We start from the raw sequence: 57,671 nt of genomic DNA, 5'->3' as shown, positions 1-57,671 counted from the left end.
ACCTGCCCCAATTGCTGTTGCAAAAACTCCATTGCTTTCATGGCATCTGAGTTGTTTGCTCCCCATATGGTAGTGGTAAAACCTTTTTCATAGCCTGCTTCTTTCAACAGCTTTTTTGCTTTTTCTAGATCATATTGGTATGTTTTTTGCTTAGAATAAAATTGGAGGCCGGCTGGAATGATTGAATCCATTTGGCTTCCAAATCCACGGTAAACAACCTTTAAGAATGCTTCTTTATTAATCGCATAGTTAATCGCTTGACGTACCTTAACATCATTAAAAGGTTTCTTTGTCGCGTTCATGGTCATATAACGGGCTACAATGGAAGGTTTATTTTCCACTACAATACCGTCTTTACCATTGATGGCTTCCACCTGTTCGGTAGGAACCGGATAAATAAAGTCAGCTTCCCCTGTTTGTAACATCGCTACGCGTGCTCCGTTTTCTGGTACAGGCTTAAACTTGATGCTATCTACCTTCGGCAAATCTTTTTCCCAGTAATCCGGATTCTTTTCAACGGTCAAATGGTCGCTTGGATCCCACTCTGCAAATTTGAACGGGCCAGTTCCAACAGGATTCTTGGATACTTCTTTCCCGTATTTCTTCAAAGCTTCGGGACTGATAATCCTCGCCGCAGGATGGGCAAAGTTATTCAGCATGGCTCCAAACGGTTCCTTTAAAGTGACTCTAAAGGTGTACTCATCTACGGCCTCTGTTTTGTCAACTAGTGCAAACATGCTGTATCTTTTTAATTTATTATCTGGATTAGCTACGCGGTCGATATTTACCTTCACGGCTTCCGCATTAAACGGGGTACCATCGTGGAACTTGATTCCCTGCTTCAATTTGAAGGTAAATACTTTTGCATCATCGCTAGCTTCATAGCTTTCCGCCAAAACAGGAACCATTTTCATATCTTTGTCGAATCCAACCAAGCCTTCGTACATCGTTCCTTGAACGGAACCGGACAACGTATCGTTCGTGTCCTGCGGATCCATGCTTACAAGGTTATCCTTGATGGCAATCGTAAGCTTGTTTCCGTCTTTTTTCGCAAGCGGTTGTTCTTTTTGCTTTGTCACTGTTTTCGGTTTCTGGCTCTCATTCGATGAACTAGACTGACTGGAGCATCCCGCAAGTGCAAGGCTTACGGCCATTAATCCAGTAAGTACGGTGGTCAGGTATTTTCTTTTTACCATTTTATTTCCCCCTTGATCATTTTTATTGATAAAAGTGACTTAGCACTGGTGTAACGAAAAGGATGGTACCAATTCACCCACATTTTCTTGGCGGGCATTCTTCAGAACAGGACGGTAATGATGCATAACTTTGTTGAGCTGCTCTTCATTGATAAAGTCGAGTTGTCTTAAAGTCTCTAGAGCGACTGGATAGGCGGCTCGTCCATTTCCGTCCTCTATCTTGATCGCGATGCCGATTCCCGTTTCCCTATCCCCAATCAAGTAGACAGCTTCTGCCCCTGCTTTGCCAAATAAACGGCCTTCAGTCGCTTTCATAAAATCGGTACAGAAACGGCCAGTTCCGCCTACCATCTCGGGGTACTTCATCATTGCAGTTGTAATTCGATTCGCAGCCTTGGCTCTTTCTTCTCCTAAGGAATCAGGGCGGGCCAATCTAGCAAAGGCATAGGCAAACCGTTCTAATGGCAGGGCATGCACTGGTACGCCGCAGCCATCCGTTCCCATTTCAATTTTTCCAATAGGATAATCAGCCACTTCGGAAATTGTTTTCAAAATTCTTTGTTGTACTGGATGGCTGGGCAGATAGTAATCTTCAAGCGTTTCTCCCATATGCTTAGCGGTCACCAGCATACCTGTATGCTTGCCAGAGCAATTGCTGTATAAAGGAGTGAGATCCTTGCCCGCAGCGATCAATTTCTTATATGTATCCTGTGAGTGTGGAATATGGGTTCCACATTGTAAAGAATTGTCTTCAATTCCTGCTCGTCCAAGAATAGCCAGTACCCGATCAGTATGCTGATCCTCTCCACTGTGTGAAGCGCAACATAACGAAACATCCGCTTCACTCAGCTTATAGGCATCTGCAGCCCCTGTTTCCACTAACGGGATAGTTTGTAAAGGCTTCATAGAAGACCGGGCGTAGGTTACCCGATCTGGATCGCCAAGCGAATATAACAATTTACCTTCCGAATTCACGACAGCTATGTGTCCGAAATGAGAACTTTCTACTCTACCCCCACGGTATATATCTACTAGTTTTGAAGAATACAATCTTTGCACCTCTTCTCAAAATTTTTCAGAATCTTTCGTCAATCATATTATATTATTCAACCTATTTCAACCTATTTTTTAAAAAAGAGGAAAAACAGGAATTATATAGAATTATTGATTAAATAGGTTTTAATAGGGGGTAATAAGTATGAGAGTTTTTATTTCTGCGGACATTGAGGGAGTAGCTGGAGTCGTTCATCGTGAGCATACCGCACGGGACGGCAGGGAACACGATCGGGCAAGAATGCTGATGACCGAAGAGGTAAACGCTTGTATTGAAGGCGCCTTTGCAGGGGGAGCTGCAGAAATTGTTGTGAATGATTCTCATGGAACGATGCGTAATCTGATCCCAGAAGCTATGCACCCGGATGCAGAGTATATCACTGGTTCCCCGAAAACACTTGCGATGATGGAAGGGATTAGTCCGGAGTTTGATGCCGCTTTATTTGTAGGCTATCATTCAAGGATGGGTAACGATGGTATTTTGAATCATACTTTTCATGGAGGGGTAATTCGAAATATAAAAATCAATAACCAGGATATGGGTGAAATCGCACTAAATGCAGGAATTGCCGGGGTTTTCAGAGTGCCTGTTGCCCTTGTTACGGGATGTCAGTACGCAGCCCAAGAAGCGATGGACTTTATTCCGGGAATTGAAACGGCTGTAGTTAAACACACAATCAATCGGCAAACGGCGAAAAATTTAAGCCCACAGAAAGCACGATGCCTGATCAAGGAAAAAACGATTGAATCGCTTTCGTGTCTTCATAAGATTCAACCTGTCACTTTGCAAGGTCCCTTCCAGGTTGAAGTCGCTTATCTGCACCCAGGTTTGGCTGATGCCGCCGGGATTCTGCCAATCGTCGAAAGAGTGAACTCGACAACCCACAGCTTTAAGACAAATGACTTCATCACTGCTTTTCGGTATATTCGTAGTCTGATTGCAATTGCAGGAGCACTGAACTAAATTAATGCACAATAGGCGGGAGAGTTGTGCTAAGCAATCAATAAAGGCGGTGTGAGCAGAGTTAGGCCAAACTTCTTAAGAATACGTGCGGGAAAGAGTTCACTCATTTGCCAGGAGAACCGTCCCCATGGTCCGCCAAAAATAGCAAAAAGGCACAACTAGCCCTTACCCGCTAGTTGTACCTTTTTACGTGCAAAAAATCCCCTAAGAGAACCGTACCCGTGCTCTGTCAATCTTCGACAAAATCCGAGGCGTGACAGGCACCGGTATTTTCGTCATTCTGCTTCCTACTTCCAAGGAATCAAGATTCGTTCAAGCCATTGCAGTCCTCTGTTAAATAATAATCCCAATAAAGATAAGAGGAGGACACCGGCCATTAGTTTGGTGGTGATCATGAGGTTGCCGTAGTGAAGGACCATGGCCCCGATTCCGTATTGTGCCGCGATCATTTCTGCTGAAACGAGCAGCAGAAGGGCGGTGCCGGCCGCAAGTTTTAAACCGGCAAATATCGTGGGCAGCGCCCCTGGTAAAATAACCTTACGAATCACGTTCACATGATTAGAACCGAATGTAACTGCTGCTTTAATCAGAATCGGGTCGACACTTTTCACACCGGAAAAGGTATTAATCAATACAGGGAAAAATACCCCGAGTGCAATAATCGCTACTTTTGGCATTTCGCCAATCCCAAACCAGAGAATAATTAACGGCAATAGGGCAATTTTTGGAATCGGATAGATCGAATAAACAATCGGTGTAAACACCGCATCCGCCCATTTGGAAAAACCAAGCATAAGCCCGACAAGAATCCCCAATACGGCCCCAATGGCATAGCCGCCAAGAATCCGGTACAAGCTGGCACCTAAATTTTTAAACAATTCCCCGCTGCTAATCATTTCCCAGCCATCCATAATAATCGCTGATGGAGCCGGCAAAAATAGCGGCGGCACGATATTTAATTGGCAAACTAACTCCCAGAGAAGCAGCAGAACGGTAATCCCAGCAACCGAAACATAACCTGGAATTTTTTGTTCCAGGAAGGCAACACGATTTTTGATAACCTTCTTTGTTGTTTTTTCCATCTCTTACGCCTCCTTCAATGCTGCTTGAGCGTCATGACGGATCAAATTCCAAATCTGGTCTGCGTATTGCTCAAATTGCTGGCGATATTGTTCTTGGTCACGACCCATTCTTGGAAGATCAATCTGGATAATCTCTTTGATTTCACCGGGATGCCGCGACAAGACAATGACTCGGTCAGCCAAATACACGGCTTCTTGAATATTATGGGTAACATAGAGCGTACTTAATTTCGTACGATTCCAAATGGTTAGTAATTCTTCCTGCATGATCGTACGTGTCTGCGCATCCAATGCTGAAAATGGTTCATCCATCAGCAGCAAATCAGGTTCGACCGCGAGGGCCCGGGCGATGCCTGCCCTTTGCTTCATCCCTCCGGAAAGCTGTTTTGGATAAGACTTCTCAAAACCGGTCAGGCCCACCATATCAATATAATGCTGACCGATTTCCTTACATTCCTTTTTGCTCATGCCTCTTTCCTCTAAACCATAAATGACATTCTGATAAACAGTCCGCCATGGCAGGAGGGCAATTTCTTGAAACACAATTCCTAAGGATGGTTCTTTCTCCTGCCCACCTTCAAAATAGACCTCACCCTGACTTGGCGACAGCAATCCCCCGACAATATTCAGCAAGGTCGATTTGCCGCAGCCGCTCGGTCCAACCAGTACAACAAACTCTTGTTCCTCTATGGAAAAATTAATATTCTTCAGTGCGGTTACTTCATTTTTCTTCGTATCAGTGAATCGTTTTTCAACATTTTCAATGACGACTCTCATGTTGTCACTTCCTTACTGCTTTAATGCTTCCTCAAGTAATTTGGTATTCACAATTTCTTTTGCGTCGATGGCTTTATCAATCAGTTTTTCCTTCGCATACCAATCTATTTGAGTTTGAATATCCTTTTCTAACAATTTGCCATCTGGATCGATATAGGGAAGACCTTTTTTAATCAGTTCTGGATCCTGGTCCACATATTTGGCGATGATATTCACGACTTCATCATAGTTCGCACCTGGAACCACTTTACCGTCTTTTGTGGTTAATACGGCATCATAGTAGTAACGGGTAGCCTTTGCATACGCCTTTAAAAAGCGGACGGCAGTATCTTTATTTTCGGCAAACTTTGGTGAATAGAAGACGCCGGAAGTTTGGTAATCCATTTCATCTCCCACTTGGGTGATCACTTTCCCATAGCCTTCTTGAACAACCGTGGAAATATTCGGCTCATTTAAAATAACAGCATCTACTTGCTTACTGTTCAACGCTTCCATCAAACCTTTAATGCTGTTAAGCGGTACTAATTGAACGTCTTTTAATGAAAGACCATGATTTTCTAAAATTCTGCCTGCCATATAGTGAAAAGTGGAACCGGTTTGAGTAATCCCAATTTTCTTCCCTTTTAGGTCTTTTGGAGAGCTAACGTCTGAATCCTTTGGTACCAGCAAGGCTGATGATGAAAACCCCTTCGCTTCACGGCCTTTATCTGCCACGATCCAAAGTTTTTGCCCGCCCGCTACCATATTATAAAGACTAGCGGAAATGCCAGTGGCCCCAACATCCACACTTCCTCCTGCAGTTGCAACCGCAATCGGCTGAGCTGCCTCAAACCATTTTACATTCGCTTTAATTCCTTCTTCTTTAAAAAATCCCTTATCAATTGCTATAAATAGCGGAGCCGAGCTCGTTAACTTTAACATCCCAATATCAACAGAAACCTCTTCAGAAGACTTCTTTTCCGAACCTGAAGACTGGCTCCCCTTATCTTCCTGCTGCCCGCAGCCAGCAAGCACTAGCGCCAGCGTCAAACCAAACGCCAGCATACGTAACACTATTCGCTTCATCACTTTAAACCTCCAAAGTATTTTAATACCTATTATTATAACGCAACTCCCTAGAAAATCGACATAATTTTCTAAAAAATAGCAAGTTCTCACGGTCCAAACTATCAGCTATAAAAATCCCCTATGGTAACGCCCATAGAGGATTCTTTTGCTTCCAGATTTAATAATCATGATCAAAACTTAACGATTCTACTTTTCAATTTATAACGACTATCCACCGCTATCTTATTTAACCAGCGGAAAACTTTCATAGCTTCCACTTTTTCAAATAGCGTTTTTCTTAAAAATTCAATCACAACGCAAACAGTAAAAACAGATAAAACGACAATGATAAAATGAATGAGTAAGTATGGAGAATTGGCATATCGATCTACATGCAGAAGATTCCCCCACAGTACATTTCTAAATGAACTTTGTTCCGTAATGAGATAGACACCGAACGCTAGGCCTGATACCTTTGGGATGAATCCAGTAAGTTTCCCGTTAGGTAATTTCATGTTCAAAAAGCAAAGAAATAAAGTGACCGAACAAATGAGTACCGTTACCGAATTGTATCGATAAAAAATATAATCAAACCGATATCCATGTCCCAACACCAATCCGTATTTGCCAATCCCTATCTTTGATAAAAGCATTAATAAAGAGACTACTAAATAGATAACAAAATAGGTTCGACTTTTAAGATTAGCACAATCGTATAACCTGATGTATGCTGCTATTACATACAAACAGACAAACCAAATGATCCCGTATCCTCCGGTACCATCTAACGTAGCGACAAAAGGAAAAAAGGTAGGCCACAGACAAAATAGCAGGAGTAAGACTGAAATGAAAGCCTTATGCTGCTTCTGCGATAGCGATTTAAGCAACTTATTAAGAAACGGAAATAGTAGATAAAGACCTATATATGTCGTTACAAACCAATACTGACTCGTAAGGACTGGCAATATGGAATGAATGAAATCCATGGTAGTGAATGTTTTAAAGCCAAACATCAACACAAGGAAATAGATCAATATAGAGTAAAATAAAACTTCTGACCATAATCGAACCATCTTCTTTATATTAAATGTAGAATGAATTAAAAAATAACCACTGATGAGGACATAACAGTTTACAGCTACAATACATAAAGCCTCAATCCCCCAACCCATAACCCAGTTTAAGCTATACTTTTGACTACCATATAAAATACCACCATGTCCTAAATAATGTAATCCCAAAATCATCAACATCGAAATGATTCTTAATAATTCAATACTAGGATTTCTATTAGAACGTTTCGTTTTACCAATCTGCTTTTTCAGCAATTCTTCGTTGTCCATTTTTTTATCCTTTCATAAAACCTTTTTTAATATAGAATTATTTTAAAAGTTTGATAATGACTTTTGGTTCAACACACATTAAAATGGCCAAAAATAGTCCCTGCCCCCTTGTATGTAAAGGGATGCAGGCCTAGCTGCGGCCGAGATTAATTATATCAAATATAAGGCTAAAAAAAGATAGTAGTTTTCTGGAATAGCAAAAATTATCGATAGAACGAATCGAATAGCGGGGAATTTGTCCAGTGGAAGGAAACGAAATCCATCAAGGATAGGTGCCAATTCACATCTTCTCCAAGTATTTTAATGCCATCGTGTCCGAATCGGTGGCTCATTCAGACAGGTTTGAGGTATTTTAATGCAATCTTGCCATCAAAGGCTATAATTTGTTCTTTTCATGCTGATACTAATTGAGAGAACCACCCTTTTGCTTGCGGCAGCGTAGGGTGGTTTTCATGTTTTCTAGAACGGCTTTCCGAAAGAAATAAGCGCTCAATTCACGCATAACTCCCTTCAGAACTTCTCACTTTCCCGCAGACCCATGCCAATCAACGGTTACTTATTTCTATGTTCCTTAACAACTTAACAGCATCTTCCTCGAGTAACTGTTTGAAATGTTCTGATATACTTTTATCTTTCTCAACAAACTCTCGAAAATCATCAAGATGTTTAATCGATTGAGTGAAATTTCCTTTTTCAAGATGTTCCTTTGACTGCTTTAACTTATTTGTTAATATTTTATACAGATTATGATCAACATCACCAGATTCTAACATCAAATCAAGAGTGTTTTTCATTGAAGTATGGGTTACCTCGATTGGTTTTAGAATAAAATTATCAAATTTCGAGTTATTATAGTAGGATCGAAGTCCCACTTTTCCTTGAGTAAACGGAGTGCTGCTGTTGTCTGTATAATCTATTTTAGGAGTATCCATATCTCCAACAAATATCTTAATATTTGTTCCTTTCGCAACAACTTTCATATGCTGCCATGTGTGTAACGGCTCACGTATGTCTGCACCTTTTAAGTAAGTCCAATTATAATTAAACTTCCCTAAATGAACACCTTCTTTATTAATATATGCAATATATCCTTGCATAAAGTTTGGATTATTTTGACCTAGCTCGATACCATTGGCTGGATTATTCACTCTAAATATAATCCCGCCGTCACCTGTCCCAGCTCCAATATTAACATCAGCTTCTACTGTATAATCTCTCCATCTACGATCTCCGATTACAGACTTTGCAAACGTGCCTGGTGCTGTACTGTATTCCCCTTCAGTTGCTTGTGGTTCTTTTCCATCTGCTAAAGTAAAATTGATACTTCTTAAATCAAATTCACCTTTCACCATCTCGACCTTTATCGTGTGCGTTCCAGCTGGTAAGGATACTTTTTCTTTAATGACACTATCCCAGTTATCCCAGCCTCCCGTTTTGGGGACATCAATAATACCAGTTAAATCAACTGTATCATCTAGCCAAAGTCTAATTTGGCTTCCCTCAAGTTCTGTTGCGACTTTTATAGCTACCTGGTAATTATCTTCTTTTTCTATATCAACATTATATTTTAACCATTCTCCAGCTTGATTCCAACCAACATTATAACCACCCTCAGGATTGTTTCGAATATCTACAGAATCACTCCTATATTTACCACCAATATTCTCAGGCGAATTGTCATGATAGGCAACTCCTTCTCCACCTGTTATATAATCAGCCGCCATTATGTTTCCTGGCAACTTCTTATCGTGATCAAATCTATGAAGTGCGAATCTAGATATATCAAATTCACCCTGCTGCGTGATTAGCTTTAAAGTGTGGTTACCGGCTGGTAATGTAATGTTCTTTAATGAAACGTTACTCCAGTTATTCCAATCACCTGTATTTGGAATACTTATCTCTCCAGTTAAATCAATTTTTTCATCTAACAAGAGCTTTACCTTCGCTCCGTCCTTAATTGCAGAAGTAAGTAGATCAAGACCATATGTGCCTTCTTCTTCCATGTTTACATTATACGCCAGCCATTCTCCTGCTTGATTTGGAGTTACGGCGTAGTCACCTTCTCGAGCGGCTCTTATATCAACAGAATCATCACGATACCGCGATCCACTATTTCCTACTGTGTTATCATGAAAGCCTACACCTTCACCACCGAGATTGTAATCTTCAGCTTCAATGATTCCCGGCACTGGCTTATGAATAGCAAACGAAGAAAAATCAAGACTAGTAAAATCAAATTCTCCTTCTACGATTTCCACTTTAATCGTATGCTCACCCTCTGGTAAATTAATCCCTCTTTTTATGACAGGCTGCCAATTGTTCCAATCCCTTGTGTTCGGAACATCTAGGACACCGGTTAAGTCTATTTCATCATCTAACCATAACCGAACCTTAGCCGCATTAAATGTGGTTGCAGTATTAATTTGGACATTATAGAGACCTGCTTCTTTAATTGATACATTGTATTTAAACCATTCTCCTGTTTGATTCCACCCAACCGCAGTACCGCCTTTTGGGTTATTTCGAATATCAACAGAATCTCCTCTTAATGCACCTCCAATATTTTTAGAAGTTGTATCATGATAAGCAACCCCTTCTCCACCAGTTATATAGTAGGCTGCTCCTACAGAACCTGGAATTGGTTTATAAGCATCAAAAGAACTCGGTTTATTTGTTTTAACAGTCCAAAACCCTTCTAATTCGTCCCAATCATCACTTGTTCCATCATTAAAATCCGTTGAGATTTCATTTACCTGCTTATGCTCTTGAAAATTCATCGTAGACAAGTCAAATGTTCCATTTACAACGACAAGTTTAAGTGTGTGCTTGCCTTTTGGTAAATCTAATCCTTCGATCGAAAAGGTTTTCCATTCATCAGTCTTGGGGATATTTAAAACACCTGTCAAATCAGTCGAGTCGTCTAACATTAGTTTCACTTGTGCATGGTCGCTTGACTTTGATACTCTTAGATCTACATTGTAAGTACCATCTGCAGCAATATTAACATTGTAGTTCAACCATTCCCCAGCATCATTCAAACTTACCTTATAACCGCCTTCGGAATTTGTTTTTATATCAACTGATTCCTTTCGATACTTACCCTTTGCATCTTCAGTGGTTGTATCATGATAGGCTGTGCCTTCCTCACCTGAATTAAAATGAACCGCCTCAATCTTTCCTGGTAAAGGCTTATAAGCATCATATACATTACTTCCGTTCACTTTATTGCTAAAAGCTGTATAACCAAATGCGGCATGAATATCAGATGTTGCGTAACCGATCTTCCCTCCATCTAGCTCAGATACCTCACATGTTTGTTTATGCATTCCATCAACAAATATCTTAAAGGTTGTAGATGATTTTTCTACTCTGATTTGGTGAAGCTTGGAATAATCATAGTCTTCCGGAAGGTCTGATACTTCTTTCTTTACCTCAACCCCGTTGACTAAAAAGGTCGTTACAAGTTGATTTTTATTAGGATTTAAAACGGCTAATCCATAATTGTTTTCATCCTTATAAGAAAAGACAGCACCAAAATATGAATCACTACTCAAACCTTTTTCAATGGATTTCATATTAAACTCTGCCGTGTAATCAGACGTTGTAGATTCCTTTGTCAATTGTTTAAATAGGTTAGCATGATTAACCGTTGATTGTTGAAGCCAGCCCTTCATATCTGATGTAACACTCCAACTTCCGCCGCCTATATTTTGCCATTTTTCTTCAAATAAAGACTGAGCGAATCGCTCACTGAAATCTGGCAAGTTGGGATTAGGCTGTTCGGTTGTAGTTGGACCAAGAACGAGCATTTTATCTCCATTCCACGCAATTCGATCTAGATTCAAATATCTACCAGGATTAGCATGACTGTGATACACGATATAATCAGAATCCAAATCAGGTCCTCTAATAACTGAATTATGTCCTAGTCCTACATTCTCTCCTTCAGAATTTAGCAAAATTGGATTTTGATCAAAGGTATGAGTAAAACCAGAAATTGGACTTTCACTCATGGCATAATCGACTCGATACCCCTTATTCCATACATGATTTCCAGTGTAAGTCATATAATATTTACTATTTCTTTTTACAATGGTAGGTCCTTCCGTCCAACCATTCATTTTTGCTCCAGTGTCTGAAGCTTTACCAAAAGTGTATGGATCTGACATGGGACGTGCATCAATTCTTTGATCCCCTGTACTGTAAAAATACCATTTACCGTCATCATCAATAAAAACATGACCATCAATCCCCATACCTAGGTTATTTGTTTGCTTCACAAATGGGCCTAACGGGTTTGAACTTTTGTACACATAATGCCCATTTCCACCAGGTGATGTATACATGTAAAACTCACCATTCCAATAAACAACCTCCGGTGCATAGGCTGCTTTCGTTGTTGGTTCTTCTGTAACTAAGCCGTGATACTCCAAATTCACCAAATCTTCAGACTTCCAAGCTTTTACACCACTCTTATCATCTACGGTACTAACATATAGATAATAGGTACCGTTATACTTTAAAATAAAGGGGTCTCCTTCTCCATAGAACACGCCTGTATCCCATGTCCAAGAATTTGATAATGTAAATGGATTACTATAGGCAAGCGATGTTAATGGGGCTGATAAAATAAAGATATCTATAAATACCATCATCATGATCTTTTTCAGAAAAATCCCCTCCTATTAATTTTGCACTTGGTAGTTATCTAGCTTTGATATAGTTTTATTTTTAGCAATTGCTAAAATCCCTGCCGATAAAAATAAAAAAGCTCCTAAAATATCCATTAAGAAATAGGAAAGTATCCCTAATACGATAAACCATATAGGTTTTTTTATTTCTGTTTTAACATCTTTCATTGATTTCACTAAAACTAAGTTTAAAATTCCTAAAATAATAAAGAACAAACCAAAGGAAACCGAAAACATATATAAACTACCGAAAATGGACTGGGCTGCCTCCAGGTTTGCAACCGTATGATAGGAAGCATGTAATCCTTCTTTTTTTATAAAGGATGCATAAACAAATATCGTAAGAAGACCTGATATTATTTGCCATAACGATCCTGCTAAAACTAGATTTCTCTCAAGTTTTCTATTCATGATCACCACTCCTATAGAGACAGTTTATTATATATGTCCAATTACCCTTTAACTCCTGATGATAAAGAAAGGGATTCCATAAAATACTTTTGTGTAAATAAATAAAGAATAAAGGTTGGAACAATCGCGATCAGTGCCCCAGTTAAAGCGTGAGCAACATCCAGAGCGTACATTCCCTGCAGCAATTGTAAACCTGGGGTTATGGGCATTTTTTCAATATCATTAAATACAATGGATGGCCATAAGAAGTCATTCCATGAGGCTGTGAATGTGAAGAGTGCTACAACAGTCAGCACTGGTCTCATTAACGGTAAAATCAACTTCGTGAAAATTTGAAAATCGGAAGCACCATCGACTCTTGCAGATTCATCAAAATCAATCGGAATTCCTTGCATAAATTGTTTCACTAGAAAAATATTAAATACGGCTGCAGAACCTGGGACAATTGCCGCCAAATAGTTATTTACCCACCCTAAAGCATCAATAATTTTATAGAGTGGAATCAGGTTTACAACTGCCGGAAACATCATGGTTGCCATTAAGAACACAAAGATAGCATCTCTTCCCTTGAACTTCATTCTTGAATATCCATATCCAGCTAATGAAACAAGGACTAAAACCAACACCGTTTGCGATGCCGAAATAATGAGCGAGTTCATAAACCACTTGGCTACTGGGGCACTTGTGTTTTGAAAAAGAACATCTTGATAATTGCCTATAACCCAATGAATGGGCAGGATCGTGAAGGCATTAGATTGAATGTCAGCTTCACTTTTAAATGAAGAAAAGAATGTATACAAGAGAGGAATTACCCAAATCAGTGCCATTATTGATAAAAAAATGATAGAAACAAATTTTGAAACTGCTTTTTTCTCCAAGGAAATCACCTCCTAGTCACGTTGTCTTAAAAAGATAAATTGTATTGCTGATACGACCATAATACATAAACCAAGGACTACAGCCATTGCTGACCCAATCCCGGCAATAGAAATTCCCGAACCAAATGCGTTTTGTTGAATGTACATTAATAACACGGAAGTCGAGCTCGTAGGTCCGCCATTTGTAAGCATGAGGGGCTGTCCGTATACGTTAAATTGAGAAATTGTCGTAATTACAAGGGTATATAATATTTGAGCTCTTATGCTAGGGAGAGTAATTCTAAAAAACTTTTGAATGCTATTTGCACCATCTATCGATGCCGCTTCATATAAATCTTTTGAAATACCGTTAAGTGCGGCCTGATATATAATCATATTTGCACCAATTGTCCACCACACGGTTACAATAACTAACGTAATCCATGCGTATGGTTGTGTTGCTATCCAGTTGGTGTCAACATTCAGATAATGATTAATCGGTCCAAACGAAACACTAAATAGCATATAAAAAATAATCATTACGGCAGAAACTGAGAACAATGTAGGCAAGTAGAATAAAGCCTGAAAAAACTTTAATCCCTTGGGTTTCATATTAAGACTTGCTGCTAAAAGTAATGGAACGATTATACAGGCTGGAACCGTAAAAAGCACAAATTTGAATGTATTACCTAACCCAACATGGAGTTGTTCATAAAATGTAGAATCTTTGTTAAATAATATTTCGGTATAATTAGCAAGTCCTACAAATTCTGGATCACCTATTAAATCCCAGTTGGTAAAGGATATATAAATACCATAAAAAGTGGGGAATAAAAAGAATATGGTAAATAAAATGAGATGTGGACCAATGTAAAGATAGGGAGATAGATTCGATCGTTTTTTTCTATATTTCTTTCCAAGAACTGCTGACATATGCAATTCCTTCGCCTCTCCAATATTTATCATATAGTTTAACTCCTATTCTTTAGTTATCGAATAGAGAGAGAAATCCTTAAGCGCTTATAAGGATTTCTCAATAATTAATATAAATTCCTAATTTGGTTATTTCTTATTATTGGTTGCTATCTTATCCTCAACTGCTTTTTGAGCAGCTTTTAACCCTTTATCAATATCTAATTTTCCAAAAATAGCATCCCCTACTAATTTATCAACTTCTTCAGCTACAAAGCCATTATACTTATAATCAAAGATTTTGAGCGTTTTCTGTAATTCTGGATCTTCAATTAAGAAGGCTTGTGGCAATTTTTTATATTCTGTATTTTCTAATGTTGCTAATGCTGCTGGATTTTGTCCGGCTTGAGCCCATGGAAGGGAATTTTCTCGAACGTATTCAAGGAAATCCATGACACCCTTTGCTTTTTCTTCTGAGCGATTTTTATCGTTAAACATGACAAATTGATGAGACGATGTCCAGTTCACGATTTTATCAGGTGTAATTTGCGGGAAATTTGTTAAGCCCCAAGTTAACTTTTTTGATTCTTTTAAACTATTTTGCATCCAAATACCTTCTGGATAAAAAATAGCTTTACCAGATTTAAATAACTGACCAGGATCTTCGCCATCCTTGTTAGCAATTTTATCATCGATTAGACCTTTTAATAATTGTAGTGCTTCCTTAGCTTCTGGAGTATTAAGAGTTGGTGTTTCACCATCGCTAGTGATATCTCCACCAAGTTGATTGTAAATGGATAAGAAAATGGGCCGAGTCCAAGTTATACCAATTCCTGTAATCTTGTCTTTTTTGGATTTTTCTCCAGCTGCTCTTATTTCATCAAAAGTTATAACATTATCATCAAGCGCATTCGGTGCATATTTTTCTAATAAATCTTTATTGTAGTACATAACAAAACTGTGTACGTCTAACGGAACGCTATATCTGCTTCCATTAATGTCACCAATCTTCCATCCTGCCGGCACATAGTTTTCTGCTTTAATTTCAGGATAATCAGCTAATTTATCATCATAAGGTGTTAAAAGATCATTTTCAACAAATTGTTTAATCCTCTCAGCATGTACAATGGTTAGATCAGGAATCCCTTTTCCCGAGTTCACCACAGTTGGAATCTTTTTATACAAATCATCTGCTTCAATGGATACATTTTTCACCTTATATTTTGGATTTGTCTTGTTATATTCATTTACAATTTGTTTCATATTTTCACCATCAGGACCTGTAAATGGATTCCAATAGGTAATCTCGTTTTTAGCTTCACTTGTACTTGAAGAACTTGAACTACATCCTGATAATGCAACTAATAACACTAAAATGATCGAAAACATTGAAACTACTTTTTTGCTCATCTTGTTTCCCCCTGTTTTTTATTTAATCCCTTACCTACCAACCAAAAATCCTGTTTCCCCCCCTTTTTTGTATAAATTTTTCTCATTCCAAAATACGAGCTTATTTCATCCAGAGTGTTGGAATTATTTATTATTAATGGTTCTTATGTTCTTTAAATCTACTTTGGGTACTCTATCTTCTGTCAATAATCCATTAATTTCTTGTTGGACATCAGTAAGCTGCGTATAGCAAAACCCGGATATATAAGGTGTATTTTTAATTCCTTGGGTGATCGATTCATAACGGTGTAAAAAGTCTGCTTCACTCTTTACCTGGTTCCCATATCCCCAGCCTTTTTCTGAATCAAACGCGATCCCGCCATATTCGCTTAAAATGATCGGCTGACCCTTGTATTTATAACCTTGTGCCATAGCATGCTTGGCATTATTAAAAGCTATTTCATTATTAACTATTTTTTCTTTAAGGGTATATCGCTCTAAAAATTTATCACCATATTCCTCATAATCATGCAAAGTAATAATATCTGAAACCGTATGCTCCCATCCATCATTGACAATAACAGGCCGCATGCTATCCATAGCTTTTGTAAGATAATAGATTCCCTCTGTAAACACTTGTTGTTGACGATCCGTATAAATATTTTTAATTCCCCATGATTCATTAAAAGGCGTCCAAGTTATGATGCTGGGATGGTTATAATGCTGTTTTACAACTTCTATCCATTCTTCTGTAAAATTTTGAATAGCCTCATCTGAAAATTCATAGGTTGCAGCCATTTCAGACCAAACAAGTAATCCCTTTTTATCCGCCCAGTATAGAAAACGTTGGTCCTCCACTTTCATATGCTTTCTTACACCATTGAAACCCATCTCTAGCGTTCTATCTATATCCTCAATAATGGCTTCATCAGACGGGGGGGTTAAATATGATTCCTGCCAATACCCCTGATCTAAAATGAGCCTTTGGTAGATTGGGATGTTATTAAGCAACACATTACCATTTTCAATAGAAATTTTCCTCATCCCAAAATAGGACTTTACATGATCGACTTCTACTCCATTTTTATATAAGGTAAATTCAATATCATATAGATTTGGAGATTGTGGACTCCAATGGAGAACTCTCCAATGATGAAATTCACTTGCAATATTTGTACTAATGGTCTGAACTCGACGAGTTACGATTTGTTCAAATGATTTAATTAGCTCGCCTTTATAAGATATTGTTGTCTTTATAACCAAGGACTGATTAGTGTCACCTGAAACATCATACACAAACTCAACGGATTCTCTATCAATATCAGGTGTTATCTTGACGGATTCAATATGCGCTTCGTTTAAAAACTCAAGCCATACAGTTTGCCATATTCCCGTTGTCTGAACATACCAGCATTCATAGCTATTTTCTAACCACCTTTGTTTTCCTCTTGGCTGAAAACAACTCTGGCTATCCTCGTTTTTAACGACAATTGTTAATTCATTTGTCTCATCTAAATAGTCAGTAATATTAAACGAAAAAGCGATTTGGCCACCCTTTCTTTTTCCTACAAAACTTCCATTCACCCAAACCTTTGTTATATAATCTGCCGCTTGAAAATGAAGGACAATTTTCTTTTTTACATACTCATTAGGAATCTTAATGGTTTTTTGGTACCAGATGTTTGGACAAAATACGTCTTCTCCGATGCCACTAGCTTTTGTTTCATATGTAAAGGGAACAATAATTTTTTTATCAAACTTTGTGTCTTTAAACCATTTCTCCGTTTCGCCTTTATTCTCAGGATCAAATTTAAAATCCCATTCCCCGTTTAAATTCATCCAATCATTTCTTTCAAATTGTGGGCGAGGAAACTCATTTCTTGGTATACCGTTTTCCATCATTCTACAAATCTCCTTTATGGGAATTTCTAAAGATATAAAGTATTCCCCTTTTCCTGAAAGTGCTTACATTCATATATTATAACAACTAAATTATTATTAATATATTAAATTTAGTATAAAATATATCATTCTATAATTAATTAGATTACTTAACGAAAATAATCTAATTAGGATAAAAAATAAAACCCAAACCTCGACCAAAAACTAAGTCAAAGTTTGGGTTTTATCAACTTACAAAAAAGATTCTTATTGGATACAGTATTATGTTACATAGAATGTATAACTCTATCTTATGATTGTTTCTAACACATCTAAATTCTCACTTGATTTAAGTTTGACTGGCACATATATTCTTTTTGGATTATAGGTACCATCAATTTGCTCTAGTAAGAGTTCTACTGTCTTTTTACTACATTCATCAATATCCTGCTTTATAAACGAAACGCCTGATATACCAGGTGGATCAAATGTGAGTAACTCAATCTCTCTGCCCGTTTCATTTTTTATCGAGCTTAGGACTAAATGAGTAAACAAAGCTAATTCAGCATTCATTGTAAACACGGCTGTTATTTCAGGTTTACTTAAAAGGAATTCTTTAATTAACTTTGGCGTTTTATTCCGAGAAATTTCTGCAAATTCCAATGTAAGCCATAGATTTTTATTAATGGTCGTTTTCCTTTTTAGAAAAGCATTTTCAAAACCCTTTGCTCTTTCTTCCGTTACCGTATTTGTCATGATTGGAGAGATAAGTCCAATATTTTTATGTCCTTTATTTAACAAGTATGAAATAGCTTCAAGAGTCCCCACTTCATTTTCAGACGTCACACTATAAGTTAAAATATTCTCCATATATCTATCAATTAAAACAAAAGGAAATTTATCCAGTGAAAGTCTCAACACAGCTTCATTATAATTTTCTTTTTCAGTAGGAAAAATAATCATTCCCTTAACTTCCAATTTCCTAAATATCTCAATTGCATCTGCTTCTTCAAATTGTGACTCTCTTGTTATTTTTATAATCAGATTATGACCATTCTTTGACACATATTTTTCAATAAAATTTACAAACTCCTGTTCAACCTTCGTTTTCATGCTAGGTAGAATAAGCCCGATTAATCCTTTTTGTTTATACAGTGGATTGTTCGCTGATGTAAGATCGCTTTCGCAAACAAACGTTCCTTTACCTTTAATTCTTTCGACAATTCCTTCCTCCGCTAGACCAGCAAGTGCATTCTTGGTAGTAATTTGACTAACATGGTATTCCTCTGTTAACTCTTTTTCAGAAGGAACCCGGTCACCAACTCGCAGCTTTCCGGATTGTATTTGATCTTTAATTTTATTTTTTATTTGTTGATATAGAGGTTCATTTCTAATCTTAACTCACCCTTTACTCTTCATACCTTAATATTAAGTATACTAACATTTAATATAAAATACTATATATTAATATATCTGAAGAGAAAAGAAGTAAATGAGATTAAAATTTTTTTAATCTTACTAAAAAACCCCCAAAGTTCCAATTCCTGCAGCGGTTATCCCCTTAAAGTTTTTTGGAACCTAGAGTAAAGTATCGCCTCCCTGTTTCAAGCTTGGAAATTAAAGCAAAAGAACCGTCGAGCCAACCCACTGCGTATTGGATTTTTTCTTTAAGATATTTCCTGATTTCCTCTATATTCGCCCATTCAGAATTAGAAATGGAGAATGAAATATTATAATTGTAGGATCCTATTTGTTTAGAAGTTGGATCTAAATATAGAGTATCTGTATCGGATAAACTAAAAAAGGGCAAATAGACTCCCAAAAAGAGATGTAATAATTAGCATGAAAAAAGTACTCCTCAAGGGTACTTTTTATATGGAAGGCCTGCTTCCATCAGAAAGCTAGCATTATTAGTTAAGTGAAAATCCGATATCACTCGATACCGCACTACCTGTCAGGAATACATTTCCGCCAAAACGGCATAGCAGTAACTTTCTCACAGTAGAGCGATGAACTGCCCAACTTTTTCTTTTACCTGCTATAGATATTGTTAAACAATGTTTATAAAGGTCGCTAACGCATAAGCAACGCCATCTTCGTTATTAGACTTAGTAACAAAATCTGCTTCGTCCTTTACTTCTTGAGGGGAATTACCCATGGCTATTGAAAGACCAGCAACCTCAAACATGGCTATATCATTAAAACTATTCCCCATTACGAGCACTTCATGTGATGAAATGTGCAGCATATCCATAAGCTGATAGAGCGCCTTTCCTTTAGATACGTTAATATTCATTACATCTAAATAAATATCCGCTGAACGGGTAATATACAATTTTCCTTTATATTTTTGCTCTAAATAGTTGGAGGCTTCTTCAATTTTTTGAGGAGTATTTGCAAAAATGATTTTATATAAATCCTTTTCACACTCAAATTTTTCTATGACCTTAGCTTTTAATTTTTCAAGCTCCCAATGTACCTTTACCATTCCTTCGTTAAAGGTGTGCACTTCGCCTTCAAGATATAGACTAATGGGGTAATTTTTTTTTTGTCCGAATTCTACGATTTCACTGGCTAAATGGATTGGTAAGCCTGCAGAATAATGTACTTCACTTGTTAAAGGATGTTTAATTAAGGCACCATTAGCGGCAATGATGGGTAAATCAATTCCTAAATCTTTAACATAAGGGTATATTGATTCATACGGCCTTCCACTTGCCAATACAACGCTGGTCCCTTCTCTTATCAACCTATGAATGATTTCTTTATTAGCATTCGACACTTGGTGATCATCGTCTAGTAACGTTCCATCCATATCTAGTACAACCAATTTATATTGCATAATATCAATCCCTGCTCTAATGTCCCGCATCTTGAACTTGACCATAATAGGCATGTTTACCATGTTTTCTTAAAAAGTGTTTATCTAGTAGATGATCATCAATTGAATCAATCTCTGGTGACAAGCTTTGGGTATAGTAAGCTAATTTTGCAATTTCCTCCATAATAACTGCATTTTCAACAGCTTTTATGGGGTCTTTTCCCCAATTAAAGGGTCCGTGACTATTAACAATAACACCTGGAGTAAACTGAGGATTCATGTCTTTGAATGTCTCAATAATAACCTCGCCTGTGTTCTTTTCATAATCATTAGCAATCTCAAGTGAGGTTAATGGACGAGTACAAGGGATTTCACCGTAAAAATAATCCGCATGAGTTGTTCCATAAGCAGGGATCGCTCTCCCTGCTTGTGCCCATTTCGTACACCAAGGAGAATGAGTATGTACGACACCGCCAATTTCAGGAAATGCTTTATATAACTCTAAGTGGGTCGCTGTATCTGAGGATGGATTTAATTCACCTTCAACCTTATTTCCATTTAAATCAACTACAGGAAGGTCTTCTGCTTTTAACTCTGCATAGGGAACACCACTTGGTTTAATCACAACAAGTCCTTGTTCACGATCGATTCCACTCACGTTTCCCCATGTATAAATAACTAGGTTTTTCTTTGGCAGTTCTAAATTTGCTTCTAAAACCTTCTTCTTTAGCTCTTCTAACAATCTAATCACTCGCTTCATCATTTTTATAAAAAAGAAAGTAGGCTGGATTAGTATGAAATAATCTGGACCTACTTCCTTTTCATAGAATCTTAGGGAAGCGTTTTTTCATTCCCCATGGCTTATACTAGAAAACCCAAAAATGCTTACACTTCTGTGGACCATCTTTACTCTGCCTTATCTACTATCGATTTTCGATGTTCGTTACACTCTTCATAATATCTTTTGCATTTACATACAATTTCTTATATTCTTCATAGTACTGATTATATATTTTAGTATTTTTAGGATTCGGCTGAATGGGCTCTTCAAATTCTAACCAATCCTTCAATACATTTGGATCTTGAATGATACCAGTGGCAATCCCTGCCAACACTGCATCACCTAAAGGTGCTTCTACATCATTTTTAATAATTCTAACTGGATAACCTGTAACATCTGCATAAATTTGCGGCCAGTTCGCAGATTTTGAACCACCACCAACGATAATCAGCTCTTTATCTAGTTTTGCATCTGTTCCTAATACCATTTCCATATTATGACGTAGCGAATACGCAACGCCCTCCATGAACGCTTTATATAAATGGGCCTTCGTGTGAACTAAGCTTAGGCCAAGAATCATTCCCCGTGCACTACTATCCCAAATGGGACTTCGTTCACCCATGAAATAGGGAAGAACCAATAAGCCATTAGAACCTGCTGGAATATCTTTTGCTTGTAAATCTAATAAGGTATAAGCATTAATGCCTAATTTACCTTCTACATCTAATTCTTCAGTGCCAATCACATCTCTAAACCATCTTAAAATGGCCCCGGCAGTGGCTGCTCCTCCGAAAGTATAGATGATTTCACTTGAATCCACACAGTGCGGCATACTCACTAGATTTGGAGATAGGTTTGGCGTTTCTGTAATAAATCCCCAACACATGGATGTACCCAGCATAGCTACATGGTTACCTTCAGCAAGAGCACCAGCACCCATTGTTGCAACAGGGGCATCGACACCGCCGCAAATGACTGGGGTACCTGCTTTTAAGCCTGTCTTCACAGCAGCTTCTTCAGTAATTCCTCCGACAATGTCTGTACATTCAACGATTCTTTTAGGGAGAAATCTCAAAGGAATACCTAATTTTTCAGTCATTTCCTTTGACCATTTTCTTTCCTTTAAGTTAAAAACTCCTCCGATATTTCCTGCCGATGAATAATCAACAGCAACTTCTCCTGTTAATTTGTAAACGATATAAGGTGCAGGAGGTAGAAAGTACTCGATTTCTTCCCAAACTTTTGGTAAATGATTTTTCATCCACAGAATTTTCGTAAATCCAAAGTAAGAATTGACGGAGTTCCCTGTTACTTCAAATAATTCATCAAGGTCGATATTTTCTTCTACCCACTTTACTTCTTCTTCTGCTCGGCGATCCATCCAAATTAAGCAAGGTGCTAATGGTTCCATATCTTTATCAACTGGGATTCCAGATCCTCCATACAAACTGCTGATAGCAACACCTTTAATATTCTCAGGATCTACATTTGATTTTTCAACGACTGATTTAATCGTGATATTAGTTGCTTCTTCCCAAGGCTCAGGCCACTGCTGAGCCCAGGATGGCTTGGGTGTTTCTACATCATACCCCTTATAGCTATGTGCTAACACTTTCCCATTTGGATCAATTAATACCGCTTTTGTACCTTGGGTTCCTATATCAACACCAATTAAATAATTCATTTTATCACCCTTCACACTATCTAGTTGAGCCTGTTACGTGTCGAATCTCATATGCTAATAACTTTATAGTTGATTAGGGTTTTAATAATACCTTAATGGCCTCTGGATGATGAGCCATTTCCATAGCTTCTGTAAAGTCATCCACTTTATAACTATGTGTAACGATTCCTTCAGAAGTAATTAAATTACGTTCAAATAAATCAATGGCAACCGGGTAAGTGTATGGACCTAAGTGAGAACCTCTAATATCTAGTTCCTTTCTATCACCGATGACACTCCAATCAGCTGTTACCTCTTTGCCGAATACGCTGAATTCTACAAATCTGCCAAGCTTTCTTATCATTTCTAGCCCTTGTGTTGCACCAGTTGGATTTCCTGTTGCTTCAATATATACATCGCAGCCATAACCTTCTGTTAAATCCTTCACGATTTTGATCGCATCTTCTTTTAATGGGTTAATAACCATATCGGCACCAAGCTTCTTTGCTGTTGCTAACCTTTTCTCATTTGTATCTAATACGATTAATTTCTTAGGTGTTTTTAAAGCAATTAGTTGTGCCATGCATAATCCTAAAGTTCCTGCACCTGCCAGCACTACTACATCTTCAAATTCAATGGATGCTCTTTGAACGGTATGAACTGCACAGGCCATTGGTTCTACTAAGGCTGCTTCTTCAGCCGTAACACCATCACCAATTTTATAGATTCTCGCAGTACTGCTAAATTTCATATATTCAGCCCAGCCGCCTTCTGCCACACTCTTTTGGAATCCATAAATATTATGAACTTCACACATCCAGTACTTTCCTGTTTGGCAGAATCTGCATTTTCCACATGGGTTAATTTGGTCTGTTGTTACGCGATCACCAACTTGCAGACCATATTTTTCCTCAGCACCTTCTCCCAATTCAGCCACAATACCATAGAATTCGTGTCCAGGAATAACCGGTGCTTTTAACCACGGATCTTCTCCGCCCCAATACATTGCTGATCCATGATAAGCCTTTAAGTCACTTCCGCAAATTCCGCAAGCTTCTACTTTAATAACGACTTCATCCCTACCTGCTTTAGGTACAGGTCTTTCCTCTACACGGTAATCCTCTGGTCCATATGCTACAACGGCTTTCATAGTTTCTGGTAATACTGACATTACAAACATCTCCCTGTATGTTTAAATTTAAATAGATTAATAAATTGTTATATAAAATTATTATTAACGCTGAATGCCATCTACAATAGAAGGTTAATCTTTTTGACGAAAACTACTATAATAGATTGCTCCAACGATAATTACACCTTTAAGAACTCTTTGAACATATGGTGATACACCCATTAAGTTTAGTCCATTACTTAAAACACCTAATAATAAGGCACCAAGTATGGTTCCAAATATATGTCCACGGCCTCCAGCAATACTAGTTCCACCTAATACAACTGCGGCGATGGCATCCAACTCATATCCTTCCCCAGCCATTGGTTGTCCTGAAGAAAGTCTTGAGGTCATGATTAAGCCACTAATTGCAGCAGTAATTCCACTTACTAAGTAAACAAATGCTTTAATTCTCTTTACCTTAACACCTGATAATCTAACAGCTTCTTCATTACCACCAATTGCATAAATGTATCTTCCAATTGGTAAATGATTTAAGATGATATAAGCAACAATAAACACTAGAATCATGATAACGGCTGGCATTGGAATAACTCCAAACAAATATCCCTTTCCGATAAAACCATATGCACTAGATACTCCGGATAATGGGTATCCTCCTGTATATAATAGGGCTGCTCCACGTGCTACCTCCATCATCGCTAATGTAACGATGATTGCCGGTATTCTTGCATGGGCAACGAATAAACCACTTATATAACCTAACAAGGCCCCTAAAACAATTCCAATTAAAACGGCTACTATGGCTGGCATTCCCGTGTTGACCATCATACCAACCATAATCGTACCCGTGAATGCCATTACAGAACCAACTGATAAATCGATACCACCTGTTAAAATGACAAAGGTCATACCAACGGCTAAAATCCCGTTAATCGAAACTTGTCTAATAATATTCGAAATGTTTTCACCCGTTAAAAACTGGCCGCTGGCAACACTAAAAAACGCACAGAGTACAAAGAATCCAACTAGTGTTAACATCTCTGGGTACTTAAACATTTCTTTTAAGTTAAATACTTTTCTTTGGTAATTTAATTTTTGGTAATTCACTTCATTCATACATCAACACCACCCGTTGCATAATACATTACTTTTTCAGAAGTAGCTTCACTTCCATCGATTTCCGCCTTTATTTTTCCTTTGTGCATTACTAGAACCCGATCACTCATTCCTAAAATCTCTGGTAATTCTGAAGATATCATAATAATTGAGAGTCCTTTATCTGCTAAGTTTCTCATTAATTTATAAATCTCTTCCTTAGCCCCAATATCAATTCCACGGGTAGGTTCATCAAAAATCAGTATTTTGCAGTCCGTGTTTAACCATTTTGCCAGGACTACCTTTTGTTGATTACCACCACTTAAATTTTTTACCATTTGCCTGCTGCTTGGTGTTTTTATTAATAAGTCTTTAATAGATTGATTAGTAAGGGCATCTTCTTTTTTCTTATTAATAAATCCAAAATTTGTTAGTTCCTTAAAAATTGGTAAACTTATATTATTTTTTATGGTCATATTCAATACGAGCCCTTGGGTCTTTCTACTTTCAGGTATTAGGGCTATGCCATGTTCTAATGCATCCGTAGGGCTTTTTATGTCCACCTTTTGCCGATCGATATACACTTCTCGCTCTTTTGTAGGATCAGCACCTATTAGAGCCCTTACCGTTTCGGTTCTACCAGATCCAACTAGACCGGCAATCCCAATAATTTCACCCTTTTTCAATGAAAATTGAATATCTGTAATATTTTTATTGCTTAACCTTTTCACTTCTAGGAGCATTTCTTCCTTGCCATTTTGGGATGGCTTTTCTGGAAACGCATTTACGATTTCGCGGCCAACCATCATTTTTACAATATCTTGCTTAGTAACGTCCTTTACTACGCTTGTGCCAACCCATTCCCCATCTCGTAAGCAAGTCATTCGGTCACACATTTTTATGATTTCATCTAAATGATGTGATATATATATAATGGTTACACCATCAGCTTTCAATTTCTCAATTAACTCAAATAATTTATCAATTTCTTTTCCAGTTAAACTAGCTGTTGGTTCGTCAAAAATTAATACCTTCGTATCAATGGCAATTGCTTTGGCAATTTCAATAAATTGTTGGTTTGCAACACTTAAATGTGCTACAGGTTTGTTTAGGTCAATATCTGCATTTAACCTTTGCAATATTTCTTCAGCTTCTTTTCTCATCTTTCTTCTGTCTAATAATCCATTGGTCTGCCTTTTCTCACGGCCTAAGAAAATATTATCAACACCGCTCAAATATGGAATTAAACTAAACTCTTGATGAATAATACTTACTCCTAATTGTTGTGCTTGCTTAGGATCTTTAAATGTTACTTCCTTGCCATCTAAACGAATCTTACCTGTAGTAGGGGTATACACACCTGAAAGAATTTTCATTAAAGTTGATTTTCCTGCTCCATTTTCCCCAACTAAAGCATGAATCTCACCACGTCTAATATCAAAACTGACACCTTTTAGTGCTTTAACTCCAGGAAATTCTTTCGTTATATTCTCAATTTCTAATACCTTATCCACCGCAATCACCTTCCCTCTTACATTGATTTAGCAGGGCGCTTTCACAAGATGCTAAAGCGCCCACCTGTAAAGATTACCAGCTAAAGTCTTTTGCGTTTTCTTTTGTTTGTAATTTAACATCAATTGGAACTTCCTTAGGCACTACTTTTGCTCCCCAAAGTTTAGCTAATGCCATACCTAGAGCGATTCTTACTTGGTCCCTTGGAAATTGGGCAGTAGTTGCTTTAAATTCGCCGCCTTTTAAAATGGCTTTAATTGCATCTGGATGTCCATCAACGCTATAAATCCCTACATCTTTACCAGATGCTTCTATTGCACCTAGTGAACCAAGAGCACCTTCATCATTCACACTGAATAATGCATTTAAATCTGGATTAGCTTGTAACATATTTTCTGTAACCTTCATTGCTTCTGCTCTATCCTGTTTGCCGTTTTGAGTGTTAACGATTTCAATTCCAGGATTCTCAGCAATGGCGGCTTTAAATCCTTTTACACGCTCAAGGATTGGTACTACTGGAATACCATCTAAGATAGCAACTTTACCTTTTCCACCTAAATCTTCAGCCATTTTTTTACCTGCTAAATAACCAGCATCATAGTTTTTTGATCCAACAAATGAGTCGATTGGGCCTTCTGCTTGTGCGTCAACCGCTACTACAATCACACCAGCTTTTTTTGCTGCAACAACTGCTGCTTCTGCACCTTTACTATCAGTAGGGTTGATTAATAATATGTCAATTTTCTTTTGAATCATATCGTCAATATCATTAATTTGTTTTGATACATCGTGTTGAGCATCAGCAATAACCACTTCTGCTCCAATTTCTTTTGCAGCTTCTTCAAACGCTTCTTTCATTGAAATAAAGTAAGGGTTATTCATTTCTTGAAATGACATACCGATTTTAATAGTTTTTGCTTTTTTCTCTCCATTACCACTGCTTTGGCTAGAACAACCTGCCGCGATTAACATGATGGATGTTAGTAAAAGTACCAACAACTTTTTGGACAGCTTTTTCATTTTCCTATTCCCCCATATTTTTTAAATTAAAAAGAAATGATTATGTTAAAAAAGATAACCTTGTTAAGACGATTTACAGAAATCATATCACCCCTTTCAAATTAGTAAGTCAGTCATTTGTACACGCTTCCATTTCCAAAAGAAAACAAAAAGGTGCCTTATAAACGCCAGTCCTTATGTTTTCAAATAAAACATAATAACTTACGCAAATAAGGCACCCATAGCCATCATAAATTTTATACCAGCCATAAGTATAAAATTTAAAATATTTAATTTTATCAACTAGTAATTCTATACCAAACATAAGTATAGAAAAATTTGAATCATTTCACTTTTCCAACTATATTTTCATTATAGTTTCACATATTACAAGAGTCAAGCATAAATTCATACCTTTTCAGAATGCAATAGAGAATCTGCCTCAATCAGTTCTTTTGCAACCACCACTAATTTTTTATTTCTATCTCTGCTTAATTTTTGTAGTCGTTTCATAGCTTCTGCTTCTTTTAAATTCATTCTGTCCATTAATATTCCTTTTGCTTTTTCAATATATTTACGTGCTTCCAATGCACTTCTTGTGCTCTTAAGCTCATCCTGCAATTTCTTAAATTCTTCAAGCTTAGATAAACTAATATTGATTGCTATTTTTAAATCCCCAATATCGACCGGCTTTAGTAAATAATAAAGTACACCTTCTTCTGTTGCTCGTTTTATTAGTTTTTCATCATGATAACCACTTACAATAATACTAGGGATATATAATATTTCATTTATCTTTTTAATCGCATCTATACCATCAAGATTTGGCATATTAATATCCATTAAAATGAGATCTGGCTTTTTTTCTATCGCTAATTCCACTGCTTTTAAACCGTCTGTGGCTACACCTATCACTTGATGGCCCAGCTTTTCAATGGATGACTTAATCCCCATTAGAACTAAATATTCATCTTCAGCAAGCAAAATTCGCAATGATTTTATCACAATTCCTCACCCCATTTGATATTTGCAGCATATTCAATATGAAAGCGTTCTCTATTTTTGCCACACTAAAGAAAGTTACCTACTCCCTATATACTGTTTTATAGTAACATTATTTTTAAAAAAATCCATATGCCTCTGTCGAATTTAGACAGAAATTTCATAAATTTCAAAAGAAAAATAGTGATTTATCATTATGCTAAAAAGACTAGATTGGTATTTTGAGTTTGTGGTTGTTCTGAACATAATTTATTATCATATAGAGAATACCAAACTAAATAGTACTAGGATGAATCTTGAAAAATTTTTTAAAATGTTATTTTGCAAAACTATATATAGTGGGCGGTGGGATTTTGTCAAAGTATATTTTTGAATGTAAGCACATAACAAATAGTAGTCCGGACGGATATATAAATAATATTAATTTAAATGTAGGATATTCTGAAATCCATGCATTAATTGTCAAAAACAGCTCTGAACAAAAAGTTTTCATCGAATCCCTAAAGAGTTTACTGGATCATCCAAATGCTCAAGGAGAATTATGGTTTAAGAATCAATTACTTAAAAATAGAAAACATTCTAGATATAAAATTGCCATATTACATCAAAAACCATTATTGATTAACAACTTTTCGGTAGCGGAAAATCTTAATTTTACAAATATACCCACTAGGAGATTCCTACCCTTTATAGACTGGGGCAAAATTAAGAGTCATGCAAGAAGTAATTTGGAAAAACTAGATTTTCAGTTGGATTATAGAACCAAGGTACGAAATTTATCTGATGAAGACAAAAGACTTGTATATATGACTAGCGTATTTTTGCAAAACCCAGAAGTCATTATTATGCACGAACCTATGGAGGGACTGTCAGCTAAAAATGCTACAAAATTATATAATATTATTAAACAATTTAAAGAAGAAGGCAAAAGCATTATCTATATCACGAAACAATGGGAAGATGCTTTAAAGCTCGCTGATCGAATATCTATTCTTTCAAAGGGAACCATTACGGATGAAATGTCAGCTGACATAGCAAAAAGTGATCCACAAAGGTTGTTAAGGAAGATTGAGGATTACAATGTTAAAGAAACCGATAGGTATCATGATAATAATATAAAAGGAGTTCTTGATGCTGTTTTTAAAGCTGCAGAATTTCTCACATCTGAATATGAGCTAAAAGATGTATTATTACTTTTGGCAAAGGAAGTTACTCGTGTAATGAATGCCGATGTTTGTTCAATTAAATTAATAGACGAGTTTACATGGAGTATTATTGACGATTTTGAATTCAAAAATAATAAGGATATAAAAGCTCAATTAACAAAAGAAGCCATTTTAAGAATAGCTAAAGTGAATGACATCTATTATGCAAATCAAAATGATAGAGAATTCAATTCATTATTTGAAAAGGTTCATAGTGTAAAAACAATAATTTGTGTTCCTGTTTTGATTCGATCTCAAGTAACAGGAATCATACAATTATCTTACGAAGACTTTTATGTCTATTCAAAAGAAGAATCTAAATATTTATCAGCTTTAGCACTGCATGCCGCTATTGCTATTGAAGATACAAGATTATTGGGGAGATCTGCCTTATTACAAGAAAGTCATCATCGAATAAAAAATAATCTTCAATCTATTGTAGGACTTATATCATTACAAAAAATGTTTGTAAAAAATTCCCCTGATCTATCAATCGATGATTTATTAGATAGTATTATTAATCGAATAAAAAGTATTGCGTCTGTTCATAATCTCCTTTCAAAAGACAAATTAGGAAGAAGTATTATTAACGTTAAACAGATAATTGAAGCGATTATTAACCTAGTAAATGATGATCCAAGAATTGTGATTCATTTAGATTTAGATGACATTTTCATTCCTTATAACAAGGCAACATCGATTGCACTTGTTATTAATGAATTAGTAATGAATTGTTTTAAACATGCTTTTATAGATGTGAAATCAGGTATTATAAATATTCAGTGTAAACGGTTTAGTGACTATATTTTCCTATCTGTTCTGGATAATGGGCGAGGTTTACCAAAAAATTTTGATATGACAAAACTAGATAGCCTTGGATTATCTATTTTACAAGGAATTGTTTCTAGTGATTTCCAAGGGGAGATGCATTTTAGAAGTGAAAAAGAAAATACAGTCTTTGAAATCAAATTACCAACTGAACGTATTTTTCTACATTAGTAAAAATTTACTGTGTAGTGAATTTAGAAACAAATGATGTTCTGAATTAAATGGTGAATAAAAGAGGTGAATTCATTGAATGTACAGGTTTTAATTGGGTCTTTTCTCAATTGTTTTCCTGAATACTTAACTTTCTATAATGAGCACTTAGAAGATTATGAGAGGGATTTTTTGCCACATGTCTAGAAATTGAAAAAATATTTGCTTTTCTAGAGAAAATGGCAATTCAGGGAAATTTAGATATAAGAGAGGTTTTAATTGTTACCATATTAGAAAGGCTAGGAGATGAGGAAGAATTACTTATGAGAGCTAAGTATTTTATGGGGGAAGAAACTAAGAAATCTTCTGATGAAATTGAAGTGTTTTGGGGTAGAAAATAATTCTGGAGTGAAGAATATCGAAGATTAGTAGGTTATTTTATTTATAATCATAATGTGCCAGGCACCACCTAATTTACAACCTCTACCATCAGGGTGGTTATCAAGGTTTATTGTTTATAAGAACTACCCTTTTGCTTGCGACAGCGTAGGGTGGTTTTCTTGTTTTCTAGTACATTTTGGCGAGAGAAATATGTGCAAAATTGCCTTTAAAATTTCTGGTAAAAAATTTCAAAAAACGTTCCAGATATATCACCTCCTTCTCTAATAAAGGAAAAGAAAATCAACAACCAGCCACCCTCACAATACTTAGTTGAAATTTCATTCTATCACTCTTTAATACTCTGAAAATCAATCATTCTTTGAAAAAAACACCAAGCTGCGGGGCATGACAGGCACCGAAATTAATATCTAAAGAGCAGGCGTATGAAAAAAGTTCAGCGCCTCTCACAGATCCGTGGAATCAAACAAAATGTCGTCGTTCTACTGTCAAACCTCGACCATTCTCCCCATTTTCCCCCTTCAATTAAACGTTTAATTAAACATGCTGCATGCCTTGAAAAATAGGCATTCTCTCCTCTTCACACATGAAAAAGTTGTTGAAAAATGGCGTTAAAATGACAGCCGAAACCCATCTAACTCACATTCCCCACAAAACGATGCATTTTCGACCAAATTCCTTATAAGCTATACTATTCAAACGTTTAATTAAAACAGTGGAAAACACTGCACTAGGGTCATCCGTCCCCACTTGCAAAGAAAAAAATTGTCGTTAATAAATCAACCATTCAGCCGATGATAACCAAACTTTCTACTAAATTTGATAGGATTCTCATCAACTGACACCATTCTAAGAAACTCCCGCCATTTCAACACTACACAAACGTTTGATTAGAACCACCCTTAACAGGCACCAATCCTAAATTTATCCATTAAAATCCATAAAAAGATTGTCGAGAACTGTATCTACCACTTCTTTTACAAAGGAACCTTGGCTAGCTACTGAACAATGCTAGTGCTGGGACCAAACATCAGGCATTGAACATGAAAAAACCGACAGATAACCGCCGGTCCAATCAAAAAATATTAAATTAAAAGCACCCGCATTAAAATAATATCCAGATTAACGCAATCGCCCTTGCAAACCCAACCCGAAAGAATTCCATGGACTTCGTAATGAATACTACAAAAGTCCCTCCAAAACGATTAACCTTTTAATTAAATGCTTTTCTAACAAGATCTTCTAAATCCTTTTCCGTTGGAACTCTTGGGTTACTTCTGACTAGCCGTGAAATACCTAAAGTTTTGTTGGCAATTTCTTTAATGTGATCTTCTTTAATTCCAATTTGCTCAAGTGTTGTCGGTAAGCCAATATCCTTTAAGAGTTGCAGAGTGGCCTCTGAAGCGGCATAAGCAGCATCACTTTTATTCATCTTGTCAGTTTGAATACCAAAAGCCCTAGCAATATTTATCATTTGCATATGGCAATCTTAATTGTTAATCTAAAAAGAATAGTAAAACTATTGGAAACAAACTAGAGGAGAAAATAAGAAAAAACCGACAGATCACCGCCGGTTTAATCAAAAATATTAAATTAAAGGCGAATGTCGAGAACTGTTCCTATTACACTTCCTTATTAAAAAGGAACCTTTGATAGCCATGGAATGAGGCCAATGCTAAAATCGCACTCCAGGCATTGAACGTCAGTCCGATACTCATCTTCACTCGACTCCATTCCATTACTTAACCTTCTTATTCCTGATTTAAAATTCTTTCTTCATACTTCTTTTTTTGTGGTAAGTTACTATTAATAGTTCCAAGGTTTCAGGATCGGATTCCCAATACTTAATCAACCTTTTGATCCCTACTTTGACATTCACTTTTCTAGTCATGATGATTTTTTCGGAGCAAGTTCAACTGCTTGGCGAATGGCTTCCATCATACTCTTTTCTTCAACAATTCCCTTACCAGCAATATCAAACGCTGTTCCGTGATCAACACTTGTTCGAATAATTGGTAAACCTACAGTAATGTTTACACCAGCATCTAGGCCCAATACCTTTACAGGACCGTGGCCTTGATCATGGTACATCGCAACAACGATGTCAAAATCGCCGCGGACCGTTCGGAAAAATAAGGTATCGGCTGGAAGTGGACCCACAACGTTAATTCCCTCTTCTTTTGCCTTATTTACGCCTGGAATAACTTTCTCTTCTTCCTCACCATAACCAAATAAACCATTTTCACCCGCATGCGGATTGATTCCACAAACAGCAATTCTCGGATTTTCAATTCCTGATTTAGTAAGCGTTTCATGAGCTAATTTAATGACACGGTAGACACGCTCTGGATTAATCATTTTAACAGCATCGATAATACCTACATGGGTGGTTACATGAATGACCTTTAAATTAGGGGCCGAAAGCATCATGGAAAACTCACTTGTATCCGTTAAATCGGCCAGAATTTCTGTATGGCCAGGATACTGATGTCCCCCTTTGTGCAAAGCCTCCTTATTCAATGGTGCCGTACAAATGGCATCAATCTTTTTATCCTTCGCCAATTCAATCGATTTTGCTAAGTATTCAAAAGCTGCATGCCCTGCTTCGGGAGACACTTGTCCAATTGGAAGATCTGCACTTAATAAATCAAGATTTAAACAGTATACGGTTCCGCATTTAAACGAGATATTACTAATTTGCTCTTCCGTGATCGTCTCAATCATTAAATCACTGTTTACAAATCCTTTTGCACGATTCAGGATCTTGCTATCACCAATAACAATTGGATTACATAAGTCATATATTTCTTGAGCTTGAAGGCTTTTTAAAATAATTTCTGGCCCAACACCTGCTCCATCCCCCATTGTAATCCCGAGAATAGCTTTTGTATGATTCATGTCAAACATCCTTTCTTGTCATATATTCCAAGGTCCTTACTAGTGAATGGTCATTTCCAAACCCGCCCGCCTTCGTAACCGCCCAAAATTCCGATTTGGCATTGCTCAATTTCCCTAGTGGCAATCCAACGTCCACTTCGGAATACAACTCCATTTGATTCATCTTAAGTTGATTACAAACTGCCTTTGCGGTGTCTCCACCAGTAAGAATCAGCCCATTAATATCCGAGAAGCGATCGACAATTGTTTGGGCAATCACCCCAAGCTCGATAGAAATAGCTTCACTAATTTGTGTATTGCTTAAGGAAAGTTCGGCTTCAAGCTCCTTTGTCGCATTTCGATTATCAATGGAAGCATCTACAAACAAAACAAAGTGCTGATGACTTGATTTCTTATTCAGCCTATCCAGTATATCTTGCATATGATAGGTCTGCTTTACTAAGGTTACTGGATTCATTTCTAAAAGGTAGACATCAGACATGGTCTTTACCATTTCAAGCTGACGTTTTGTAACATTTGACAAACTCGCCGATACGGTCAACGTTTTCGTAATAGCAAGGGGCTCTTCTTGATTTTCCCTCGTCTTTTTCAGTTGCAAGGCATTTGGTAAATATTCAATTAATCCGGCAGACCCAGCCCAAACTGTTTTTTTATTTACCTTTGCAAAAACCTCGGCAATGATCTTCAAGTCATTATCCGTTTTGGCATCACAGATAAACCAGGTTCTCCCTTGTTGAAGATTCTCTAAGATAAAATTCATTATTTTTTCTGTTGGCGAATTCACCAAAGAGTAGTCAATCAGAAAAATTCGATCATCTTCATCTACGTGTTGATTGATTATATCTGGAATAGAGCTATTCTTAACCGGCGTTTTGGGATCCTTTCCGAACTCTGTTTCCGATAGAAGTTGACCGTTCACATATTGATACCCATTAATGGTTTGCCGATTCATTTTTGGATACGCTGGCGCAACAACAATAATTTCCGGATGATGAACAGACACAACCGCTGCCAATTCTGCTGCAACATTTCCTCTTAAGGTAGAATCGACTTTTTTATAAACCTGTTCATACCCTTGTTCCAAAAACATCGAGCTGGCTTTGTAGATAGTTTCATAAGCTGCTTTTTCACTTATCGCACGACTATCGGTATCAATAATCGCTACATCGTCCGTAACTTGTAAAGTTAGCTCCTTAAAATCAAGGAAAACCGTGGAAGAAATCCCAATTTTGGATAACTGCACACCTGCATCGTTTGCTCCTGTTAGATCATCCGCAATAATGTAAAATCGTTGCATAATTTAAAACTCCTTTACTCCTACAAGATGTTAAATTCCCACCAAAAAGGCGTACATACTGAACATAATGTACGCCAATTTGAGAACCGTCCCTAGGATTCTTATCTCGTTTCTGCCAATCGCCAAATCGCGAATTCCTGATTTTTATGTCTTTCAGCCGCCGTCAACTCTCCGCCTGCCGTTTCCATGATTAGGTCATAGATTTCTTGGCCAATTTCCTCAATTGTATTGATACCTTGAATAATTTTTCCGGCATTCACATCAATATGCTCGGACATAATTTCATAGAGTCGCGGATTGGTTCCCACTTTAATCACTGGGACAATGGGCGAGCCTGTCGGCGAGCCCTTCCCGGTGGAGAACAAGACAATTTGCGCCCCACCTGCAGCCAGACCGGCAACAGATTCCACATCATAACCCGGTGTGTCCATAAAGACAAACCCTTTTTCCGTCGGCCTTTGTGCATAGGCGATCACTTCCATTAACGTCGAATTTCCGCCCTTTTTAATGCATCCAAGCGATTTCTCCTCGAGGGTCGTTAACCCGCCTGCCATATTACCCGGCGTTGGATTCGCCGAGCGGATATCTTCACCTGTGTCACGGATTCGTTCTTCGTATTCCTGAACAATTTTTAAAAAGGCTTCCCCAACCGCCGGACTGACGGCCCGTTTGGCCAAAATATGCTCCGCCCCGATGGCTTCAGTTGTCTCCGCTAAAATACTGGTACCGCCGTCACGTACAACCGTATCCGAGCAGGCCCCAATCGCCGGATTGGCAGTGATTCCGGACCATGCATCCGATCCACCGCATTCAAGCCCAATTATCAATTCAGTTACATCGGCCATTACCTTTTCTTCGGCGCGGCTCCGTTCGACTGCGTTTTCGAGCCATTGCTTTCCTTCCTTCAGAATATCCGTAATGCTTTTATCCTTTTGAAAAATAATCGCATGGACATAGAAGCCCTCTTCCTTTAAGCTTTCAACAATTTCCTCAGCGGGATCGTCATCGCCCATTCCTAAAAGAAGAGCCGCACTCACATTCGGATGGCCTGCCGTACCTTTCAACGTTCGGATTGTCTGTTCTAAATCCTCCGGATATTGGGCTTTTCCTGCCTGATGGGCAACAGGAATGACCCCTGGAACCAATTGGGCCATTTTTTTCGTGAAACTGGCTAATTCGCCAACCGTATTCATCACAATGACATGATTCCGAACCCCTATACTTCCATTCGCCCGCCGGTATCCTTGGAAAGTTTTCATGGTAAGTGAACCTCCTTTCGCGTGCTTAATCGTTCCTCTTCCTTCAATCCACGGACATTGAGGACATGAACATGGAAACCAGGCTGAATCTCTTCTGTAGCAATGCCCATACATTCGCCATACTTAAGGATTTTTCCATCCTTAGGGATAACTACCGTCGCAATTTTATGACCATAAGGGATCGCCTTCCTAACCTCTACGGTTTCATCGCTCCCTTGAATAGAAAGCCATTCACCCTCATTTATATTCCTAAGTGCCACGGCTACGTTATCATTCTCATTAAGCTTCAGTGCATTGTATTTTGGACTCATTTCATTCCCACCATCCTTTGTTTAAAAAGTCGTACCGACATGAGGTATAGAAAACTCACCAAGTTCAAGTTGTTCCAGGCATGTTTTTTGACCAGAACAAATCTCAAGGAGTTCCGAGATCACCGCTTCCACTTGAAGGGAAACAGGCTCCGATGTAACGGTGTAGTCAATTAACTCTTCAAATGCTTCATTTGGACGCTGCGGGGCAATCGTCATGCAAGGCAGTGCCAGCGATCCAGTCAACACCCCTCGACTGCTGACAATCAACACAAGACTGCATCCGCTCGAAGCCATATTCGATAAGGCCTCCACAATATTGCTTGGAACCGCTATCAAATGAAGCCCCTTTTCAGCAGGAACTTCGCTATAACCGAGCACACTTTTGATCGTTTGGGTACCCGTCATCCCCGCTTCAAGACGAGCAAGTCTTTGTTCTGGTTCTGAAAAAGAATCATGGCTAAGCGATCCGTTGCTGACCTCCTTCCAGCGCCGCCGCTGCAATCCCTCGCCGGCCCGCTTCAGGCGATTGCTCACCTTTTCGGTATCAGAACGCTGTGATAATAAGTGACCGGCCGGTTCTAAAGTTTGAGAAAGACCAAACAGGACATTGGCTCCCTTCTCCACTAAACGGTCCACCACCCCGCTAATCACCGGAGCCGCTTTTTGGAGGGAGACTTCATCTAAATCAACCGGTAAAATGCCAACCGACAGTGAGGAGATAGGCAGACGCTCCCGCTTTTGACTTGCTGCTTCCTGTGACCACTTTCCGGCTATTTCCACTCCTCTATTGATCGTGTTTTCGCCTCCTGCAAGCTGCTGAATCCCGATACCTTTTACCGGCTTGGATTTTGGAATACTCTCAAGCAAGCCGCTGATTTGGTTCGTTTCGCAGCCTAATCCGACGAGCAGTGAGGCATAAAGATTGGGATTATCCGCGACACCGGCTACCATATTTTTCGTTAATTTAAAGTCGTCTCCGAGCTGCGCACAGCCATTGCCATGAACAAATGGAACCGCACCAGGAACCTTTTCGGCAATTTCCCGAGCCACCACACTGGAACATACTACAGAACAAATCACCCCAATGTGATTCCTGATCCCTGCCATCCCATCATTTCGTTTGTACCCATTAAAAGAATAGTCCAACGTTATCGCTCCCTTCAGTTTTAGCACATAAATTTTAAATATAAATTAACCGATATTCCCTTCGATACTGGTTTCCCCCCCGGATGTTCGCACCTCATCATGGAACTCTACTTTTCCATCAATGCCGCGTTTCCTTTGATATTTATCTGCCAAGATAACCGCAATCGGAACGAGAAAGGCCGTCGTAATCGTTGATATGGAAATTTGTGCCGATGCTATTTCCACTAGGCCATGATATACTTCTGCATCAGCAGCAGACATTAACCCTGAACTGCTGGCAACTGTTGCAGCCGCTGCAATCGCTGCAGGTGTGGCCACTGCATTTCCGGCCGTAGAAGCTTCCGCCCAGGGGGCAATAATACTTTTCTCACGGAACAGCTTGAAGGTAAGTGCCATCATACCGCCTGAAATTAGAACAGTCATTATGGCAAGAACCACACCAGCTCCTACTACCTCTGGGTTAAAGAAGCTTGCCAGGTTCATACCGGCCCCTAAAGCAAAGGCAAAGAATGGAATAACCAACGTTTCTCCAGCCGCTAAAAATTTGCGGATTTCCTTATCCATATTTCCTAATAACATACCAATTAAAATCGGCAGCAGGACAGCAATAAAGGCAATAAGCGGGAAGTTGGCACCCATCATGCCTAGCGCCATCAAGGTAAAAAACGGCCCATCATTCAGGGAAAGAATAGCAGTTGCTCCGACATCCGAACGATTTCCATATTGTCCCGTCAACGCCGCAAACATTCCCCCATTTCCGTTTGTCATCGCAGCAATAATCGCCATCGTCGATAAACCAAGGAAGCCATGAACCGGGTCGGACAGCATCCCCCAAATCATCCCGATGGCAAACCCGGCTAAATACTTAGATGTTGTTAATAACACACCTTTCTTAAGTGCTTTTCCGCCCACGCGGAGATTCATCTGGCTCCCGGCGCAAAACAAGAATAAGGCACATAGGGTGGCAGCGCCATCCTTAAATAACGCCTGTGTAAAACCTCCGATTTTCATAAACTCATAGTTTCCAGCCTCGTTAGGGGCCACCCCCAGTGATTTGAGGAGGTCCATAATAAAGGAAAGATGGAGCTGATCAACCGTATTAAACAAGGCACCTGCTAATAAAGGGACAACCATGAGACCGCCGGGAACTCTATCAATCGTTTTTTTAATGTTCATTCTATCACTCTCCTATTTATATTTATCGATTTGAAAAAGCAGAGATTGTAACCGTTTACATAAAATTTCTGTTAATTCTAAGAAGAGAGTGGAGGCTGACCCGTAAGTAGGTTTACCTCACAACTAAATCAATAGCTTAAAGGATTTTAAAAAATCTTTCCATAGCTTGGGGCCTAACAGTTTGCTTCTGTGTCAGCTAGGTAAGGTAGTGTTAGCTTTATAGTATATATCTAGAAGAATTTACAAAGAGGATAAAAGAGTCTTGTCTGATGTATGTTGGATGTTATTGGAATCCTTTTTAACATGATTAGTCAGCGTGCCAATTTTTTCAATGGAAATGGATAACATATCCCCTTCCTTCAACCAAACTTGTGGATTTCTGCCCATTCCTACTCCTGGAGGCGTCCCAGTAGCAATCACATCACCGGGTTTTAACGTCATGCTCTGAGATAAGTAGGAAATGATGGTTGGAATAGTAAAAATTAAATTCAGTGTATTGGATTGCTGCATCAATTCATCATTTAACGTCAGCGAAATGTCCAGCTGATGTGGATCTCCGACTTCCTCTTTGGTGACAATCACCGGTCCCATCGGTGCAAAGGTATCTGCCGACTTGCCACGGGACCATTGAACGTCAGCAAATTGAAGATCTCTGGCACTAACATCATTCATAATTGTGTAACCAAACACATAGTCCTCCGCTTCCGCTTCTGAAACACACTTTGCCTCTTTTCCAATCACAATCGCAAGTTCTGCTTCATAATCGACTTGCTGGGAATTGATAGGTAGTACAATCGCATCCTTATCGCCAATAATGGTATTGGCATACTTTGAAAAAATTACCGGTGATGCCGGCGGCTCCATGTTGGTTTCTTTACAATGGTCTAAGTAGTTTAAACCGACGCAAATGATTTTTTCCGGCTGCGAGACAGGGGCCAATACCTCTATATCGGTCAAGGAGCCTATTGAAAGTTCCAGTTTTTCCGAATCATTCTCATAACAAGTAAGAAGTGCCTCTATATACGGAAGTAAGGTTTCACTTAGTTCAATTAACTGTTTCATTTCATTAGGGATTTTATAGTCTTGTGAGAGCTGTGCCTTGTAACGTGTATTCAAATCTCCTACATCTAAAACTTGATCTCCTGCTGCAATAACGCCAAGCTGTGGCCCGGATTTACTACGATACGTCACAAACTTCATCTTCAATTCCTCCTAGTAAAATTTTAAGATATCCATTATACATTAGCTGTTGCAGAGACAATCTTCGGAATTCCCAATCCTTCAGCACCTAGTTTGGATGTTTTGGCCTCAGGATAATATCGTTCAATCATTTGGACGCCCAGCGCCGCACGGCGAACACGTTCTTTCACCAGCGAAATGTTGGTACTCTCCCATTGTTTGCCGGATGGGTATACATCCGGATGATTGCGCAAGCCAAATTTAATATACACCGGTGCCAATACACGAATAATTTCCGGAATTTCATAGTAGCGGAGGAAACCGCCCAAATTATCCGGCACTTCTACATATAAATCAATCGGGATATCGATCGATTGCCGGATAGCAGCCAGCTTATGCAGCGTCAAGGCTGTAGGAACATTATACGTTCCGGCTCCGAGGTCCTGCATTAACCTTACGGACACAGGATTTGCGGCACCCATTTGAACCGATACCTTAACCACAAAGTCCTCAGGCAGCTGGCCCTGTTTTTTCATTTCCTTTGTCAACAGCAAGAGGCCTTCATCCGCCACTAGTGCACCCCTCAGTCCAAGTTTAGCGCCTCGTTTTAAATCCTCCATGGCATAAACAAGCTGGTCTGCTCCCTCGTGGCGCAAGGCAATCGATTTCCCTCCGTCCGTCAGCGGCTGGGCACTAATATCCCACGTGCCCCTCGGTCCCACAAACAAACTGAGTTCCATTCCTCTTTCAGCGGTCAGTCGGCACATTTCCAAAATTTCATCGTCTGTTTGGAGCATAATTCCACTTCCCTGTGACACCCGGTGAATCGTTAAACCATAGCGGTCGATTTCCTCTAACATCTCTCTTAATGCCACTGGTCCTTCTACACTTGGAAGTTCAATGCGGTACTGCGCCCCATCTGGAAAGGTTTTGGTGGAAGTAGGCAGCTCCCTTAAATCGGTTGATGGATAACCAAGCTTTTCTAAAAATTCTCTGGATTCTCTCACTTTTTGTCCCCTCTTTCTCGCAATTCAATAGTGAAGCGCTTTCTTTTTTAATCTATTAAATACTAAGAGATTTCTATCTATTTTCATAATGGATATGATAGAAACCCTTAGTCTAAAACTCCCAAAATGATGTCAGCAGAGCTCCACTGGAACCACTAAGTTTGTCATTTTCTTACCCTTTAATAAATATGGTTTTAATGGCAGTGAAAAATTCTTTTGCCGCCTCTCCTTGTTCCCGGGAGCCAGTGCTGGATGATTTCATCCCGCCAAATGGCGCCTGCAGCTCTACTCCTGCGCTTTCCGCATTAATTCGTACAAGGCCTGCTTCTATTTCATCAATAAATTCAAGCAGGGAAGCAATATTAGTTGTAAAAATGGATGCGCTCAATCCATATTTCGTATCGTTGGCAATCTCAATCGCCTCTTGTAAATCAGCTGCTTTAGTGAGAGCTACTACAGGACCAAAAATTTCCTCTTGGGCAATGACCATATCAGGCTTTACATGATCAAAAATGGCAGGTGAAACATAAAACCCTTGATTATATTCACTGCCGGTCAACGTTTCTCCACCGTAAATAAGCGAAGCGCCTTCTGCTTTTCCCTTTTCAATATAGCTTCGTACCGTATTGAATTGGCTTTCACTGGCACATGGCCCCATCCATATTCCTTCTTTTAAACCATTACCGACCGTAATTTTCTTTGTTGCCTCTATTAACTTCTCTTTAAAGTTTTCGTAAACGACCTCTTCGACAATCACCCGGCTCGAGGCGGTACATTTTTGACCGGTGGAACGGAATCCCCCGCTAATCACGGCTTCAACGGCAGCATCTAAATCGGCATCTTTTGCCACGATAACAGGGTTTTTACCCCCCATCTCCAGTTGGAATTTAATCCCGCGCTCCGCCGCTGACTTGGCCACCCCTGCACCTACAGACTCCGATCCAGTAAAGGTAATGGCGTTTAGGAGTGGATGATCAATCAAGCCCTGGCCGATGACGGACCCGGAACCTGTAATGAAATTCATCACACCAGCTGGCAGGCCTGCTTTGACAAAGCATTCGACAACCTTTGCTGCCGTTACAGCCGCCTCTGTTGCCGGTTTGAACACGACGGTATTTCCAAATATAAGCGCGGGTGCAATTTTCCAGATTGGAATGGCTACAGGGAAATTCCAAGGAGTGATTACGCCAACCACTCCAAGCGGAGCCCTCTTCGTGAACATTAATGCCTCCGAATCAGAAGACGGAATTACCTCACCATCCTTCCGCATGCCTTCCCCTGCATAATAGCGGAGTATGGCTACACCGCGAGCGGTTTCGCCTTTGGCTTCCGGAAGGGTTTTACCCATTTCCCTTGTTAATGTTTCCGCGATCTCATCCAAATTCTCTTCTAAAATATTGGCTGCCTTAAATAAAAGCTGACCCCGGGCAGCCTGCCCCAGTTTGCGCCAGTTTTTTTTCGCCTGATGGGCGGCAAGAACCGCTTTATCAAGGTCCTCAACGGTAGAATTTTGCACAAAGCCGACGATTTCTTCTTTGTTTGCCGGATTAATACTGGGGATGACTTTCTCAGATGCTGATTCCTGCCATTCATTGTTAATAAAGTTTTTAAACGTTTTAACATTTGTGTCGATTAGCATTAAAGTCCCACTCCCTTTGGAATATTGTATTTGGATCTTTGCTTTATATCTGCCGGCTTAACCAGTTTGAAAATGAATCTGGTTTTTGGCCTTGACTTGGACTCAGCTGTTTAGAACTATTTATTTGGTTCTTTGCTTTTGTCGCCGGCATAGCCGGCAAGCTGTGATAAGCGGCTTGCTAACTGGATGATTTCCTCCCTTGCCGCCTCTCTTTTTTGTTCCCAGCTATTGGTCATCATCGTAAAACTGACACTAGCAATCATTTTATTTTCAAAGTTATATACTGGGGCTGCTACACAGTGAAATCCTAAAGAAGCCTCCTGATTCTCGATAGCATAACCATTTTTTTTCGCCACTTTCAGGTCCTCATAAAGCGTATCAATATCTGAGATCGTAAACTCTGTCTTTTTCTTCAATGGTTCCTGAAAAATTTCTTCCAGTTTTTCTTTAGAGAATTTGGTTAATTGCATTTTTCCTATTGCAGAGGCATAGGCAGGAAAACGCATTCCGGGATCTGTAACCAAGCGGACGCGTGAATCCCCTTCCATTTTTCCTAAATAAATGACGTCTCCCTCTTCTAAAATGCCTAATTGAATATGTTCATTTATTTTATTAACCGAACGAGCTGCCTCCTTATAGAAAGACTGGACAATATTAAACTGTTGAAAATAAGCTGCACCAATCCCCGCCAAGGCAGGACCTAAAGAGTAAGTATCACCATCCTCTTTGGTGACCCACTTTAATGTTTCCAACGTATTCAGCAGAGAAAATAGAGAGCTTTTATTCATTTCCAGTCTTTTTGACAACTCAATCAACCGCAGCTGATTAGGAAACTCTCCAATAAGCCTCAAAACCTTATCGGCCCGCTCAATAGCCGGAACCCAATACTTTTCCTTCATAACCTGTCACTTCATTTCTAATGGTTTATTATAGTAAACCAAGTTTTAAATATTAAACCACTAAAATCAGTGTATCACACTAATGTGAATTTTCAAATAATTTTTTAGAAAAAAAAACAAAAGACTGGGAACTGTCCCCAGGCTACAATAACAAAAAGACTATCTCGTTTTTTAGAAAGTAGTATATGATTTATGATTTGTGTTTCACTTAAAACATCATTTCCCCTTGTTGAATGCCCATCAGCGACTAATGTCACATCCTGACCATTAATAGTTGCTGTTCTGACCGCACTATCTATGCAGTGTTTTGTTTCACATCCCATCATAACAACATGCTCAATCCGTTGATATTTTAATTACTTAGAAGACCCGTTCCATCATGGTTTATCCGATCGTATGCTAGTATGTTTCGTTCAGGATGATTTTTTCTTATTAGCTTCTAATATTACCGTTTTCTTGCTCCCAATTAGATACAATAACAAAATAATAATCATTAAAGCTGAAGAATAAGTATAAGTCAAGCCGTACCCAACATTTTTTGCTAAGAACCCGAGACCTACTGATCCAATGGCCAAACCAAAATCGATAAAAATAAGAAGCATAGAATTGGCTGTTGCTTTTTTCTCGGGAGGAACAAGAGTTAATGCCCAAGCTTGAATAATTGGATGGATGATGGCATAAGCGATTCCGAATAATGCCCCTGAAACCCAAACCATCACCATACTAGTAGAAAAGCCTAATAAGATCAACCCTACAGTCCCTGAAATGGCCGCCGGTATAATAAGGATTCTGTGACCGAATTTATCGAAAATTTTACCAGAGAATACACGAACGATCACCATTGCAATCCCTTGTGCGATAAAAAACTGTGAAATCCTTCCGCCAACATTGATCTCTTTACCAAACGCCCCCATAAAGTTGACAATTCCTGCAATTGCCATATAATTTAACGCTACCAAAATACTTGGAAGAAGGACACGCTTATCGAACATGTACTTATAAAAAGGTTCTTTATTTTTCGACTGTGGATTTTCCTTTTCTTTTTTAACCGTATTTTTTGTGAAAAAACTGCACACTATTGAAAAAGTCATAAGTCCGAGAGTTAATATCATCATGGAACGGAATGAATAATTTGCAAGATAAGAAATAGCGATTAGTGGTCCAAGTGTTGTCCCAACGCTTGTAGACATTGCGAAAAAAACAATGCCCTCACCTAACCGAGATTTAGGAACAATATTACTTGATATCGTAAAGACTAGAGTCGTAAGCATACAAAATCCAATACCTTGTAGTGCTCTAATGACTATTAAAAATCCGACGGAGTCGTTTACCAAAGTAAGACCGATTGTGCCCAAAAAATAAAGGAGGGAAATAATGAGGAGCAATTTCATATTAACTTTTTGGATAATTACACTTGCAAAGAAGCGCGTAATTAGTGATGCTAACATTAAAGTCGTGGTCATGATTCCTGCAATCGCAGGATTATCACTAATGGTTGATACAAAAATGGGGAAACCTGCTGTAATCATATAAAAAGAAGCGAACATTACTAAAGACAATAATACAATAATTAAATATTGGTTTGTCCATAGTTTAACTTTTTCTTTAGCCATGGTATAAGACCGCCTTTCAAGGCTATTTCTAAAATTTATACGAGAAAATTGCTTTTTTAATCATGACAAATTTATTCTCTCCTTATTTTTAAAAAATATTTAGAGTTGTTTTCAATAGGTTGTTTTTGCAATGTTTGTTGTTTTTGAACAAATTATAGCCTTTGATTCGGACACAGTTGCTATAAAATACCCCAAGCCTGTCCGAATGAGCCTTTAAGTAGGAAAATAGCAACAAAAGTTACGAAAAGAGCCTTTCAATAAAAGCAATTAATAATAAAAATACCTTCGTAGATGGTACACCTTAATAAAATATTAAATTCGGGGTTGTTTGGGACTCGCCTTCATTGCGGGGATTGACCGGATTCTGGATATGGCGCGCACTTGTGTAAACATTGTCGGAAACTCCTTGGCATCTATTATGATTACAAAGTGGGAAGGTCATAGCCTTGATGAGGATCGTGGACAAAAAGCAGCTTAACAACACGAAATAGGACAACTTGTGAAAGATTGGCTCGAAAAAAGCCAATCTTTCTTTACGTTCCTTTTTTTCTTTTCTTTCCAATCAATAAAGTGATTTGTCCCATCGTGATGGGCAATGAGCTCTTTTTTCGATAAGCTAAATATTTAGGGAGCCACATATCGGCATATTTATCTTTGAATTTTCTTAAACCTTGAAACGAATAGAAAAATTGCCCATGCAAAAATATTTGCGATGCAACCTTTTCACCTAAAAACGAATATTTTGACAGCCCCACATTTGATAAAGGCGCCATTCCAATATTAAAGTATTGATATCCATGTTCTTTTGCCCATTCAAATAATGATAGAAAAACAAAGTCCATCGTTCCGTTTGGCGCATCCTTTTCAAAGCGCATCAAGTCCAACGAAATGGTTTGGTTTTGATCATAAACCGGCATTATGCTGACAAATCCAAGAATCTCTGTTCCGTTTGCTCTAACAACGGCTATTTCCGCTTTATTGAGGTAAGCCTCATCAAAAAAACCGAGGGAAAACCCTTTTTCCGTTCTTCCTTGAAGCCATTCATCAGATATATCCTTAAGTTCCTTCAAGAATTCCACATGAAAGGGAGGGTTTACCATCTCAAATTGATAATTTTCCCTTTCAAACTTATTTTTTACTGCCCGAGCTCCTTTCATTTTTTTGCCACTAAATGAAAAGCTGACTAAATCAACATACCCCTCCTCGCCGAGCTTGAAAAAATCATAACCGTTTTCATGCAGATAAGGCAGCATTTTCTCACTGACCTCGTAAAAAACTGGGGTATACCCATGAAGGTCCGCTGTGTCGCGAAATTCTTCTATGGCAAGTGGCAATTCATCATGGTCTCCTACAGGGTCACCAAGGACCACAAGTTTGTCCGCATATACTCGATAGGCAAACATGACGTTGTCTTTTTTATTCCAATAAATATATTTATCATGTAAAAAAATTAAATGGGTTAGAACCGTTCCATTATAATGATCCAAATGGTTCATGATTTTCTCTTCCTGGGTAATGGATGTTTGCAATTCCCATTTTTTATTCCGTCGAATCAAATAGCCGATGAAAAAAAGGAGCATTGCTATTAACAAGCCGATGAATGCGCTATTAAATAAATCACGATAGTCTTTTATCAGATAGGGTGAAAGCTTGGGACTCACCTTAATTTCAGTGGAAGGCAAATTGAGATAGCCGATTAATATAAACATAAAGGTAATAACGACAAACATACCGATATCAAAAATAGTTTTGCCCCAGCTTAAAACAAAGCGATCTCTGTAAAATCGCTTTTTAGAAGCTCTCAAAAGTACGACAACAATTAAAATATAAATTGCCTCCTCATAATCAAACCCCTTTAAGAAGGTGAATAAGGCCGCAAAAATTAAAACGACCATCGTTAGGTGATAGGCACGCTTCTCTTTATATTGAATACCACGGGATAACCCGAGCAGGATAAAACCAGTTGCTACGGAGAGCTGATGCGAGATATTCATAATCGGAAAGGATAAAAATTCTTGAGCGATCTTTAGCCTTCCGATAATACCTGGGACGGCTGCTGAAAGAAGCAAAACAAGTCCTGACAGAAAGACCAAGAAGGTTAATAGTATATGGCTAATCCTTACCAGGATGGCATCAGGAACATGATTCCACGATTGATTCCACTTGTTCCAAAAATCCTTAATGAATAAAACTACCCCCACTAAAAATGGAAGAATAAAATAGCCGATCCGATAAAATAGCAGAAGAACCACGACTTGCTCTTTTGGAACACCTAAAACATGCATACCCCAAATAAAAACTAGGTCAAAGGATCCTAAACCGCCGGGAATCATACTAATAATTCCGGCGCATGAAGCAATGATAAAAACGGGTAAAAGCCCGGCAGAATCAATTGGGATTTTTAACATTATGCATAATAACCAAATAGCAACGAAAATGGCCATCCATTCAAGTAATGAAACGATAATTAGTTTGAGCCCCATATCAAGCTTGATCGTTAAATCTGCTTGTTTTTTTCGTTGAATAAAATAGATGGTGATAAAAACCGGCAGATACAAACTTACCGCTGCCACTGCCCAAAAAAGCCATTTTTTATCATGAAAAAGAGGGGTGTTTCGAAAACCGACAAGAACGACCCAGGTAAGCAAAGAGATCCCCGTGAGATAAAACAATGAAACAGAGGCAATTTTCTTCACCAGTATCTTTTTGTCTGCTTCAGCTTCATGATAGAAATAGGTTCTAAGTGTAGCGCCGATAAGACCTCCAAAGCCAATTAAGTTTGAAAAGGTATTCGCAATAAAAGACTTTTTCGCCAGCTCTCTTACCGGTATTTTAACGCCTAATATTTTTGCTAAAAATACATCATAGAAAAACATTGGGAAAATGGCACAAAAGGTAATGAGAAAAATCAAGACCATCTTAGCCAAATGTAATTGACTTACTTCATGGCGGAACAACTGAATATTCATGTTTCCAGTGAACTTTTTTATTTCATATCCTGCGAGAACTAATAAAATCATCGGAAATAGAATTTTTAAGTATAAAAAGAGCTTTTTTTTAGATATCTGTTTCAAAAATCCTTCACCTAATTTCTCCTTGATCGCCAGGAATAGACAAATCCAATCAAAATAAGAATCTAATTTGTATTTTGTATCGAAAGTAGACAAATATTCCTAAGAAACTCGGTTAGGGGATTTTTTATATTGGCCCAATGGTTTTATATAAAGATCAGAATTGTAGAAAAAAGCTAAATGATTTATACCTCTTTTTCCGAGGATAATGCATTAGAAACATTCGAAGAAATTGTGGATGATATTAAAAATGATAGATTTTGGGATTAATTAGAACTTGTGAAGAACTTCACTTAAACTAATAGGAGTAGGAGGGAAAGTATTTTGAAGTTTTTTACAAAAGACTGGTATAAAGAAATGACAACAATGGGTTTCTTAGTCTTTCCTGAAACAATCGAAGAATGGGAAGAAAGCTTACAAATGTATAAAGAAAATGGGATTGACTTTGAAAAAAACTGCAAAGAAGAATTAGAAGAACAAAAACAAGACTTATTAAAGTTTCTCCCTGATTCGTTTCATTCATATATTTATGATGGGTCTTTGAATTCAACCTTTCCTTCACCTCAACTTAGAGAAATGGCTGAAAATTGGATAAAGGAAACAGAGAAAAAAACAATAAAAATGCTTAACGATTACGATAAGTATTACAACTCCGTAAAAGATTTACTCCCTCCTAACGTTAATGAAATACACGCACTTGGTATGCACTATGCAAGGGTTAGCGGTATTGATATATTCAATAAAACTTGTGAAATTAGATTCAACGATAGAGGTTTGAAATTTACATTCACTAATATACAGAAAATAACGATACCTAATAAACTTCCAGGTAGATGGTGGCTTTATGATGAAATATATCCTTCACATAATGGATTTGAATTGCGGGTACTTTTTGATGACTTGGCTGAACTGGTACTTATAGCTGAAAATGTTTTAATTGATGAACTAAAATAACATATGTTCATCTAATATAACTAAATCGATTGTGAACTGCCCCGTAAATGTTAGACACCATTCTAACGTTTACGGGGGTTTTTTTATGGCCAAATTTACAGTTGAAGAAAGAATACAAATTGTTTTACGGTATTTACATGGGATCGAATCTATCAAGGCGATTGCGCAGGAGGCAAAGGTATCCCTTAGTATTGTGAGTGGATGGATTCGACTTTATGAACAACAAGGTATAGAAGCTTTTCAAAAAAAATATACAAGCTACTCTCTACAGTTTAAAATGGATGTACTGAATTATATGAACGAAACGGGTACATCATCTTACGATGCAGCGGCTATATTCAATATTTCATCTCCTAGACTAATTCGAAATTGGAGAAGTAAATTTGAACAAGGTGGAATTGGTGCCCTAGAACAGAAGAAAAAGGGGCGTCCACCAGTGAAAAAGAAGGCAAAGAAAATCGATTCAAAAAGAACAATACCTGCAGAAGGGTCAGTCGAAGCACTACAAGAGAAAATCTCCCGATTAGAAATGGAAAATGCTTACCTAAAAAAGTTGAATGCTTTAGTTCAAATGCAGGAAAAATTACAAACAAAATCAAAGCGAAAGTAATTTTTGAACTAAAGTATCAGTATGAAGTCGTGGATTTAGTTGAAGTCGCTGACATTCCACGTAGTACGTATTATTATTGGGAAAAACGATTAAATCAAGCTGATAAATATGCCGAAGTAAAAGAAGCTATCAAAGTGATTTTCCATGAACACAAAGGTCGTTATGGTTACCGTCGTATAGCGAAAGAACTTGAGAAAAAAGGATTTCATCACGATCCGAAAACGATCAATCGTTTAATGAATGAAATCGGCCTAAAATGCCTGGTACGAATGAAAAAGTATCGTTCTTATAAAGGAAATGTAGGAAAAATCGCTCCAAACCTATTAAACCGCGATTTTTCTGCCGAGAAACTGAATCAAAAATGGGTAACCGATGTTACAGAATTCCACCTATTCGGTGAGAAACGTTACCTCTCACCAGTACTTGATTTATGTAACGGAGAAATAATCGCTTATACTGTGATGAAACGACCTGTTTATAAATTAGTTGGCGATATGTTAAATCAAGCGATAGAGCGTCTTCAACCTGGGGACCAAGTAATTCTCCATTCAGATCAAGGATGGCATTATCAAATGAAGCAGTATCAAAAAACATTAGAACAGCACCAGATTACGCAAAGTATGTCTCGCAAGGGGAATTGTTTGGACAATGCAGTTATTGAAAATTTCTTTGGCTTATTAAAGTCTGAACTTCTTTATCTACAGGAGTTTGATAGTATTGAGCATTTTGAAAAAGAATTAGAAGACTATATTCACTATTATAATCACAAACGAATAAAGGCAAAATTAAAAGACCTAAGTCCGGTAGAATACCGAGCTCAGGTCCTCAATGTAGCCTAAAATATTTGTCTAACTTTATTGGTTCAGTTCACACTTTACAACACCGTGAAATTAGGCTTTTTATATTTGTTTTCCATAACATTGTAAATCCGCATTTTCCTGATGCTACATTTACTTTACAAAATAGTAAATTAGATAAGTCCTTTATTGGTTAGAAGTTGGCAAAGTGTGGCACATTACTTGTCAAAGACTGGTACAAAAGATGGCGGATGTGGTAAATTCTAAATGCCGTAATCAAATACAAACCATTCCATGATCAACTGGGATATTCACGTCCAGCCCACATTCCCCACAAAACTACGTTTTTTCGACCAAATTCCTTATAGACTATACTATTCAAACGTTTAATTAAAACAGCGAAAAACACTGCTCAAGGGACATCCGTCCCCACAGCAAGGAAAAAAATTGTCGTTATTAAAACAACCATTCAGCCGATGATAACCAAACTTTCTACTAAATTTGATAGGATTCTCATCAACTGACACCATTCTAGGAAACTACCGCTTTTTTTAAAAAGAAACCTTGGCTAGCTACTGAACAAGGCTAGTGCTAGGATCAAACACCAGACATTAAACTTGAAAAAACCGACAGATAACCGCCGGTTCAATCAAAAAATATTAAATTAAAGCACCGCATTAACTTATCATTAAATATTGTAAATAAAATCCTCCGGTATAACACGCCTCAAGAAATGCTGCGTCCTCTCTTCTTTTGGCTTTGAAAAAATCTCCTGAGGAGAATTCTCTTCCACAATCACCCCGCCATCCATAAAAATAACTCGATTGGCTACATCCTTTGCAAACGACATCTCATGCGTCACCACCAACATAGTGGTCCCTTCTTTCGCAATATTTTTCATGACGGTTAAGACTTCCCCGACTAACTCTGGATCCAGCGCAGATGTTGGTTCATCAAACAAAATAATATCCGGATTTAACGCAATCGCCCTTGCTATCCCAACCCTCTGCTGCTGTCCGCCGGACAATTCACTAGGATAGGCATTCAATTTATCCGACAATCCCACCTTTGCCAATGCCTGCTTCCCAATCTCATTAGCTTCCGCTTTCGGGATCTTCCTCCCAATAATAAGACCTTCTGTCACATTCTCTAATGCCGTTTTATTCGTAAACAAGTTATAATTTTGGAACACAAACGCAATCTTTTGCCTGATCTGATGAATTTGCTTTTTGCTTGCCGATTTAAGATTGACATCAATCTCACCAAAAATGGCCTGCCCCTGATCAGCTCGTTCCAGAAAATTAATGCATCGAAGCAGCGTCGTTTTGCCAGAACCACTTGGGCCAAGAACGACAACCACATCCCCCCTATCAATCTTTAAATCTACCCCTTTCAGAATCTCATTGTTCCCAAACGATTTATGGATATTCTTTATCTCTAACATGATTTAGCCTCCCATCATGAACTTAAGCCGCTGCTGCTTTAAATTTCCGTAACCGTTTTTCATACAGTTTAAATAGGTATTCCACCAAGCTGCATAAAAGGAGATAGACCAGAAAGATATCAATGTACGCTTCAATAAAATTGTAGCCAACATTGGCTGCCACTTGGGCTCGTAACGTAATCTCCCGCAATGACAAAGCATAACCCAAAGAGGTGGCTTTAATGAGATTGACCGTTGCGGTACAAATATTGGGCAAGGCCACCACTAAAATTTGCGGAATCAGTATTCTTCTGAACGCCTGCAGATTGTTCAAACCAACCGAATAGGCTGCCTCCAGCTGTCCCTTGCTGACCGTGCTGATCGCAGAACGAAATACTTCTATTAAAATAGCCGTTGTATTCAACGAGAACACAATAAAGGCGTACCAAATCGGATTAATATCGTAAATATTTGTTTTCACATGATACTTTTCAAATATGGGAGTCAATAGTAACGGAACACTAGTAAAGATAATAAAAATTTGCACAATGACAGGTGTCCCTCTCACAAACGAAACATAGACTCGTGCCAGCTGGCTTATAACGGGAATCCGATTAATCCGAGCTAAGGCGAGCAAAAAGCCTGAAGGCAGAGCAATTAATAAGGAGACAATCGTAATAATTAAGGCGATAGGCACTCCTGATAAAGCAATAAAAAAGGTTTTCACTAAAAATGGAACATCCAATCCTACCGACATCCTTTCACCCCCTATGTCGTTTTAATAACCAGTTTTCCTTTACTAAAGATTTTTTCCAACTTGGAAAAGAACTGTTCAATCAAAATGGATAAAACCCAGTAGATCAGCGATAAGGCAAGATAGATTTCTAGGGAATGAGAATTATAGTTATTAGAAATAATCAGACTTGCCTTCCCCATAATATCTACCAAACCAATGGTATAAGCTAATGACCCTTCTTTCATTAATTCAAGAAAGCTGTTGCCGAAATTGGGCAAGGCGACAACAAATGCCTGCGGTAACACAATTCTCCTAAATGCTTGTGCGGGACTAAGCCCTACACTAACCGCTGCCTCATATTGGCCTCGGTCGATCGCTTCATAGGCTGTTCTCATTACCTCTGACATGAAGGCCCCAAATTGCAGTGAAAAGGTAATCACCACAAAAACTGCGGTGTGAAGTTGATTCAGGTCTGAACCAAAATTACTAGCGATGGCCGGCAGTCCGTAATACACTAAAAATAATAGAACAATAGACGGAGTACACCTTAAAATGGTGGTATATCCATTGGCAATTTTTTTGGCAGCCTTATTCGTTCCCAGTTTCATCACAGCTAGGATAAACCCTAGAATTGTCCCGAACAAAACCGATAGACCTGCTACCATAAAAGTTATATTTAAAAAGGAAAGAAGTTGTGGCAATGCTCCCCAAATGTAGGTAATATCAAAATACGTTTGCATATTCCACCTCTATTTAGATGGTTACCTTTTTACAGTATCCAATAGTTTAAATAAATCAGTATTATAGAATTCAACCATCAGTTTGTTTGTCTTCTTTTCCTCTTTTAATTTCTTAATCGCCCCATCATAAGCATCTGCAAATTCTTGTTCCTTTTTGTTGAATAATGGCCACGTTTTGACAACCGTAAACTCATTATAGACAAGCTCATTCGCTAAATTATGATAAGGACCATCCTTTGCAAGAACTTGCTTTTCATACGTAGCGCCTAAATAAATGCCTCCATCTACCCGTCCTTCATTTACCCATTGAGCGACATCAACTGAGAAGGCATCACCTGCTTCCAGCTTGACTTGATTGTCAGGATTGGCCTGATTATATTCATCCACAATCGTATATTGAGCATTACTGGCCGCAATCGGAGCTAACGAAAGCTTAGCCTTCGCAAAATCGGATAAGTCTTTTATCTGTTCATTTTTCTTTTTTAATAAAATGCCAACGCCGCTGAGTCCGAGGAATTCTTTCGGAAAAATATAACTCTTCGTTCGTTCCTCAGTGAACCAGGCATTTTTTACCCCTACTTGATATTTGCCTTGCTGCACCCCTACCAATAGGTCCTCACTGGAGGTTGGCACATAGTCAAATTCATATTCCGGCATGGCCTTATCGACTAGTTTCATAACTTCAAGTTCATATCCAGTTGGATTACCCTTTTCATCCACATATCCGATTGGTTTACCGCCTTGATCAAATGCTACTTTTACTTTTCTTACCTCTTTCTTAGCCTCGCCTGCATCCGATTTTGCCCCTGTTGTAGAAGTTGAACCGCAGCCTGCGATGAGGGTGACGAAAGCAATTCCTGTCGCGGCGATTTTAAAAAACTTTTTCATTTTCATTTTGTTTTCCTCCCTTAGATTCATATTGTTGAATAGCGGTTTGAGCTAGTTTTGCAATGGTTAGATCATCCATCGGCGGATTATGCAGACCTGCCCGGACATCTCGGTAATAACGCTGGAGCGGATTGGCGAGCTGCAGGCTTTTTGCCCCGACTAATCGCATCGCCTTGTCGACAACGGTAATCGCTGAGTTGGTGACAATATGTTTGGCTACAAGTGCTTCGTTCGTAATATCCCGCTGACGATTTTTATCTATGTACGCTTCTGCCGTACCATATAGGGCAAATCTTGCTTTATATAATTCTAAGTCCATCTCGCCTATTAATGCCTGCACATTCGGCAGCTGAGCGATGGGACCTTGAATGCTATTGGGTGAATGGGTATTGGCAAACTGCAAGGCAAAGTCCCTGGCCGCCTGGGCAATGCCTAAATAGCTGGCAGGAATTAAAAGCCCCCAGCCATTCAGTTTGAATCCCGTATGGTAACTTGGAATTTCAACTAAGTCAGACTCCTCCACTTCCACGTTCTCTAATACGAGATCATGACTGCCGGTACCACGCATGGCGATCACATGCCAATTTTCCTCGATCGTTAGACCTCTTGCTTCTTTTGGAATCAGGAAAAAGCCAACTGTTTCTTTTTCTTCAATCCATGCAGAGGTTAAAAAGTAATCCAGCTCCGGTGAGCAGGTGGTATAACTCTTACGTCCATTAATCACCCATTTGCCAGCAATTTGCTTGGCACTTGTTTCAGGCTTCCCCCCACGAATTGGGCTGCCTGTAGCCACTTCACTGACGGCTCGGTTAATAATCGCCCCGTTGTTTACTTCTTCAGCAAAAAAAGCTAACTTCTCTGAATCCCAATATCGATTTTCAAATAGTTCTCCAACTGTCATTAAGGTCCAGCCAATCGACAATGCGGTGCTGCCATCAAAGCTTCCTAGTTTTTCTTGGACAAGAATGGCGTCGTATAGCGTAAAGCCTGATCCTCCGAATTCTTTCGGTAACGTTAATTTGGTATAACCCATTTTTCGTAATGCCTGGATATTCTCCCTGGGGAAACTGCCCTCTTCATCGATTTGGAAGGCTCGTTCTTTAAAATCCGTTTCCAATGGGGACAATCGCTCAAGCCATTCCCGTTGTTTACTATTTTTAATAAATAATTCCTGCATGCCCTTTGCTCCTTTCTAACACTTAAAAGAAAAAGCTGCCCCCATAAAAAAATGGGAGCAGCCTTCAGTTGACTGATAAGCTAAGCTCATAAGTGTATATTTTTTGAATATTATGTATCTATTATAATAAGTGCATTAATCCCATGTGTCAACTAGGAATTAAAAATTTATTAAACTCCACAGGTAAGGTGCTCATAAGGGACATTCGGAAATCCTTCTTCACCCATTCATTTTTTGAGCACAATCAACAATTCAATAAACAGGGATCACTCAATAGTTTCCCTTGTGCAACTTTTGTTTAATTATCTACGTGGCTACTTCTCTTTTCTCATTATCTAATGAGGGAAAAGGAGAATTTCCATGAATTATGAAAGAGTAGATAGGTAGATTGATGAACCGTCCCATGGTCCTTCAAGCAAAAAAACTCTACATTAAATCTTAATGTAGAGTTTTTCATATCTATGATCAAGCAGATGTAGAAGATTGACCGCCGTCAATTCGGTAGTACGAACCGCTAATAAACGATGCTTTTTCTGAAGATAAGAACACCATTAAATCAGCAATTTCTTCCGGTGTAGAATAACGCCCCAACGGAATACTAGCTTCGATTGCTTTTCTTGCCGAAGCAGCATCTTCCGAATTAATATTATTCTCAATTCTCTTCATCATATCAGTGTCTACAGCTGTTGGCGCAACCGCATTAACACGAACACCATATTGTGCCGCTTCAAGAGCTGCTGATTTTGTTATCCCGATTACAGCGTGTTTGGAAGCTACATAAGCACTCATTCCTGGAGAACCTAACCAACCACCGTTAGATGCAGTATTGACAACCACGCCACTTTTTTGTTCTTGCATCACTTGAAGAACATACTTTAATCCAAAGAATACACCCATAACGTTTACATCAAATACGTTTCGTAGGTTCTCTTCAGTTAGGTCTGTAATAAATTCACGTGCACCGTTAATACCCGCATTGTTAATGAAAACATCAATACGGCCATAATGTTCTTTTGTTTTTTCAACATATGCCTTTGAGTCTTCCTCTTTTGTTACGTTAGCTGTAAGTAACAATACGTCTTTTGCATCTATTGCAGAAGCTGCTTTCTCTAATGCTTCTCTTTTCAAATCAACTAATGCTAATTTAGCTCCCTCTTTAGCGAATGCTTTTGCAGTAGCAAGTCCGATACCACCAGCTGCTCCAGTAATTAACACTACCTTATTTTCAAATAACATATTAACCATCCTCCTTGAATTAATATTACGAAAATAATCCATACTGAATTTAATTTATCTTGATACTGAGATATTACATTTCAAGCATAAAACTTTTATGAAAGCGATTCAATATGCAAAAATTAAAAAAATGTACAATATTCAACAAATGAATTGATTTTGTACGTTAAAAATATAAAAGGAGCTTTCTCATGACTATTTATCATCCAGATAAACTTGTAAAAAGAACAAAAGAGGATTTTAAAGCAGTCTTAATATCGTTGATGGAAGAAAAAAGTTTTCATGACATTACAATTACAGAAATCGTAAAAGCTGCGGATTACAATCGAGGAACCTTTTATGCCCACTATAAAAAAAAGGAAGATTTGTTGGATGAGATCATTGAAGAGATATTTGAAAAACTGACCGAAGCTTTTCGGAAA

Annotated in this window: 45 protein-coding genes and 5 pseudogenes (2 of these 50 cut by a window edge); 8 read left to right on the top strand and 42 right to left on the bottom strand. The window is 38.3% G+C overall.

Annotated features, from left to right (window positions below; genetic code table 11):
* Nucleotides 1–1,196: the 5' portion of a glutathione ABC transporter substrate-binding protein gene (locus AC3ANL_RS02455; protein WP_488327700.1), read on the bottom strand. The gene continues 424 nt to the left of window position 1, outside the view; 1,196 of the gene's 1,620 nt are visible here — the first part of the coding sequence; it begins with the start codon at nt 1,194–1,196; its stop codon lies off the left edge, out of view.
* Between the two features lie 39 nt (nt 1,197–1,235).
* Nucleotides 1,236–2,246 (bottom strand): asparaginase, encoded by a 1,011-nt coding sequence (locus tag AC3ANL_RS02450; protein ID WP_488327699.1) that lies wholly within the window; start codon nt 2,244–2,246, stop codon nt 1,236–1,238.
* Nucleotides 2,247–2,394: 148 nt separating this feature from the next.
* Here AC3ANL_RS02450 and AC3ANL_RS02445 point away from each other — a divergent pair, with 148 nt between their 5' ends.
* The gene (locus AC3ANL_RS02445) at nt 2,395–3,213 is read left to right on the top strand and encodes a M55 family metallopeptidase (protein WP_488327698.1); all 819 of its coding nucleotides are present in this window, start codon (nt 2,395–2,397) and stop codon (nt 3,211–3,213) included.
* A gap of 287 nt (nt 3,214–3,500) precedes the next feature.
* On the opposite strand, the gene AC3ANL_RS02440 is transcribed toward AC3ANL_RS02445, so the two are convergent.
* The 20 genes and pseudogenes from AC3ANL_RS02440 to AC3ANL_RS02345 form a co-directional block, all read right to left on the bottom strand.
* Complete coding sequence (locus AC3ANL_RS02440) at nt 3,501–4,295, bottom strand: ABC transporter permease (RefSeq protein WP_488327697.1); 795 nt, start codon at nt 4,293–4,295, stop codon at nt 3,501–3,503.
* Between the two features lie 3 nt (nt 4,296–4,298).
* The gene (locus AC3ANL_RS02435) at nt 4,299–5,072 is read right to left on the bottom strand and encodes an ABC transporter ATP-binding protein (RefSeq protein WP_488327696.1); all 774 of its coding nucleotides are present in this window, start codon (nt 5,070–5,072) and stop codon (nt 4,299–4,301) included.
* Between the two features lie 12 nt (nt 5,073–5,084).
* On the bottom strand, nt 5,085–6,137 hold the full coding sequence (locus AC3ANL_RS02430; protein WP_488327695.1) for an ABC transporter substrate-binding protein: 1,053 nt from the start codon (nt 6,135–6,137) through the stop codon (nt 5,085–5,087).
* A gap of 173 nt (nt 6,138–6,310) precedes the next feature.
* Nucleotides 6,311–7,462 (bottom strand): acyltransferase, encoded by a 1,152-nt coding sequence (locus AC3ANL_RS02425; RefSeq protein ID WP_488327694.1) that lies wholly within the window; start codon nt 7,460–7,462, stop codon nt 6,311–6,313.
* Between the two features lie 545 nt (nt 7,463–8,007).
* On the bottom strand, nt 8,008–12,120 hold the full coding sequence (locus AC3ANL_RS02420; protein WP_488327693.1) for a carbohydrate-binding protein: 4,113 nt from the start codon (nt 12,118–12,120) through the stop codon (nt 8,008–8,010).
* Between the two features lie 27 nt (nt 12,121–12,147).
* On the bottom strand, nt 12,148–12,564 hold the full coding sequence (locus tag AC3ANL_RS02415; RefSeq protein WP_488327692.1) for a hypothetical protein: 417 nt from the start codon (nt 12,562–12,564) through the stop codon (nt 12,148–12,150).
* 41 nt (nt 12,565–12,605) lie between these two features.
* Nucleotides 12,606–13,451 (bottom strand): carbohydrate ABC transporter permease, encoded by an 846-nt coding sequence (locus AC3ANL_RS02410; protein WP_488327691.1) that lies wholly within the window; start codon nt 13,449–13,451, stop codon nt 12,606–12,608.
* 3 nt (nt 13,452–13,454) lie between these two features.
* The gene (locus AC3ANL_RS02405) at nt 13,455–14,387 is read right to left on the bottom strand and encodes a carbohydrate ABC transporter permease (RefSeq protein ID WP_488327690.1); all 933 of its coding nucleotides are present in this window, start codon (nt 14,385–14,387) and stop codon (nt 13,455–13,457) included.
* A 96-nt stretch (nt 14,388–14,483) separates the two neighbouring features.
* Nucleotides 14,484–15,743, bottom strand: a complete 1,260-nt coding sequence (locus AC3ANL_RS02400) for an ABC transporter substrate-binding protein (protein WP_488327689.1) — start codon at nt 15,741–15,743, stop codon at nt 14,484–14,486.
* Nucleotides 15,744–15,866: 123 nt separating this feature from the next.
* Nucleotides 15,867–17,624 carry a glycoside hydrolase family 2 protein gene (locus tag AC3ANL_RS02395; protein WP_488327688.1) on the bottom strand — a complete coding sequence of 586 codons (1,758 nt, stop codon included), beginning with the start codon at nt 17,622–17,624 and terminating at the stop codon, nt 15,867–15,869.
* A gap of 285 nt (nt 17,625–17,909) precedes the next feature.
* Complete coding sequence (locus AC3ANL_RS02390; protein ID WP_488327687.1) at nt 17,910–18,716, bottom strand: substrate-binding domain-containing protein; 807 nt, start codon at nt 18,714–18,716, stop codon at nt 17,910–17,912.
* A gap of 135 nt (nt 18,717–18,851) precedes the next feature.
* Nucleotides 18,852–18,932, bottom strand: a pseudogene (locus tag AC3ANL_RS02385) (hypothetical protein); the annotation flags it as partial.
* A 721-nt stretch (nt 18,933–19,653) separates the two neighbouring features.
* Nucleotides 19,654–20,445 carry a Cof-type HAD-IIB family hydrolase gene (locus tag AC3ANL_RS02380; RefSeq protein ID WP_488327686.1) on the bottom strand — a complete coding sequence of 264 codons (792 nt, stop codon included), beginning with the start codon at nt 20,443–20,445 and terminating at the stop codon, nt 19,654–19,656.
* Between the two features lie 16 nt (nt 20,446–20,461).
* Nucleotides 20,462–21,166, bottom strand: a complete 705-nt coding sequence (locus AC3ANL_RS02375) for an L-ribulose-5-phosphate 4-epimerase (protein WP_488329644.1) — start codon at nt 21,164–21,166, stop codon at nt 20,462–20,464.
* A 181-nt stretch (nt 21,167–21,347) separates the two neighbouring features.
* Nucleotides 21,348–22,889, bottom strand: a complete 1,542-nt coding sequence (locus tag AC3ANL_RS02370; protein WP_488327685.1) for an FGGY-family carbohydrate kinase — start codon at nt 22,887–22,889, stop codon at nt 21,348–21,350.
* 73 nt (nt 22,890–22,962) lie between these two features.
* A complete protein-coding gene (locus tag AC3ANL_RS02365; RefSeq protein WP_488327684.1) occupies nt 22,963–24,039 on the bottom strand; it encodes an alcohol dehydrogenase catalytic domain-containing protein in 1,077 nt (358 codons plus the stop codon).
* A 93-nt stretch (nt 24,040–24,132) separates the two neighbouring features.
* Nucleotides 24,133–25,119, bottom strand: coding sequence for an ABC transporter permease (locus AC3ANL_RS02360; protein ID WP_488327683.1), 987 nt, complete (start codon nt 25,117–25,119; stop codon nt 24,133–24,135).
* Nucleotides 25,116–26,612: a sugar ABC transporter ATP-binding protein gene (locus AC3ANL_RS02355; protein ID WP_488327682.1), complete on the bottom strand. Its 1,497-nt coding sequence runs from the start codon at nt 26,610–26,612 to the stop codon at nt 25,116–25,118. The genes AC3ANL_RS02360 and AC3ANL_RS02355 overlap by 4 nt, the downstream gene beginning before the upstream one ends.
* A gap of 73 nt (nt 26,613–26,685) precedes the next feature.
* Nucleotides 26,686–27,630, bottom strand: coding sequence for an ABC transporter substrate-binding protein (locus AC3ANL_RS02350; RefSeq protein ID WP_488327681.1), 945 nt, complete (start codon nt 27,628–27,630; stop codon nt 26,686–26,688).
* Between the two features lie 387 nt (nt 27,631–28,017).
* Nucleotides 28,018–28,614, bottom strand: coding sequence for an ANTAR domain-containing response regulator (locus tag AC3ANL_RS02345; protein WP_488327680.1), 597 nt, complete (start codon nt 28,612–28,614; stop codon nt 28,018–28,020).
* Nucleotides 28,615–28,907: 293 nt separating this feature from the next.
* On the opposite strand from AC3ANL_RS02345, the gene AC3ANL_RS02340 reads away from it, so the two are divergent.
* Entirely contained in the window at nt 28,908–30,815 is a 1,908-nt protein-coding gene (locus tag AC3ANL_RS02340) for a histidine kinase dimerization/phosphoacceptor domain -containing protein (RefSeq protein ID WP_488327679.1), read from the top strand.
* A 218-nt stretch (nt 30,816–31,033) separates the two neighbouring features.
* Nucleotides 31,034–31,195 carry a DUF7674 family protein gene (locus AC3ANL_RS02335; RefSeq protein ID WP_488327678.1) on the top strand — a complete coding sequence of 54 codons (162 nt, stop codon included), beginning with the start codon at nt 31,034–31,036 and terminating at the stop codon, nt 31,193–31,195.
* 1,211 nt (nt 31,196–32,406) lie between these two features.
* Here the strand turns inward: AC3ANL_RS02335 and AC3ANL_RS02330 are convergent.
* The 13 genes and pseudogenes from AC3ANL_RS02330 to AC3ANL_RS02270 all read right to left on the bottom strand — a co-directional run bounded on the left by AC3ANL_RS02330 (nt 32,407) and on the right by AC3ANL_RS02270 (nt 45,617).
* Nucleotides 32,407–32,673 carry a hypothetical protein gene (locus tag AC3ANL_RS02330; protein WP_488327677.1) on the bottom strand — a complete coding sequence of 89 codons (267 nt, stop codon included), beginning with the start codon at nt 32,671–32,673 and terminating at the stop codon, nt 32,407–32,409.
* 407 nt (nt 32,674–33,080) lie between these two features.
* Nucleotides 33,081–34,091, bottom strand: coding sequence for a 4-hydroxythreonine-4-phosphate dehydrogenase PdxA (gene pdxA, locus AC3ANL_RS02325; protein ID WP_488327676.1), 1,011 nt, complete (start codon nt 34,089–34,091; stop codon nt 33,081–33,083).
* 1 nt (nt 34,092) lies between these two features.
* Nucleotides 34,093–35,388, bottom strand: a complete 1,296-nt coding sequence (locus AC3ANL_RS02320; protein ID WP_488327675.1) for a four-carbon acid sugar kinase family protein — start codon at nt 35,386–35,388, stop codon at nt 34,093–34,095.
* Nucleotides 35,389–35,489: 101 nt separating this feature from the next.
* The gene (locus AC3ANL_RS02315) at nt 35,490–36,647 is read right to left on the bottom strand and encodes a UxaA family hydrolase (RefSeq protein ID WP_488327674.1); all 1,158 of its coding nucleotides are present in this window, start codon (nt 36,645–36,647) and stop codon (nt 35,490–35,492) included.
* Complete coding sequence (locus AC3ANL_RS02310; protein ID WP_488327673.1) at nt 36,644–36,958, bottom strand: UxaA family hydrolase; 315 nt, start codon at nt 36,956–36,958, stop codon at nt 36,644–36,646. Before AC3ANL_RS02310 ends, AC3ANL_RS02315 begins: the two co-directional genes overlap by 4 nt.
* Before the next feature lie 21 nt (nt 36,959–36,979).
* Entirely contained in the window at nt 36,980–38,104 is a 1,125-nt protein-coding gene (locus AC3ANL_RS02305) for a UxaA family hydrolase (protein ID WP_488327672.1), read from the bottom strand.
* A 45-nt stretch (nt 38,105–38,149) separates the two neighbouring features.
* Nucleotides 38,150–39,280, bottom strand: a complete 1,131-nt coding sequence (locus AC3ANL_RS02300; RefSeq protein WP_488327671.1) for a 2-keto-3-deoxygluconate permease — start codon at nt 39,278–39,280, stop codon at nt 38,150–38,152.
* Between the two features lie 240 nt (nt 39,281–39,520).
* The gene (locus AC3ANL_RS02295; RefSeq protein WP_488327670.1) at nt 39,521–40,480 is read right to left on the bottom strand and encodes a fumarylacetoacetate hydrolase family protein; all 960 of its coding nucleotides are present in this window, start codon (nt 40,478–40,480) and stop codon (nt 39,521–39,523) included.
* Between the two features lie 35 nt (nt 40,481–40,515).
* Complete coding sequence (locus AC3ANL_RS02290) at nt 40,516–41,466, bottom strand: U32 family peptidase (RefSeq protein ID WP_488327669.1); 951 nt, start codon at nt 41,464–41,466, stop codon at nt 40,516–40,518.
* Between the two features lie 172 nt (nt 41,467–41,638).
* Nucleotides 41,639–43,105, bottom strand: a complete 1,467-nt coding sequence (gucD, locus tag AC3ANL_RS02285; protein ID WP_488327668.1) for an alpha-ketoglutaric semialdehyde dehydrogenase GucD — start codon at nt 43,103–43,105, stop codon at nt 41,639–41,641.
* A 116-nt stretch (nt 43,106–43,221) separates the two neighbouring features.
* Complete coding sequence (locus tag AC3ANL_RS02280; RefSeq protein ID WP_488327667.1) at nt 43,222–44,004, bottom strand: IclR family transcriptional regulator; 783 nt, start codon at nt 44,002–44,004, stop codon at nt 43,222–43,224.
* 185 nt (nt 44,005–44,189) lie between these two features.
* A pseudogene (locus tag AC3ANL_RS02275) lies at nt 44,190–44,360 on the bottom strand (isochorismatase family protein); the annotation flags it as partial.
* 57 nt (nt 44,361–44,417) lie between these two features.
* On the bottom strand, nt 44,418–45,617 hold the full coding sequence (locus tag AC3ANL_RS02270; protein ID WP_488327666.1) for an MFS transporter: 1,200 nt from the start codon (nt 45,615–45,617) through the stop codon (nt 44,418–44,420).
* A gap of 331 nt (nt 45,618–45,948) precedes the next feature.
* Here AC3ANL_RS02270 and AC3ANL_RS02265 point away from each other — a divergent pair.
* A pseudogene (locus tag AC3ANL_RS02265) lies at nt 45,949–46,095 on the top strand (cation:dicarboxylate symporter family transporter); the annotation flags it as partial.
* A 55-nt stretch (nt 46,096–46,150) separates the two neighbouring features.
* Here AC3ANL_RS02265 and mprF read toward each other — a convergent pair.
* Nucleotides 46,151–48,691 carry a bifunctional lysylphosphatidylglycerol flippase/synthetase MprF gene (mprF, locus tag AC3ANL_RS02260; protein ID WP_488327665.1) on the bottom strand — a complete coding sequence of 847 codons (2,541 nt, stop codon included), beginning with the start codon at nt 48,689–48,691 and terminating at the stop codon, nt 46,151–46,153.
* Between the two features lie 321 nt (nt 48,692–49,012).
* Between mprF and AC3ANL_RS02255 the strand changes: the two genes are divergently transcribed.
* From AC3ANL_RS02255 to AC3ANL_RS02245, 3 genes and pseudogenes are all read left to right on the top strand, one after another.
* Entirely contained in the window at nt 49,013–49,642 is a 630-nt protein-coding gene (locus AC3ANL_RS02255) for a DUF4085 family protein (protein WP_488327664.1), read from the top strand.
* An 85-nt stretch (nt 49,643–49,727) separates the two neighbouring features.
* Nucleotides 49,728–50,015: pseudogene (locus AC3ANL_RS02250) on the top strand (helix-turn-helix domain-containing protein); the annotation flags it as partial.
* Between the two features lie 80 nt (nt 50,016–50,095).
* Nucleotides 50,096–51,091: pseudogene (locus AC3ANL_RS02245) on the top strand (IS3 family transposase); the annotation flags it as partial.
* Between the two features lie 646 nt (nt 51,092–51,737).
* On the opposite strand, the gene AC3ANL_RS02240 reads toward AC3ANL_RS02245, so the two are convergent.
* The 6 genes from AC3ANL_RS02240 to AC3ANL_RS02215 form a co-directional block, all read right to left on the bottom strand.
* Nucleotides 51,738–52,493, bottom strand: coding sequence for an amino acid ABC transporter ATP-binding protein (locus AC3ANL_RS02240; RefSeq protein ID WP_488327663.1), 756 nt, complete (start codon nt 52,491–52,493; stop codon nt 51,738–51,740).
* Between the two features lie 22 nt (nt 52,494–52,515).
* Entirely contained in the window at nt 52,516–53,229 is a 714-nt protein-coding gene (locus tag AC3ANL_RS02235; RefSeq protein ID WP_488327662.1) for an amino acid ABC transporter permease, read from the bottom strand.
* 11 nt (nt 53,230–53,240) lie between these two features.
* Nucleotides 53,241–53,948: an amino acid ABC transporter permease gene (locus AC3ANL_RS02230; protein WP_488327661.1), complete on the bottom strand. Its 708-nt coding sequence runs from the start codon at nt 53,946–53,948 to the stop codon at nt 53,241–53,243.
* A gap of 21 nt (nt 53,949–53,969) precedes the next feature.
* Entirely contained in the window at nt 53,970–54,842 is an 873-nt protein-coding gene (locus tag AC3ANL_RS02225) for a transporter substrate-binding domain-containing protein (RefSeq protein ID WP_488327660.1), read from the bottom strand.
* Nucleotides 54,820–56,013 carry an acyl-CoA dehydrogenase family protein gene (locus AC3ANL_RS02220; RefSeq protein ID WP_488327659.1) on the bottom strand — a complete coding sequence of 398 codons (1,194 nt, stop codon included), beginning with the start codon at nt 56,011–56,013 and terminating at the stop codon, nt 54,820–54,822. Before AC3ANL_RS02220 ends, AC3ANL_RS02225 begins: the two co-directional genes overlap by 23 nt.
* Before the next feature lie 465 nt (nt 56,014–56,478).
* Nucleotides 56,479–57,249, bottom strand: a complete 771-nt coding sequence (locus AC3ANL_RS02215) for an SDR family NAD(P)-dependent oxidoreductase (protein WP_488329643.1) — start codon at nt 57,247–57,249, stop codon at nt 56,479–56,481.
* A 191-nt stretch (nt 57,250–57,440) separates the two neighbouring features.
* On the opposite strand from AC3ANL_RS02215, the gene AC3ANL_RS02210 reads away from it, so the two are divergent.
* Nucleotides 57,441–57,671 carry the 5' end (the start) of a TetR/AcrR family transcriptional regulator gene (locus tag AC3ANL_RS02210; RefSeq protein WP_488327658.1) on the top strand. Its footprint extends 366 nt past the window's final position, so only the first 231 of its 597 coding nucleotides appear in the window; the start codon lies at nt 57,441–57,443; its stop codon lies beyond the right edge, outside the window.

The sequence above is a fragment of the Neobacillus sp. DHD-1R genome, assembly GCF_057747995.1.
Note: the sequence above shows the minus strand (reverse complement) of the source record. Positions and strands in the feature narration are given on the sequence as shown.

Bases quoted from the DNA above. Each gene is read 5' to 3' on its own strand.
- AC3ANL_RS02295 (WP_488327670.1), bottom strand. From the start codon at position 40,480: ATGAAGTTTGTGACGTATCGTAGTAAATCCGGGCCACAGCTTGGCGTT.
- AC3ANL_RS02430 (WP_488327695.1), bottom strand. From the start codon at position 6,137: ATGAAGCGAATAGTGTTACGTATGCTGGCGTTTGGTTTGACGCTGGCG.
- AC3ANL_RS02280 (WP_488327667.1), bottom strand. From the start codon at position 44,004: ATGAAGGAAAAGTATTGGGTTCCGGCTATTGAGCGGGCCGATAAGGTT.
- AC3ANL_RS02390 (WP_488327687.1), bottom strand. From the start codon at position 18,716: ATGAAAACGAAGGTTGAACAGGAGTTTGTAAATTTTATTGAAAAATAT.
- AC3ANL_RS02415 (WP_488327692.1), bottom strand. From the start codon at position 12,564: ATGAATAGAAAACTTGAGAGAAATCTAGTTTTAGCAGGATCGTTATGG.
- AC3ANL_RS02300 (WP_488327671.1), bottom strand. From the start codon at position 39,280: ATGAACATTAAAAAAACGATTGATAGAGTTCCCGGCGGTCTCATGGTT.
- AC3ANL_RS02315 (WP_488327674.1), bottom strand. From the start codon at position 36,647: ATGAAAACTTTCCAAGGATACCGGCGGGCGAATGGAAGTATAGGGGTT.
- AC3ANL_RS02350 (WP_488327681.1), bottom strand. From the start codon at position 27,630: ATGAAAAAGCTGTCCAAAAAGTTGTTGGTACTTTTACTAACATCCATC.
- AC3ANL_RS02330 (WP_488327677.1), bottom strand. From the start codon at position 32,673: ATGCAAATGATAAATATTGCTAGGGCTTTTGGTATTCAAACTGACAAG.
- AC3ANL_RS02400 (WP_488327689.1), bottom strand. From the start codon at position 15,743: ATGAGCAAAAAAGTAGTTTCAATGTTTTCGATCATTTTAGTGTTATTA.
- AC3ANL_RS02370 (WP_488327685.1), bottom strand. From the start codon at position 22,889: ATGAATTATTTAATTGGTGTTGATATAGGAACCCAAGGTACAAAAGCG.
- AC3ANL_RS02365 (WP_488327684.1), bottom strand. From the start codon at position 24,039: ATGTCAGTATTACCAGAAACTATGAAAGCCGTTGTAGCATATGGACCA.
- AC3ANL_RS02335 (WP_488327678.1), top strand. From the start codon at position 31,034: ATGGCAATTCAGGGAAATTTAGATATAAGAGAGGTTTTAATTGTTACC.
- AC3ANL_RS02360 (WP_488327683.1), bottom strand. From the start codon at position 25,119: ATGAATGAAGTGAATTACCAAAAATTAAATTACCAAAGAAAAGTATTT.
- AC3ANL_RS02310 (WP_488327673.1), bottom strand. From the start codon at position 36,958: ATGAGTCCAAAATACAATGCACTGAAGCTTAATGAGAATGATAACGTA.
- AC3ANL_RS02420 (WP_488327693.1), bottom strand. From the start codon at position 12,120: ATGATGATGGTATTTATAGATATCTTTATTTTATCAGCCCCATTAACA.
- AC3ANL_RS02240 (WP_488327663.1), bottom strand. From the start codon at position 52,493: ATGTTAGAGATAAAGAATATCCATAAATCGTTTGGGAACAATGAGATT.
- AC3ANL_RS02220 (WP_488327659.1), bottom strand. From the start codon at position 56,013: ATGCAGGAATTATTTATTAAAAATAGTAAACAACGGGAATGGCTTGAG.
- AC3ANL_RS02270 (WP_488327666.1), bottom strand. From the start codon at position 45,617: ATGGCTAAAGAAAAAGTTAAACTATGGACAAACCAATATTTAATTATT.
- AC3ANL_RS02215 (WP_488329643.1), bottom strand. From the start codon at position 57,249: ATGTTATTTGAAAATAAGGTAGTGTTAATTACTGGAGCAGCTGGTGGT.
- AC3ANL_RS02380 (WP_488327686.1), bottom strand. From the start codon at position 20,445: ATGCAATATAAATTGGTTGTACTAGATATGGATGGAACGTTACTAGAC.
- AC3ANL_RS02435 (WP_488327696.1), bottom strand. From the start codon at position 5,072: ATGAGAGTCGTCATTGAAAATGTTGAAAAACGATTCACTGATACGAAG.
- AC3ANL_RS02225 (WP_488327660.1), bottom strand. From the start codon at position 54,842: ATGAAAATGAAAAAGTTTTTTAAAATCGCCGCGACAGGAATTGCTTTC.
- AC3ANL_RS02235 (WP_488327662.1), bottom strand. From the start codon at position 53,229: ATGTCGGTAGGATTGGATGTTCCATTTTTAGTGAAAACCTTTTTTATT.
- AC3ANL_RS02320 (WP_488327675.1), bottom strand. From the start codon at position 35,388: ATGCAACGATTTTACATTATTGCGGATGATCTAACAGGAGCAAACGAT.
- pdxA (WP_488327676.1), bottom strand. From the start codon at position 34,091: ATGAATCATACAAAAGCTATTCTCGGGATTACAATGGGGGATGGAGCA.
- AC3ANL_RS02425 (WP_488327694.1), bottom strand. From the start codon at position 7,462: ATGGACAACGAAGAATTGCTGAAAAAGCAGATTGGTAAAACGAAACGT.
- AC3ANL_RS02230 (WP_488327661.1), bottom strand. From the start codon at position 53,948: ATGCAAACGTATTTTGATATTACCTACATTTGGGGAGCATTGCCACAA.
- gucD (WP_488327668.1), bottom strand. From the start codon at position 43,105: ATGCTAATCGACACAAATGTTAAAACGTTTAAAAACTTTATTAACAAT.
- AC3ANL_RS02445 (WP_488327698.1), top strand. From the start codon at position 2,395: ATGAGAGTTTTTATTTCTGCGGACATTGAGGGAGTAGCTGGAGTCGTT.
- AC3ANL_RS02405 (WP_488327690.1), bottom strand. From the start codon at position 14,387: ATGATAAATATTGGAGAGGCGAAGGAATTGCATATGTCAGCAGTTCTT.
- AC3ANL_RS02440 (WP_488327697.1), bottom strand. From the start codon at position 4,295: ATGGAAAAAACAACAAAGAAGGTTATCAAAAATCGTGTTGCCTTCCTG.
- AC3ANL_RS02395 (WP_488327688.1), bottom strand. From the start codon at position 17,624: ATGATGGAAAACGGTATACCAAGAAATGAGTTTCCTCGCCCACAATTT.